Consider the following 57,222-nt stretch of genomic DNA (forward strand, 5'->3'; position numbering starts at 1 on the left):
TACGCGACCCGCAGCGCGGTCCAGCCAGCCTCGGCAGGAACCGCGCCCCCGGCGTGCTCGGCCCCGGCCACGGCATCGAGCAGGGCCGCCTGGGCCTCGCCCGCATCCACGAGCGCCCCACCCTCACCCAGCAGCTCGGCCAGCCCAGCCGGATGCCGCACAAAGAAGTCGCCGAGGGCGGGGGACGCACCCACGAGGAGGCAGAGCCTGCGCAGCGTCTCCGCGCCGAGGTCTGCGGCGATCGCGGGGTGGCGCTCAAGCAGGTCCCTGACACGGATCAGCGCCGCGTCGGAGTCCGCCGCCGCGCTGAAGGCGCGCAGGAGCTCGTCCTGACTCACCGGGAGATCGGGCAGCAGCGCGGCCAGGCCGTCTCGGGAGCCCGTGAGCTCCTGGAAGCCAGCCCGTGCGACCTCGGCGAGTTTGAGCCCGCGGGGTTCGTCAGCCATCGGACCTCGCCGCGTCACACCGTGTCGAGCATCGATGACAGCTCGTAGGGCGTCACCTGGCTGCGGTACTCGGCCACCTCGCGCCGCTTGTCGCGGAGGAAGTAGGCGAACACTTGCTCACCGAGGGTCTCCGCGACCAGCTCTGAGCGCTCCATGACCGCGAGCGCGTGGTCGAGGCTCGTGGGCAGCGGGTCGAACCCCATGGCCCGACGCTCGCCATCGCTGAGCGCCCAGACGTTGTTCTCAGCCTCGGGCGGCAGCTCGTACTCCTCGCTGATGCCCTTCAAACCGGCAGCAAGCAGCACCGAGAGCCCCAGGTACGGGTTGACCGCGCTATCGAGGCCGCGGTACTCCACCCGCGCCGCGCCGCCCTTGCCGGGCTTGTACATCGGAACGCGCACGAGCGCCGAGCGGTTGTTGTGGCCCCAGCTCACGAATGAGGGGGCCTCGTCGCCGCCCCAGAGCCGCTTGTACGAGTTGATGTACTGGTTCGTGATCGCCGTGATCTCGGGGGCGTGCTTGAGCAGCCCGGCTACGAAGCGGCGGCCCGTCTGCGAGAGCTGGTACTTGGCTGCCGGATCGTAGAACGCGTTCGTGTCGCCCTCGAAGAGCGAGAGGTGCGTGTGCATGCCCGAGCCGGGGTGCCCGGCGAGCGGCTTCGGCATGAACGTGGCGTGCACGCCCTGCGAGATCGCCACCTCCTTGATGACCGTGCGGAACGTCATCAGGTTGTCGGCGGTGGTGAGCGCGTCTGCGTACCGAAGGTCGATCTCATTCTGCCCGGGCCCGGCCTCGTGGTGGCTGAACTCGACCGAGATACCGAGGTCTTCGAGCATCGCGACGCTCTCGCGACGGAAGTCGTGGGCCGTGCCGCCGGGCACGTTGTCGAAGTAGCCGGCGCGGTCAACGGGCACGGGTCCCTTGCGGCCGAAGTCCTTCGACTTCAGCAGGTAGAACTCCACCTCGGGGTGCGTGTAGAACGTGAAGCCCTGCTCGGCGGCGTGCGCGAGCGTGCGCTTGAGCACGTTGCGCGGATCCGCCACCGCTGGCTCGCCGTTTGGCGTGCTGATGTCGCAGAACATGCGCGCCGTGGGCGCCTCCTTGCTGCGCCAGGGCAGCAGCTGGAAGGTGCTCGGATCGGGTACCGCGAGCAGATCGGACTCGTACGCGCGAGTCATACCCTCAATCGCTGAGCCATCGAAGCCGATGCCCTCGCTGAATGCGCCCTCCACCTCGGCGGGGGCGAGCGCAACGGATTTCAGCGTGCCAGACACATCGCTAAACCAGAGGCGCACGAACTTTACGCCGCGCTCCTCGATCGTACGAAGGACGAAATCACGCTGTTTGCTCACACCGGCTCCGTTTCATTGGGGCGTTTCAGCTTCCGCGTGTAACACGCGGTTGCTGCGTCGGGTTCAGACTACAACGCCCCCGTGACAGTCGTGTTACAGAACGCCTGCACGGGGGCGAGAACACTAGCGCAGGCGGTCGTCTGCGTCGTCCTCCTCGCGCCACACCCGCGCGCGCTCCGCGATAATCGACTGCGCGTGGAGCGCTTCCTCGCGCGTGGTGAACGGCCCGATGCGATCGATGGACAGAGACTGGGGCCCGTCTTCGACCAGCCCGGTGTGCGTGTTGAACCAGTAGGTCTCTTCGGGATCGTCGATCCCCCACTCGCGCTTACTCATGAGCGTGTTCCCTTCGCTTTTGCCTTCGCGCGCGGTGAGCACCGCGTGTACTTCATAGACTAGATGCATGCCCTTCGACACACACGGAAATTTGATCCCCGGCACGCGACCGGCCGCGCGACAGGTCCCGGCGAGCATCGCTCGTCCCCCCTACGTGGGTCTGGTCGCTCCCCCGGCGCACGTGGGCGACAACACCTACACGGAGGATGAGATCGCGCGTATCCGCGCGGCCGGGCGGATCGCGTCCCGGGCGCTCGACGCCGTGGCGGCTGTGGTGCGGCCGGGCGTCACCACGGCAGAGCTTGACCGCGTGGCACACGAGTACGTTGTCGGCGCGGGCGCGTACCCGTCAACGCTCGGGTACCGTGGCTTCCCCGCGTCCTCCTGCACGTCGGTGAACGAGGTGATCTGCCACGGTATCCCCGACGACACGGTGCTGCGCGAAGGAGACATCGTCAACGTCGATGTGACCGCGTACCTCGACGGGGTGCACGGCGACACCAACCGCACCTTCCGCGTGGGCGAGGTGACGGAGGAGATCGACCTGCTCGTGGAGCGCACACACGAGGCAATGATGCGCGGGATCAAGGCGGCAAAGCCCGGCCGGGCCGTCAACGTGATCGGCCGCGTCATCGAGACCTACGCCAAGCGCTTCGGCTACGGGGTGGTGCGTGATTTCACCGGCCACGGCGTGGGCACGTCGTTCCACACGGGGCTCATCATCCCCCACTATGATTCAGCGCCCACCTACGGCGACATCATCGTGCCGGGCATGGTCTTCACCGTTGAACCGATGCTGACGCTCGGCACACACGAGTGGGATCAGTGGAGCGACGGCTGGACGGTCACCACCCGCGACAAGAGTGTCACCGCACAGTTTGAGCACACCATCGTGGTGCGCGAGGACGGCTTCGAGCTCCTCACCGTTTCCGACTAGGCGGTCGCCCCCCCAACGAACACAGCCCCGGCGCAGTGCGCCGGGGCTGTGTGTGGAATGGGCCGGATCATACGCCGGGTTCTGTCGCGCTGAACGAGTTCAGCGGTGACGGTCATCTCTCTCGGGGCACTGTTGCCAGTACCCTCTAGCGGCCTACCCGAGGACTCGGCGGGGCGCGTCATCATCCTCTGTCTGGCCTTGCTCCGAACGAGGTTTACCTGGCCGCCCGTGTCACCACGAGCGCCGGTGGTCTCTTACACCACCCTTTCAGCCTTACCCGGCGCGGCAAGCCTCGCCGGGCGGTCTACTCTCTGTTGCACTTTCTCGCGGGTTACCCCGGGTGGGCGTTACCCACCGTTCTCCCCTGCGGAGCCCGGACGTTCCTCGGCGCGTGCACTCTCGTGCCGCGACGCGACCGCCTCACCGACCCATTCCGCACCCCAGTCTAGCGACTGCGCGGAACAGCGCCGAAATCGCACCGCGAGACGACCCAGCGGCGTCACCGGTTCAGCAAGCTCGCCCGCTGCCGCCACCCGGTCAGCCGATCGGTGGCACCCGGCCAGCCAAGCGGTGGCACCCGGCTGACTACTCCTCGTCGACGCGGACGAGGATCGCGCCGGTGCCGGGGCAGTACACGAGCTCGTCGGGCGCGGCGGCGCGGATGTCACTGAGCTCAGCGGGCGCGAGGGCCATGTTGCTCGCCTCGGACACGTTGCCGCGCAGGCGGGCCGCGCCGATCCCGATCCGCGCACGGAGCGCCTCGTACTCGGCGAGCACGTCGCGCTGCACCTCGGCCGCGAGCCCGGCCCGCTCCTCGGCGTTCGATGCCAGCTCGCGGTCGATCGCGGCCTCGGCAGCGTCAATTGCGTCCTGGAGTTCTGCCCGGCGCGCGTCAACGCCGCCGAGCACGCGCTCGGCCTCGGCGAACGCGGCCTGAGCCTGCTCCTGCAGCTCCATGATCTCAAGCTGGCGCTCCTCGAGCTCGCTCATGCGCCGCGCGAGCGTGTCGAGCTCGCTCTGCAGCGCTTGCGCCTCCTTCGAGGAGGTACTCACGGCGATGAGCTCCTCGTCGCGGGTGCGGCGCTGACGCACGAGCGTCACGTCTGCCTCAACGCGCTCGATCTCGGCGGTGTGCGTGTCGAGCTCGCGCTGCGCGGCCATGTAGCTCTCGCGAGCCGCTCCAATCTCGTCGCTCAGCCCGTCGAGCGCCGCGCGCTCCGGCAGGGTGGCGCGCCTGCGGCGCAACCGTGCGATGGTGGTGTCGAGATCTTGCAGTTCGAGCAGGAGTCGCTGCTGGCGAGGGCTGGCCTTCATACCCTTAGCCTAGCGGTGAGTCAGCCCGCCGCCCCCACCGAAAAGTCCCACGGGTCGGTGCGCAGCTCGCTCACTCGGAACTCCACGCCGGGCAGCCGCGCGGCGAGCCGCTCCGCCGCGCCAGCGAGCCACAGCGACTCGCTCGCCCAGTGCGCCACATCAACGAGCGCGGGCCCGCCCACCGCGGACGAGAGCTCAAGCGACTCCTGGGCGGGGTGGTGGCGAAGGTCCGAGGTCACATAGACGTCTGCGCCGCGCACCTCCGGGTGGTCGAGCAGGCTGTCCCCGGCTCCGCCGAGGAGGGCGACCCGGGAGATCATGCGCTCCGGGTCGCCGGCAACCCGCACCCCCGTCACGGTCCGCGGCAGTTCGGCGGCGACCCGCCCGGCGAAGGCGCGGAGCGTGAGCGGCGCGGCGAGATCGCCGACGCGGCCAATCCCGGCAGCGGGATCGGCCCCGGGGACGATCGGGCGCGCGTGCAGGAGGCCGAGCCTGCGCGCGATCACGTCGGAGACGCCCCCCTCGGGCGCGTCAGCGTTCGTGTGCGCCGCGAGCAGGGCGCACTCGCCCCGAATGAGCCGCGCGAGCAGCGCGCCCTTTGCCGTGTCCTCGGCGAGCGTGTGAATGCCACGCAGCAACAGCGGGTGGTGGGTGAGCAGCGCGTCGGCGCGCCAGTCGAGCGCCTCCGAAACCGTGGCATCGACCGCGTCGACCGCGAGCAGGACGCGGCGGAGCGGAGCCCCGTCGGCGCCGGATACGAGGCCGACTCGGTCCCAGCTCTCGGCGGTCGCGGCCGGCCACATCTCCTCGGCGACGCGGCGCAGATCGGCGATGGTGTGAGCTGGGACGGTGGACACGGGCTACCTCCGAAGGAGTTTGCGGGCGATGACGTTGCCGAGCAGCTGGACGAGCTGCACGATCAGAATGATGATGAGCACCGCGGACCAGGTGACCCACGGGTTGAACTGACGATACCCGTACTGCAGGGCGAGGTTGCCGAGCCCGCCGCCGCCAACCACGCCGGCCATTGCGGTCATATCGACCACCGCGATGAACGCAAAGGTGTAGCCGAGCACGAGCGGGCCGAGCCCCTCGGGGATCAGTACCGTGAAGATGGTGCGCAGCGGACCGGCCCCCATCGCGCGGGACGCCTCAATCACGCCGGGCGAGACCGTCAGGAGGTTTTGCTCGACGAGGCGCGCAATGCCGAACGTGGCCGCGAACACGAGCACGAACATGAGGGCGCGATCCCCGATCCCCGTACCGACCACGAGTCGCGCCACCGGAGTGAGCGCCGCAATCAGAATCACGAACGGGATCGGGCGGAAGAAATTGACGAGGAAGTTTAGGATCACGAACACGCCGCGGTTCTGCAGCAGTCCCCCGCGCCGGGTGACCGTGAGCGCCACGCCCACGACGAGCCCGATGGCCCCGCCGATGCCCATGGCGACGACCACGTACATGAGGGTCTGCAGCGTGGCCTCAAGGAACTTGCCGCTCGCGAGCAGGTCAAGAAGTCGGTCCATTAGGCGAGCACCTCCAGCTCGGTTTCCTGCGCGAGCGCTGCAACGGCGTGTTCCACGCGCAGTTCGTCTCCGATGAGCTCAAGCGTGAGCTTGCCGAAGCTTCTCCCGCCGACGTCCGTGATCCCGCCGTGGACGATACTCACTCCCACGCCGCGCTCGGCGAGCGTGCGGAACACGACAGGCTGGTCAACGTCCCCGTCTCGGAACGTGAGGCTCACCAGCCGCCCGCGGTGCCGCTCGCGCAGCTTCTCCAGGTGGTCGGCCGCGGGCTGGCTCGGCAGCGCGGTGGCCACAAACTTGCGAGTGGTATCGCTCTCGGGCGCCGAGAACACCTCGAACACGTCGCCCTGCTCCACCGTGCGGCCCCCGTCAATCACGGTGACCCGGTCGGCGATCTCGCGCACCACCTCCATCTCGTGGGTGATGAGAATGATCGTGATCCCAAGCTCGTCGTTGACGCGCTTGAGCAGCGCGAGTACCTCGCGCGAGGTTTCGGGGTCGAGCGCGCTCGTCGCCTCGTCCGCGAGGAGCACGCCGGGGGACGTCGCGAGCGCGCGGGCGATCCCGACGCGCTGCTTCTGCCCGCCAGAGAGCTGGTCCACGTACGCGCCGGCCCGATCCTGCAGCCCGACGAAGTCGAGCAGTTCCGCCACGCGCGCGGCGCGCTCCGGGCCGGGCACGCCGGCGACCACGAGGGGGTACTCGACGTTCTTTGCCACCGTCTTCGAGTGGAACAGGTTGAACTGCTGAAAGATCATGCCGATCTGTGAGCGGATGGGGCGGAGCTGCCGCTCGGTGAGACCCGTCAGCTCGTCATCGCCGACGCGGATCGTTCCGCTCGTCGCGCGCTCAAGCCCGTTGATGAGGCGCAGGAGCGTGCTCTTGCCGGCGCCGGAGTAGCCGATAATCGCGTGGATCTCCCCCGACGCGACCGAGATCGAGACGTCGTCGACCGCGACGATCTCGGGATCGCCCTTCCCGCGGCCCGGGTAGCGCTTGCCAACGCCGCTCAGTTGCACCCGTGTCACCGTGTGGTCCTCTCAATCGGTGTGTCTGCGGCGGCGCGAGGTCGCGCCAGCAGAACTCTATTCTCCGACCTGGGCCGGATACGACCGAATCGGGACGGCGCGTGGTGCTCGCCGCCCCGATCCGGGCTAGTGCTGTGCGGGTCGTTACTTCGACTGTGCGCGGTAGTCGTCCTCAGCCTGCTTCAGGATGTCCTTGAGCTCCGAGACGGGGGTCTTGAGCAGCACCGCGCCGTCGCCGACGTAGTCCTTCACTGCCGCCTGCACATCGGTGTTGTTCTGGTAGATGTCGACGAGCTTCAGGTAGGTCTCGTTGTCAGCGTCGTCTGCACGGGCCGCGAAGATGTTCGTGTAGGGCGCCGCGGCTGCGTCGTCCGCGCTGTCGGATCCCAGCGAGTCGTCGAAGCTCAGGCCGGCCGGCTCCACGAAGTCGTTGTTCACCACGCCGCCGTCGACGTCGGGCAGCGCGCCCGGGATGCCGGCCGCGTCGAGCTCGGTGACGGTCACCTTCGACTTGTCGGCAATGATGTCGTCGAGCGTCGAGCTCGAGTTGCCGCCGTCCGCGAGCTCGATGAGGCCGAGCTTCTGGAGCACGAGCAGCGCGCGGGCACGGTTCGACTCGTCGTTCGGCACCGCGATCGTGCCGCCCTCGGGGATGTCTTCGATCGAGTCGTACTTCGCCGAGAACAGGTTCATCGGGTAGATCACGGTGGCGCCGAGCGGCACCAGGTCGTCGTCTGCATCGACGTTGTGCGCCGCGAGGAACGCGATGTGCTGGAACTGGTTGAGATCGAGCTCACCCTCGCTCAGCAGCGGGTTCGGCTGGGGGTACTCGGCGAAATCGACGATCTCGACCGTGATGCCTTCCTCGGCCGCCGCGTCAACGAACGTGTCCCAGTAGGGCTGCCCGCCCGGGACGACGCCGATCTTGACGGTCGTGTCCTCGGCGGCCGGCGCGCACCCCGCGAGGGCGGTGGTTGCCGCGAGCGCGAGTGCGGTGATCGAGGCGGCGAGGATGCCGCGCTTCCTGATCGTCATGAGGTCCTCATTATTCGTGGAGAGCTGGGCGCGGGCGGTGGCCCGCGCGGAACTCCCCTAGCTTCTCCGATCTCCCCGCCACGCGGTAATCACGGTGTCACACTCCGTCATCCGCGTGGGATACTAGAGGTGACGCGACAGCGTCCCGGCGGGCAGGCCGAACCCTCTTCAGAACCGTTTGGAAGGACCCTCCGTTCACATGAACCAGCGCGCAGATGCTCACCTGGAAGCTTGGAAAGCGAAGCAGGAACTCGCAGAGCGGATGATCCCGCTCATCGGGCAGCTCTACCGCGACCACGACGTGGTCATGTCCGTTCATGGCCGCAGCCTCGTGGGCCGCTCGTCAATTGACATCATCCGCGCGCACCGCTCCGCCCGCAAGATTGACGAGGTCGAGCTGCCGCTCGAGGAGTCCTCCGCGATCGTCGCGGCCCTCGCGAAGCTCCAGCCCGGTCCGGTGTCGGTCGACCTCGCGCTGCTCGCGAACGGGTTCCGCGCCGCCGCCGGCGACGATCTGGAGGCGTACCTCCGCGAGGTGCTGGCTCCCGCGTTCGACGCGCAGCCGGGCCGCGGCACCGACGTGGTGCTCTACGGCTTCGGGCGCATCGGACGGCTCCTCGCCCGCATCATCATCGACCACTCGGGCTCGGGCAACGGCCTGAACCTGCGCGCGATCGTGGTGCGCCGCGGTTCAGAGAACGACCTGGTGAAGCGCGCCAACCTGCTGCGCCGCGACTCGGTGCACGGTCCGTTCAACGGCACGATCACCGTGCTCGAGGACGAGGACGCGATCCTCGCCAACGGCGTCCGCATCCAGGTCATCTACTCGAACGATCCCGCGAGCGTTGACTACACGCAGTACGGCATCGAGGATGCCATCCTCGTGGACAACACGGGCCGCTGGCGCGATGCCGAGGGCCTCGGACAGCACCTCAAGAACCAGGGCATCGCCCGCGTGCTGCTGACCGCCCCGGGCAAGGGTGACATGCTCAACGTGGTCTACGGCGTGAACAACGACAAGATCACCGACGCGGATACCATCGTCTCGGCAGCCTCGTGCACCACGAACGCGATCACGCCGGTGCTCAAGGTCATGAACGACGAGTTCGGGGTGAAGCGCGGTCACGTTGAGACCGTGCATTCGTACACCAACGATCAGAACCTCATCGACAACTTCCACAAGGGCGACCGCCGCGGCCGCTCGGCAGCCCTCAACATGGTGCTCACCGAGACCGGAGCCGCGAAGGCCGTGTCGAAGGCGCTCCCCGAGTTCGAGGGCAAGCTCACCGGCAACGCGATCCGCGTTCCCACGCCGGACGTGTCGATGGCGGTGCTCAACCTGCAGCTCGAGCGCGAGACCACGGTCGAGGAGATCAACTCCCTGCTTGAGCAGGTGTCGCTCACCGGCGCCCTGCGCACGCAGATCGAGTACGTCGAGTCGCCCGAGATCGTGTCGACCGACTTCGTCGGCTCCAACCGCGCCGGCATCGTCGACGGGCTCGCCACGATCGTGACCGGCGATACCGCCGTGCTGTACGTCTGGTACGACAACGAGTACGGTTACAGCTGCCAGGTCGTTCGCGTGATCGAGCAGCTCGCCGGGAGCCACCCGGCGCACCTCCCCGCCCGCACCGCCTAGCCACCGACGCGTCACCGCGCCAGGACCCGCCCCAGAGAAAGGACCTGCAAGATGTCTGAAAAGTACCTCATCGGAGTCGACGGATCTGAACAGAGCCGCGTGGCGCTCGCCTGGGGGCTCGCCCGAGCCACCGAGCGCGGCGCAACCGTGCAGCTGCTGCACGTCGCCGACGATTCGTTCCTTTCCGAGAGCGTTGCATTCCTCTCTGAGGCGCAGAAGGCGTCCGAGCAGATGCTCGAGGCCGAGGTCGCCTACGCCCGAAGCCTCGGCTTCACCGGCGAGATCTCGGGTTCCGCGGTCGTGGGACACCCCATCGCCGAGGTCGAGGAGGCCTCGAAGAGCGCCGACCTGCTCATCCTGGGCCAGCACAGCGGCACCCGCTTTGCCGGCTCGTTCTTCGGCACGCGCGCCGTCAAGGTCGCCGCGACGGCGCACTGCCCCGTCGCGGTGATCCCGACGGTCGACGCAACCCCAAACGCCGGCGTGGTGGTGGGCATCGACGGGTCCGAGGCCTCGCAGCGCGCGATCGCCTACGCGGCCGAGGAGGCGTCGTTCCGCGGCGCCCCGCTCATTGCGGTCTACGCCTGGATGCCGCCGCTCACCCCCGGGCTCGAGTATCTCTGGAGCGAAGAGCTCGTCGAGTCGCAGCGCAGCGCCGCCGAGGAAGCAATCGCGATCGGCGTTGCCGGCCTCGCCGAGCGATACCCGGACCTCGAGGTGCGCCGCGAGATCATCCAGGCGCCGCCCGTCGCGGCGCTGGTGCAGGCCGCGGAGGGCGCTCAGCTCCTCGTCGTCGGCAGCCGCGGCCGCGGTGGGATCTCCCGGCTCCTGCTCGGCTCCGTGAGCCACGGCGTGCTGCAGGCGCTGCCCTGCCCGGTCATCGTGACCCGCGCGTAACGCCACCCGTACACCACAGAACCATCGAGAGGGGCGGCAGTGTCCGACGTCACCGTTGAGCGAATCATCACCAGCGGCGCCATCGGCGCTGGCCGCCCCGGTCTCCCGCCCGACGGGATCTTCCTCGAGAACAACGTGTGGCTGGTGGGCGACCACGAGCGAGTGCTGGTGATCGACGCCGCGCACGACGCGCGCGCGATCGCCGCAGCGGTCGGAGATCGCGAGCCGCTCGGGATCCTGCTCACGCACGGGCACGAGGACCACGTGAACGCGGCGCTCGACACCGCGGCGCTGCTCGACACGCACCTGTATTTGCACCCGGCCGATCTCTTCATCTGGCGGGAGACCCACGGCGACGCGGTTCCAGACTTCGAGCTGGCGGATGGCGCGGCGTTCCAGGTCGCCGGGGTGGAGCTCATCACCCGGCACACGCCCGGCCACACGCCGGGCTCCGTGTGCTTCGTTGCCCCGGCCCTCGGCACGGTCTTCTCTGGGGACACGCTCTTCAACGGCGGCCCCGGTGCCACGCGCTGGGAGTACTCGAGCTTTCCGCAGATCATCGATTCAATCCAGACCTCGCTCTTTTCGCTCCCGCCAACCACGATTGTGCAGCCGGGGCACGGCGAGTTCACGGAGATCGCCGCCGAGCAGCCCGCGCTCGCCGCCTGGCTCGCTCGGGGCCAGTAACCTTCCTGTTACGCACTGCCACTACGCTTACTGAGTCGCGCTGTCGCGGCAGCCGCCGCAGCCTGCGGTGTGCTCAGCTCGCATTGAAAGGCAGCACATGACCCAGCTCACCCCGCTTCGCCGCGGATTCGCACTGTTCGCACTCGCGCTCGGCGGCTTCGGGATCGGCGTGACTGAGTTCGCAACGATGGGCCTCCTGCCAGACATCGGGCGCGATCTGATCCCGGGTTTCGAGGCGGAGCCGACGGCGGGCATTGCGCACGCTGGGATTCTCATCACCGCCTATGCCCTGGGCGTCGTCGTGGGGGCACCCACCTTCGCGGTGCTTGCGGCGCGCGTCTCCCAGACAAAGCTCGCGTTCTGGCTCCTGGTGCTCTTCATTGTGGGGACGATCGCCTCGGCGTGTATGCCGACGTTTGGCTCGCTCGCGGTGTTCAGGTTCGTCGCGGCGCTCCCCCACGGCGCGTACTTCGGCGTCGCGTCGCTCCTTGCCGCCCGCATTATGGGGCCGGGGAAGCAGGGCCAGGGCATTGCGCTAGCGCTCTCGGGCCTCACGATAGCGAACGTGATCGGCGTGCCGCTCGCCACCTGGCTCGGCCAGTTCGCCGGCTGGCGCTGGGCGTACGTGCTCGTCGCGGTCATCTTCACCACCACGCTGCTCCTGGCGCTCGCGTTCCTGCCGCGCTTCCCCGGAAACCCGCAGCGCAGTCCCGTGCAAGAGCTCGCCGCGCTGCGCAACCCGCGGATCTGGATCATGATCGCGGTGGGCTCGGTGGGCTTCGGCGGGTTCTTCGCTGTCTACTCCTACATTGCCGAGGTGACCACGCGCGAGGCAGGGCTGCCGGCCGGCGCGGTGCCGTGGGTGCTCGCCTGCGTGGGCGTGGGCATGACGATCGGCAACATCCTCGGCGGGTGGGCGAGCGACCGCGACCTCACCCGCACGATCATCGTGGGGTTCAGCCTGTTCATTGTCTCGCTCGTGGGCTACTCGCTCTTCGCCGCGGGCCCCGTCGCGCTGTTCGGCTTCGCGTTTGCGGTCGGCCTCACCTCGTCGATCCTCGTCCCGTCGATCCAGTCACGACTGATCCGCATCTCGGACGAGGCGGCGCTCCTGGGCGCGGCGCTCAACCACGCGGCGTTCAACGTGGGCAACAGCCTGGGGGCGTGGCTCGGCGGCCTGGTGATCGCTGCCGGGCTCGGCTACCTGGTGCCCGGCTGGGTGGGCGCGATCCTCGCGGGCACGGGCCTCCTGCTCGCACTCGTGAGTCTCGCTGTGGAGCGGCGCGACAAGGCCCGCAACCTCAACACCGTGGGGGTTCGAGTGGTCGAGTACGCCCACGCACGCTAGGAGATCACGTCACCCAGCTCCCGGAACTTGCGCTCGACGTGGACCATCGGCTCCGCTGCCTCACCGAAGACTGCGCCCAGCACCTCGGCGACAACAATCACCGAGGACCCCACGCCGAGCGAGTGGAGCGTGCGGCAGCGCAGCGCCACGCGCGTGTCGGGCATGTACGGCTCGCCCGTCAGCAGCTCACTCCACCCCTGCGCTTCGGTGAATCGCTCCGTACCAGACACCGCGAAGGTCGCGGCGAGGGCCGCGTGCCGCGCGTCGAGCAGGTGCACCAGGTAGGTGTCGGCACGGAGGATGCCGCCGGCGCTCCCCGTCGCCCGGGTCACCGAGAATGAGAGTGCGGGCGGATCGATGCCGACGGAGGCGACGCTCGACGCGGTGAGTCCCACCGACCCCTCCGGCGTGTGCGCCGTGATCAGCGACACTCCCGCCGGGTGTTGCCTGAACGCGTCTTTCAGCGCATCGAGACCGCTGACCTCCGTCGCGTCATATCCCGTCGGTGCCACTCGCCCGGTATCGCTCACTCGGCGCTCCATCCCTGTACTGTGCGGTCGTCTTCGCACCGCGGACAGCCGCGGAGCTTCAACGTTTCCAACGCGCCGAGCTCTGAGCGCATTCCCGGCCCGTCGCGCCGGTCGCGCGCGTACGCTGGGGGTATGCGACTCAGAGACATTCCCCTCACCACGATCGACGGCGATCCGACCTCCCTCGCCGACTACGCCGACCAGGCCGTGCTCATTGTCAATGTGGCCTCGAAGTGCGGCATGACCCCGCAGTACGCGAAGCTCGAAGAGCTGCAGCGGGAGTACGGCCCCCGCGGCTTCACGGTGCTCGGCGTGCCGTGCAACCAGTTCCTCGGACAGGAGCCGGGCACGGCCGAGGACATCAAGACCTTCTGCGCCATGAACTACGGCGTCACCTTCCCGCTCCTTGAGAAGGCCAAGGTGAACGGGCGACACTCGCACCCGCTGTATCGGATCCTGCGCGAGACCCGCGACGCGAGCGGGCGCAGCGGGCGCGTGCAGTGGAACTTCGAGAAGTTCCTCGTCGCCCCGAACGGCGAGGTCTCGCGGTTCCGCCCCAGCACCGAACCAGACGACCCGGCAGTGGTGTCCGCGATCGAGTCAGCGCTCCCCGCTGCCGCGTAGCCCCGGCGGGGCGTATCATCGTGCGGTGACCATTCTGATCGATTCCCCGCGGTGGCCGGCGCACGGCCGTCTCTGGGCGCACCTGGTAAGCGACGTCTCGCTCGCGGAGCTCCACGCGTTCGCCGCCGCAAACCAGATCCCCGAACGGGGATTCGACCGCGACCACTACGACGTGCCCGAGGAGCTCCACGATCGCCTCGTCGCTGCCGGGGCGGTCTCCGTGAGCGGCCATGAGCTCGTGCGCCGGCTCATCGCGTCGGGGCTCCGGGTGCGGGCCCGGGACCGTCGGCCCGCCCCGGGCCCGGATCTGGCGCGGTAGCGCAGCGTCAGCGCCGGGCGCGCCCGAGCGCGGGGAGATCGGCGAGGTCGAGCAGACTCGCCAGCGACACCGCACGGTCTGGCCCGCGGTCGAGCAGCGCCACGACGCCCAGCGCGGTGAGCACCCCGGTCGCCCGCGACTGCCCTTCCCCGGCTGCCGCTACTGCGACCCCGGTACGCCGGTTCACCGCGGTGAGGCTCCACCGGGCACTGCCGAGTTGGGGCGCCCGCGCCATGAGCGGGGCGAGCCGCGGACTCCGCCCCACGAGCCCGAGCGCGGCGGTGGTGGCACGGTCCCCCACCGCGAGGTAGCTGCGCACTCGGATCCCACGGGCACCATCAGCGAGCACGTGGTCTGGGAAATCGGCCCGGAGGTAGCTGCGCGTGCCGTCCGGGGCTGGCAGCGTGCGTCGCTCGCGCAGGTTGACCACCACGCCGCCCTCCGGCGGCGCAAAGACCGGCTGCCCAGCAAGGTCCGCAGTCCACGAGACCGCGGCTGGCCCGTGCCGCTCTCCCGTGCCCAGGATGACACCGAGGTCCACGTCGTCGCCGGGGCGGGTGGGAAGCGCTGCGACGAGCATGGTGCTGAGCCCCGGGGCAAGACCGGCCCCGAGCAGCACGCGCTGGCCGGGTCGCGCTGCCTCCGAGATCCCCACGAGCGTGCGAGCCGTGGCGGAGATGTCGACGTACGCGGCGGGGGCCGCGGCAACGACCAGGCGGGGATCCTCCACGCCGGAGGCGTTCACGACCACGTCGTACCGCGCGGCGTGCTCGGCGAGCGCGTCGAGCCCGTGCGGGCCCGCAAGATCGATCCGCGCGTTCGCGCTGCTGCGACTCGCCGCGGTCACCTCGACCCCGAGCCGAACGAGCTCGTCGACGAGGACCCGGCCGACCGCGCCGCCCCCGCCCAGCACCAGGGCCCTCACCGCGCACCCCCGCGGGCGCCGGCGCACTGCGCGCGGCCGGCTCGACTCGGCGCGTGCGCGGGGTGGGTGTAGGGGGGCCTCGCGGGGCACATCGGCAGCGTCATATTTCTCCAAACGATTGTTTGGAGAAACCGTATCGCGCGGAAGCGAAATTCACAAACAGACGTTTGGAGTCGGGTAGACTGCCGCTATGGCATGGGATACAGCGGGTACGAAGCAGCGGCTCCTCGATGCGGGCGCGCGCCAGTTCGCAGCGCATGGCTTTGCCGGAGCACGGATGGACGCGATCGGCGCCGACGCCGAGGTAAACAAGGAGCGCGTGTACCAGTACTTCGGCAACAAGCGCGGGCTGTTTGACGCGGTGCTCGCCGACCGACTCCGCGGCCTGCTCACCGCTGCGGGCGCGCCGGGGAACGGCCCCGACGGCGTGGGGGCGTACGCCGGTGCGCTGTTCGATCACTTTGCCGCCCGTCCAGAACTCGCCCGCCTCCTCGCGTGGGAGAGCCTCGAGTTTGGTGAGGCAGCCGGCGCACCGGATCGCGCCGACACGTGCGCCACACAGGTGCAGCTGCTCTCGCGCGCGCTACCCGGGTTGTCTGCGCTCGGGGCCGCGCAGTTGCTACTCAGTCTCGTCTCACTGTGTGCGGGGTGGTGGACACTCTCGCACGCTACAGCCATGATCGCGCCAGATGCCACGACCGCGGACCGCCGGCTGGAGCTCATCGCACAGGGGCGAGCGCTCGCGCTCGGCGCAATTGCCTCGGCCGACGCGGCGGAAGCGTCCCGCTCGGCGGCTCAGAACTCGGCCGTCAGGTAGCGGTCAATCGTGGGGCCGACGAGCCGGGCGAACTCCCGGGGATCGAGCTCAACGAGGTGTGGGATCCTGAGCACGTAGCGCGCCATCACTACGCCGAGCAGTTGCGAGCCCGCGAGCGCGACCCGAAGCGGGGCAGCGTCTGTGGACAGGGTGGGCACCACGCGCGCAATCAGCTCCCCCTCAATGAAGCGCGTGAAGATGCGGCGAGACTCATCGTGCGTCCCGAGGCCACGCACGATCCCGATGAAGGCGGGCCCGAGCCCCGGATCGTCCAGCGCCGTGATCACTCCGAGCAGGTACTTGGTGCCCGGGGACGGCTCACCGGCGTCAAGCAGCCCCGTCAAGAGATCCGGCAGTCCGCGAGCCCGGAAGACCTCACTGATCACAGCACCAAACAGGTCTTCCTTGGAGCCGAAGTAATAGTGCACCAGCTTCGGGTCAACGCCGGCGAGCTCCCCGATCATCCGCATCGTCGCGGCCTGGTAGCCGTGCGCACCAAAAAGCGTCGTTGCCGCGGTGAGGATCTCCTCACGCACGATCACGGCGCCCGGGCGACGGCCGCGCCGCGATGAACTCGCCTGACCCACCGCGCCTCCGTCCGTTCGCCGCGCGCCGCCGCTGCCGCGCGCCACAGGATCCTCAGCGTAGCAACTGTGAAAACAGATTCACCACGCCCGGAAAATGAGTTACCCTGATTTCGTCACGCGATGAATTCCGAGGGAGGCCTCATGCGCGCCGTGATCATGAAGGAGTTCCGCGAGCTTGCCCGGGACCGCCGGACGCTCGCGATGCTGGTGGTGTTCCCGGTGATTCTGCTCATCGTCTTCGGCTACGCCGCAAACTTCGCTGTCGACCGAGTCTCCGTCGTCATCGTGGGCGCAGACGCGCAGGCGCTTGCGGACTCGCTTGCGGAGTCGAGCGTCGCGGACGACGAACTCGACGTCCTGCGCGTGGCACCCGAGCTCACTGCCGGCGACGGCGCCGCGCTGCTGCGCGCCCAGGAGGCGAACGCGGTCCTCGTCGCGAAGCCCGGGGCAGCACCCGATGCGGCCCTCGCCGACCGCATGCACACCCTGATCGACGGCAGCAGTCTGTTCACCGCGCAGGCCGCGCAGGGCGTGGTGGTCAAGCTCGCCGCGGAGGACGCCGCCGAGCGCATGACGGACGTGCGCGCTGAGGTGGCGGCATCACTCTCGGAGCTCGAAGCGACTGTCGCGGAGCTTGAGGCGGCGCTCACGCGGCCGCCCGGATCCGGCGCGCCGCCGACGCTCCCCACGTTCGAGGCCCCCGAGATCGACGCCCCCACGATCGAGGCCCCCGAGATCGACGCCGACGAGATGGTCACGGTGCTGTTCAACCCGGATCTCAAGACGTCCTGGGTGCTGGTGCCCGGCCTGATCGGGCTGATCCTGCTGTTCATCGGCGCCATGATCACCAGCATCGGCCTGGTCCGCGAGCGCGAAACCGGCACGCTTGAGCAGCTCGCCGTCATGCCGCTGCGGCCCTCCGCGATCATCATGGGCAAGATTACGCCGTACTTTGTGCTCGCGCTGCTCGACATGGCCGTGGTGACGCTCCTGGGAATGTGGTTGTTCGCGTTGCCGTTCGAGGGCAGCGTGCTGCTCTTCGGCGCAGCCTCCGTGATTTTCCTCTTCGTGGTACTCGGCATCGGCGTGTTCATCTCCTCGGTCTCGCAAAGCACTGGGCAGGCGATCCAGATCGCGATCCTCTTCGTGGTGCCGCAGGTGCTCCTCTCCGGACTGATCTTCCCGCTTGAGTCGATGCCCCTCGGGGTGCGCTGGATCGGGTACGCGCTGCCACTCACCTGGTTCCGCGACATCTCCCAGGGCGTCATGCTGCGCGGCGCAGACCTCGAGAGTCTCTGGCTCCCGCTCACCGTGCTGACCGGAATGGCGGTGCTCGCGTTCGGGGCCGCCACCGCGCGCATGCGGTACTCGCTCACCCACGGCGGGACGCGCTGATGGCCGCGCTCGGAACCGCACCCGGCGCTCGCGCGGCCGCCACCGCGAGTGCCCCCACGATCGTGCTCGACCGGGCAACCGTGCGCCACGGCCGGTCCGTCTTGCTCACCGGGTTCTCGGGCACCTTTGCGCCGGGGACCGTCACCGCCCTCGTCGGCGGCGACGGTGCCGGGAAGACCACGCTGCTCAAACTGCTCGCCGGGCGCCTCACCGCAGCGCACCTCGGCGGCTCGGGGCTGCCGCTCCCCCGTCACGCCATCGGGTATCAACCCGCGGACGCGGGCGTCTGGCGCAACCTCTCCGTCGCCGAGAATCTCGAGTTCGTGCGCGGCGCGTACGGGCTCGACCGGGCGCGTGCCCGAGGCCGCGGCGCCGAGCTCCTTGAGCGAGCGGGGCTCTCCGAGTTCCGACACCGTGTGGCCGGGCGCCTCTCTGGCGGGATGCGGCAGAAGCTCGGGGTGGTGCTCGCGACGCTGCACCAGCCGGGGCTCGTGCTCCTCGACGAGCCGACCACCGGAGTGGACCCCATTAGTCGCGCCGAGCTCTGGACGCTCATCGCGGCGTCCGCGGCGGAGGGTGCCACGGTGGTGTTTGCGACCACGTACCTCGACGAGGCGGAGCGTGCCACGCGGCTCGAACTGCTCGCGGACGGCGAGCAGCTCGCCTCCGGAACACCCGACGAGATCGTGGCGCAGACGCCGGGCCGGATCGTGCGGGCGCCCGCCGATTCGGTTGCGGGCGCGCAGCTCCTCGCCGCTCCGCATTCCTGGCGCCGCGCAGAGACCGTGTATTCGTGGTCGCCCCCGCCCGATCCAGGATCAGCACCGGCGTTACCGGCGTCGGCATCGGCGTCGGCGTCGACGCCGACAGCGGTACTGCCAGAGCCTGCCGCACCCGATCTTGAGAACTCCTGCGTGGCGCTGCTCCTCGCCCACTCGCACGCCGAGCGGCACGCGCCCCCCGTCTGGCCCAGCGCCCGAACCACAGCCCCGGGCCGCGCCCGCCGCGGCCGCCCCGCGCCCGCCCGCGAGCGCCGAGCGGGCGTCAGTCGTCGAACGCACCCAGGCACGCGACCCACTCGCCGAGGCGGGCAGCGTCACCCGGCGCTACGGGGCGTTCACCGCGCTCGACGATGTCTCGCTTGAGGTGCGGCCCGGGGAGGTTGTCGGCCTGCTCGGCGGCAACGGGGCCGGGAAGACGACGCTGATCCGGGTACTCCTCGGCCTTGAACGCGCGAGCAGCGGCCGCGCCTCGGTGTTTGGCGCGCCGCCAAGCCTCACCACCCGGCACCGCATCGGCTACGTTGCGCAGGGGCTCGGCCTGTACCCCACGCTCTCCGCGATCGAGAACCTTGAGTTCGCCGCCTCCGTGCACGGGATTCGAGTGCCGGCCGGGGCGCGGGCCGCGGCCGCGGAGTTTGGACGGGCCCCGGTTGGTGCGCTCCCGCTCGGAGCGAAGCGCCGACTCGCGTTCCTCGCGGCCGCGCTCCACGACCCGGCCCTCCTCATCCTCGACGAACCATCCTCCGGCATGGACGCGCTCGGCCGTGCACGACTGTGGGAGCTGATGCGCGAGCACGCCGATGCGGGCGCCGGAGTGCTCGTCACCACGCACTACATGCAGGAAGCGGCGCAGTGCGATCGGCTCGTCATCCTCACTGCGGGCAGAGTGACGGCCACCGGAACTCTTGCGGCCATCACCGCGGCCCACACGTCCCTCGTCGTCGAGACCCCCAACTGGGAGGGGGCGTTCACACTGCTCCGAGATGCCGGGATCCCCGTGCTGCTCGCCGGACGCCTGCTGCGCGTGCCCGGCGTGTCGCGGGAGCGCGTCGCCGCCGCACTCGCCGAGCTCCCCGACCGCGTCACGCTCCACCCCGCTCCGGCGACGCTGGCGGAGACGATGCTGTTGGCGACGCGGGAGGCCGCCAGAGCGGGCGCGAGCTGAGTACCCACGGCCGCGGCTCCCCCGCGACGCACACTTGCCGTATCCGCACGCTCTGCCGCGTCCTCGGCGGCTCCGGTGTCTGGGGTGTGCGCCATCTTTGAGATATGAGCGATGACCCGATGATCCTCCCCGACGCGGCCGCGTGGCGAGCCTGGCTCGACGCGCATGAGCACACATCAGACGGGATCTGGCTCGTGCTCGCCAAAACCGGGCGCGAACAGCCCACGTCGCTGAGCTACGCGCAGGCACTCGAGGAGGCGCTCTGCAGCGGCTGGATCGACGGACAACGCCGCGCGCGCGACGGCGACACCTTCCGCCAACGGTTCACGCCGCGACGCCGCGCGTCGATCTGGTCACTGCGCAACGTCGGGATTGTCGAGGACCTGATCGCGCAGCAGCGGATGCGCGACCGCGGCCACGCCGAGATCGACCGCGCCAAAAACGACGGCCGGTGGGAGCGCGCGTACCCCGGGGCTGCCAGCCTGGAGCTGCCGGACGACGTGCGCGCGGCGCTCGCCGCAGTGCCCGGCGGAGCGGAGCGATTCGACGCGCTCAGCGCTGCCGAGCGATACCCGGTGTTGCTGCAGATCATCAGCGCCCCGCCCGCGTTGCGCGCACGGCGGATCGCAGCGCTCGCGCGGCGCCTCGGCGGCTAGCACGACCGCGCGCCACCGCCCCCTTGAACGCAGAACACCCCACCCGGAGAACCCGGGTGGGGTGTGTTGGTGGACCTTCCCAAGCGATTCTCAAACACGCGTCCGGCCCTGAAATCGTTGATTCGCCGTGTTCTCAAGGGTTCTGAGGGGCGTGGGCCGCGCAGTCGGAACTCGGGAAGACGCGATGCTCGGGGTCCGGTCGTGAAAAATCCGGCGAAGTCTCAAACACGTTTGACCCCCGAGCGGCGTGCGGCACTGGTTTTCGACTACGAGGCGGGGATGCCCGTCAAGGCGATCAGCGCGAATTATGGCGTCCACCGCAGCACGATCCCGGCGCTCGTTCGTCGCGCAGGGGCCGAGGTTCGAGTCGCGGGCCTGGATGCCGAAGAACGGGCACGAGCGTCAGCGCTTTACGGGAGCGGGATGACGCTCGTGCAGGTTGCCCGGCACATGGGTATCGGTGATGAAGCGGTGCGTCAGGCGGTGCTGGACGAGGGCGGTCAGCTTCGAGCTAGAGGGCGTCGTCCGCGAAAGAACACACACTGAATGAAAAGCGGGCCGACGCCGTTGCTTGCAACCATACTTAAATCCAGGAAGTCGAGGTCGGCAAGGGGCCGGGGTACTTCTTAAGTTCGGGACGAAGGAGTACCCACGTGACGACGATTGAGCACTACGACATCGACGGTAACGAGCTGTGGTGGCTCAGTGACGGTCCGGGAGCGCACACCGACGAACCGCAGGACAGCGAAGTCGTGGAGACCTCTCTCAAGGGGCGGTTTCGGTTCGCAGCAGAGAGCGAAACAGAAGACGGGCTCCGCCGGCCGCAACTCGGTGCCCTGCACGCGATCTTGGCATACCGCTCCACGGAAGAGCACGAACCGATCACAGTGGTGATGCCGACGGGGACAGGCAAGACCGAAACGATGCTTGCAGCGTACTGTCACTCGCCGGCCCAGACTCTCGTCGTTGTGCCGTCGGACGCACTGCGCACCCAGATCGCGGAAAAGTTCGTGACCCTCGGGATACTGCCTCGCGTCCGGGCCGTCGTCGGAGATTTCTTGTGTCCCGCCGTTCTCGTGCTCAAGAGCGGACTCCAAACTGTCGACCAAGTTCGACAGGTCCTGGCCCGATCAAACGTGGTCGTGGCGACCGCGCAGGTGTTGGATGCATGTTCGGAGGAGGCGCGTTTGCACCTGGCGAAGTCGTGCCGACGTCTGTTCGTCGACGAAGCGCATCACTTGGGCGCCCGGACGTGGAGGCAGGTCGTCGAGCTGTTCGATGGACGGGAAGTTGTCCAGTTCACGGCGACTCCGTATCGGGAGGACGGTCGCCACCTCGGCGGTCGCATCGCGTACGCCTACCCGCTGCGCCTGGCCCAGGAACACGGCTACTTCGCCAGGATCAACTACCGCTCAGTGATTGACCTCGCCGATCCCGACCGTGCAGTAGCCATCGCTGCTGTCAGGCAACTCCGGGCCGATGTAGAAGCGGGACTAGATCACCTTCTGATGGCGCGTGTCCGCTCCGTGGAGCGGGCCAAGGAGATCATCAAGCTCTACGAGGAACTCGGCTCAGAGTTCGCCCCAATCCGCATCGACACCGGAATGGCCGAGTCAACCCGCAGCAAGCACCGCAACAGACTCTTCAACCGCGAGAGCCGGATCGTGGTGTGCGTCAACATGCTCGGCGAAGGCTTCGATCTCTCGGCGCTGAAGATCGCGGCGATCCATGACCCGCAGAAGAGCCTTGCCGTCACACTGCAGTTCGTCGGTCGCTTCACCCGTGTGGGCAACGAGTCTCTTGGAGAAGCCTCCGCATTCGTCCCCCTTCAAGTCGCTGGCGTTGACGAGCGACTTCGCAAGCTCTACGGCGAGGACGCAGACTGGAATGAAGTCATCCGCGATCTGACCGAGCACGGCGTCGGACAGGAGAAGGACCGAACAGACTTCGAGCTTGCGTTTGGATCGGTCCCCCGCGAAGTCGCCATGCGCAGCATCCATCCGAAGATGAGCACCGTCACCTACCAGTCCAACAAGTTGCTGAGCTGGAACCCCGAGAGCATCTACGACCTGTTCGATGATCGATTGCTGACGACGCGCATCGGCATCAACAACAAGGAGAAGGTCGCTTGGTGGGTCTCGCGAGAGGCAACACCCGTCAGATGGGGCGACTTTTCCAGCTTCAATGAACTTGTCCACCACCTTCACGTCGTGCATGTCGACGAGGCCGCGGGGTTCCTGTACATCAACAGCACCAACAACGACTCGATGCATGAAGATATCGCCCAAGCTATCGGCGGCGACGATGTCACCTTGGTCAAAGGCGAAGCGGTGTACCGAATTCTCTCCAAGGTCAAACGCCGCGTGCCGACCAACGTCGGCCTCCTCGACTCGGTGAGCCGCAACAGGCGCTTTTCCATGCACGTTGGTCAAGACGTACTCCACGCATGGCGCGGAGAGGGAGGCACGAAGATGAAGACCAACATCTTCGCCCACGGCTTTGCCGACAGCAGAGCTGTGAGCTTCGGTGCATCCCGCAAGGGGCGTGTATGGAGCCACGAACAAGCTCGCGACATCCACGACTGGGTCCGCTGGGTGACCCAGATCGGACCGACCATCACGGACACCTCCATCTCCCTGGAGTCTGTCATGTCGGGGTTCCTGCTCCCCGAGCCCGCCCGGGAGCGCCCGCCGTACGTGCCGCTGTCGATCGAATGGCCGTATCAACTAGTCGCGACGTTCAGCGAGCGACGCAAAGTGAGTTACAAAGATCAGTCGTTCTCCCTGCTCGACACCGAACTCTCCCTGAGCAATCACACGGCAGACCAGCCGCTCCGGTTCAAGCTCAAGACGCCAGGATGGGAGCTCGAGTTCGAGTTCGACTTCCATGAAGACGATCCACCCACGATCCGCCCTGTCGCAGAGGACGGGCAGATCGTCACCCCAGCGGGCACAGGGAGCCTCGCGGCCTTCCTCACTGCTAACGGACTGCTCATCACCTTCGAGGGTGAGACGGTCCTCGTCGAACAAGGATTCTTGCTGCGGCCCGACCGCGAGCGACGACTCTTCCCGATCGACGCAATCGAGACGATCGACTGGTCCAACGTCGACATCAAGCGCGAGTCGCAAGGCGCTGATCGCGACCCTGCCACCATCCAGCATCGCGCGATCCAAGCACTCTCAGCAGAGGACGAGTGGGAGGTAGTCATCGATGATGACGGTCCAGGTGAACTGGCCGACATCGTTCTCTTGAAGAGGACCGAGGATGCCCTCGAAGTCTTGATAGCGCATTGCAAGTACTCATCCGGTGACAAGCCAGGCGCTCGAATCGATGACCTGTACGACGTCTGCGGACAGGCAATGAAGATGAATCGCGCAAAGGCGATCCCGGAACTGCTCACCAAACGGCTCTTCCGCAGAGAGAAACAGCGCCAGAGTTCCGGAAAGACCGGCCTGATCGCTGGTGAAATCGCAACCCTGGCCTCCATCGTCCGCGAGGCGCGTTACCGAACGCTCAACGTTTCCGTTGCGATCGTTCAGCCGGGGATGTCCAAGTCACTTGCGAGCGAGGACATGCGCGCCCTGCTCGGCGGAACCGAACGGTTCCTCGTTGAGACGCACGGAATGAGGCTGCGTGTCATCGCAAATTCGTGACAGACGCTGCGGCCGTCGGTAGGCTGGTGAGAGCGTGAGCAGAGCGTCTGACACCCATATAAGGGGTGCTCGAATATCGGAGCCCTTCGCTCGTGTGAGCGAACGTAAGGCAATCGAGGAGGAAACGTGAAGCTTGTCGCGATCACCGTTCAGAAGTTCCGCAACTTCGTGGAACCGCAGCGCATCGAGATCGAGCCCGATGTGACTGCACTGGTCGGCAAGAACGAGTCAGGTAAGACGACCATCCTCAAGGCCCTGCATCGCCTCAAGCCCGCGAATGGCGATGCGCGGAAATTTGACCTAGTCACGGAGTACCCGCGTTGGCGGTTGGCGCGCGATCGTCGGAACGACGCGAGTATCGAGGACACACGACCTGTCTCGGCGGAGTTCGCCGCTGAGCAGACCGACATCGACGCTCTCAGTGGAGTTCTTCCTTCGCCGCTGCTTCCTACTAGCAAGGTCGTCGCAGCGCGCACGTACTCAAACAAGTACGACGTGTGGGTAGAGACGGGCTTGAAGGACGTCATCGCCGCTGCTTCTACGGACGCTTCGGTTGCCGACGAGGATGCGGCGGAACTTGCGAAGGAGTCGGACCTCGACGCTGCTATTGCGAAGGCGAAGGAACTCGCGAAGACACTCAAGGAATCTGAGCCTGCCAGGGCGAAGGTGGTCGGCGGATTCCCGAGCGCCGCCGAGAAGTACCGGTATCACTTTGGTCCTGGTGCTCCAATCGAGACGGAACAGCGCGACGCGATCGCCGCGCGAGTGCCGCAGTTCTTCTACTTCTCGAACTACAGTGTGCTGCCTGGCGAGACAGACCTAACCGAGCTCGCGCGGAAGAGCGAGGCGGGCGAGGGCCTAGATGAGCAGGAGCAAACTGTAGTCTCACTCCTCGCCCACGCAGGCGTGAAGCCAGCGGATTTCCTCGACACGAACTACGACAGCCGCAAGGCCGAGCTCCAGGCCGCCGCCGTCGACCTCAGCCGTGAGGTCTTCAAATACTGGCGCGCCAACACCGACCTTGAAGTCGTATTCGGCGACGACAATGTCCCCGTGATCGAAGCACCGAACACCCCCGCTGTGAACCACCGCTTCCTGAAAATCGAGTTACGAGATGGACGGCACGGGAACGTCGAGACGAACTTCGCCACCCGCTCGACCGGGTTCCAGTGGTTCTTCTCCTTCTTCGCAGCCTTCAGCGAATATCTACACACGGACAAGCCGGTGGTGGTCCTGCTGGACGAACCCGGGACGAGCCTGCACGGAGAGGCTCAAAAGGACTTCGTCAACTACATCTTCAACGAGCTCGGGGCCTCCAAGCAGACCCTCTACACGACTCACTCGCAGTTCATGGTCGACCCCACCGTTTATGAGAAGCTCCGCACTGTCCACGACAAGGCCACTCGTGAGGACCAAGAAGCCGGCGTCGAGGTCAGCAAGGTCAATCTCAAGGCCGACCGTGACACCGTATTGCCCGTCGAGTCGGCGCTTGGGTACTCGATCAGCCAGCATCTCTTCATCGGGTCGGGCCAGCACCTTCTCGTCGAAGGCAGTAGCGACTTCATTTACCTTATGCGCATGAGCGCCTACATGGAGTCGCATACGAAGCCAATTCTGAGCCCGAAACTGGCCATGATCCCCGTCGGCGGCATTACCAATATGCCTGCCTTTGTCGCTTTGATGGGTCGCAGGCTTGAGGTCTCCGTCCTGGTGGACGGTGAGAAGTCGAGCTCGGTTCTTGACCGAACCAGACGTGCGGCGCAGGAGAACGACGTCCCCGCAAATCGCATCATCTCGGTCGGGGAGGTCGATCCGTCACTGCCAAGGGACGGTGATATCGAAGACCTCTTTGCCGTCAACGACTACCTCAAGCTCTACAACTGGGCGTTCAAGAAGGCACTCACCGAAGCAGACCTGAGCGGCAGCACGGGCCGCATCCTCGGTCGTATTGAGTCTATCGAGGGCAAGTTCAACCATGCGCTCCCAGCCCACGCGCTGACGGACAACCAGGACGAGTTCTTTGCAACTCTCGATCCTGTATCTGTCGCAAACTTCGAGAAGCTGTTCGAGAAATTGAACACCGGCCTCGCTTAGCGAACCTCTCGAAGGCTGTGGCGGACAGGCACTTTCTGCTCTGCTTCGCGCTTATTTTGAGCACGGTGGACGACTCCAGATTCTCGGCGCTGGCAGCGGCGGGCTATGGCTTCTCTCAGGCAGACGCGGATCAGTAGCACGAGGCTGATCGGTCCCATGAGCGCGAACTTCATCGTGTTCCACAGGCACAGGAGGACGAGGAGGTTGAGCCATCCGGGTCCGCCGTTTGCGATGAGGGTGGTGAAGGTGCTCGCCGCGAGGAGGTAGGGCACGGCGAGGAGCATCGCCGGGAGGACGCCCCATTTGAGTCCTCGCCGGGTGCGGATGGCGTCGAGGAGGATGTTGGTGGGCATGTAGCGGCGCAGGAATGCGCGGGTGTGGACGCTGAGGGTCCAGAGCTGGCGGATCATGACGGGGTTTCCTCTCACATGCACGACGGATCGTCGGAGGCGGTGCGTGTGTGAGTGGCTTTGCGGCCTGCCCCGAGGAGCGTCATATCAAGGAGAAATCCGCCTCACCTACAAAGATACGACGCACAGGTGAGATTCGGAAGGGCACTCCGGTCATAGGCCCCGGCTTGCGCCCTCCCGCCGAACGGTCCGGGATGGATCGTCATGTCCTTCTGTACTCGCGAGGTCGCGGAGTCGCGTGAGCGCGGCTTTCGCGCGGGCGGCGTCGATCTTCTGCACGTCGCTGTCGGGTGCCGGGCCGAGCGGTGTGCGGGTGGTGATGCCGTAGCGGTCGCGGTATGCGGCCACTGTCTGTGCTTGCCGCCGCCACGCTGTTGCGGTTTTCGCCTCGGTGGGTGCGTCTCCGAGTGCTAGCGCCCATTCCTTCCGCTCGCTGAGGGCTTGGTCGAGGACGGCTTCGGCGCGCTGCTGGATCAGTTCGCGACGTTCCGTGAGCGCTTTCTTCATTTCGGTGTTGATTGGGCCGGTGGCTTCTGGGACGAGGCCGGCGATCAGACGTGGAGTCTTGCGGGTGCGGCCGGAACCGGCGGGGCGTGTGGTTGCTCGGGCGAGGCGGTGGTGCAGGACGGAGGCGATGTCGTCGGCGTCCTCGAAGCCGCGGGTCGCGACCAGGCGCGGCATGAGGGCGTCGATGTTGTGGTGGTTCGCCTCTGCCCGTCGCAGCTCGGCAGCGAGTGCCCCGAAGGTGTCGGACTGGATCGTGTCTTCCGCTTCGTCCGGGGTGAGGCCGGATTGGCGAATGAGAATGGCGAAGCGGTCATGTTGGGCAGCTTGCGCGATCGTCTCGTACTCTGCCGCGAGTTGCGCGACAGACCCCCATGCTTCCTGTTCGGCGGTGATGGTTTCGTGAGCGGAGAGCTCAGCGCCGACGTGCTGAAGGACCCCGTAGAGCACGCTCCTTGCGGTGGCATCCGGGTCGTCGGCGGGGTGTGGGGTGGTGTGGTTGTCGTCGGGGCGGTCGATGGCGACGTAGACGAGGTTCTCGTGCCTGCCGCGGGTCATCGCGACATACAGGTTATCCCTGGTCGTAGAGGGATCGACAAGCACATGAGAGGTGTCGGTCGTGATGCCCTGCGCCCTATGCGCCGTCACTGCGTAACCCAGGTCAACGTGATCGGAGACGTAGTCAGCTGGGAGGGTCACGGTGCCGCGGCTGTTCGCGCGGCGTGCGGTGAGTGATCCATCGTCTTGAATGTCTGTGACCTTCCAGCGGTCGCCGTTGCGCACCCATCCTCGCGGGGTGCGGAGGCGTCGGTCGTTCTTGCGGGTGATGATCGTGTCACCTACCCCGGCACGGGCATCGCTTTGGAGGGCGACTTCTCGGCGGGCATCCACGGTGCCGTCGAGGATGAGGTTGGCGCGGGCTCGCTGGTTCAGCGCGTGGACGGAGTCGTTCGAGTCAGTGATCAGCACCGTCGAAACACCGTTGAGGGTATCATTGCGCCAGGCGGTGTAGGCGGCGTCGATCATCGTCTCGGTGTCGCCGCCGGTGATGCGGTCATGTTCGGCGTAGGTGTCGATGACCTCGGGGTGCCCATGGCGGAGATCAAGAGAGGCGGTCTTCTCCCATGCGTTGACGAAGCGGTGCACGTCGACCAGTTCTGGTGCGTCGGTGCGGTCGTGAACGAGGAGGGAGAATGCGCCGCCGGCGGTGACGGATTGCAGTTGCGCCCAATCACCGACAAGCAGCACCTTCGCCCTGACCTCAGCTGCGTGCTCGGTGATGCGGTCCAGGGATAGCGTGCCGGCGAGGGAGGCTTCGTCCACGATGACAAGCTGCCCCTTGCGGAACGATGTACCCGTGTTCTGGTGGTCTTGCCACCACTTCGCGGTGTTCTCCGTTCGGATGCCAAGGTCATCGGCGAGGACTTGAGCGGCGACCGCGGACGGTGCGAGGCCGACGACGCTGCCACGCCCGTGCTCCCGCTCCCACGCAGTACGCAGAGCTCGCATTGCTGTCGTCTTTCCTGCCCCGGCGGGGCCAACCAGCACATCGACTGCGCGGCCTGTGGCAGCGACGGCAGTGAGTGCTGCTGTTTGATCGTCGGCGAGGAGCCTACCTTCGCGATCTGGGCGGCGGGTGACCTTCTCGATCACTTCGACTGGCACCTTGGGTGCGGTCATGGTGCGGGCGCGCTCGAGAAGCCGATCTTCTGCCGCGAGAATATCCGGTGACGAGTACACCGTCGACGCGATCGGCCGAAACCTACTGTCATTAGAGCGGCGATACACGGCAGGGCTCGACGCAAGCTCAGGCGGAGTCAGCCGAAGGGAGGCACGCTCTGCGGCATCGACGACCATCCCCACGACAGCTTCACGATCCCTCGTGGTCGCAAACCGGTAAGGCATCGTTTGGCGGGCGGCTTCGGCGGTGAGGTTCCACCTGCGCCAGGTCGACCGCTTCTCACCGACCGCCTCGACCACACTCCGGCCTAACGAGGCGATCACATCCAGCGGCACATCATCAGCGCGCAGCAGCAGCAGTGCATCGTTCGCGGTGACGGTGCGGGCCCAGCGGGTGGCGTCTTCACCGAGGAGGTGCGACGCACGTTCCCGCCACTCACCGGTGAGGTCAGCGAGCGAGTGAACTTGCTTCTCCGGTCTGGTCGCCAATGTCGCTTGTGCGCGGAGCTTGATGACCGTCGCAAGCGACGGTTGCCTGCCATGACGGGCAACGTACTCGGCGATGAGACGGTTCTTCTCCTGATCAATCTGCCGTGACCTAGACGAGAACTCCGCAACCAACCTCTCCGGCACCGTGCTGATCGCCCAGGCAGGGTTGCGGTCGCGCCCCATGTCGCGGGATTCCCACTCGACGCCGAATGTGCGGGTGAGGTGGTCAGCGAACACGGCTTCGTGGAGTTCGGAGAGCGCGACGGTAGCGGCGTGAAGGGGGCGGCCGTCGAGGGAGCGCCATTTGCCGTCGTGGACGGTCTGCACCTTGTTCGAGATCACCACATGCGTATGCAGATGCGGGTCACCAGCACGGGAGTCGTAGTGATCGAACGCGGTCGCGATCACCCCAGACACATCGGCTTGCGCAACCGCCCCGTTGCGTCCTGCTGCGCCGATGCGGGTTGCAGCGAGTTCGCGTTCGATGAACGCAACCATCTCCGCAACCGCCGCATGGTGCGCGTCCGCAATCAGCGATTGCGTGCCCGCATCCGATACCGCCCACAGCACCGATGCCGACTTCGGAATCGAGAACGTGAAATCGAACCCCGCAACCGCCTTCCGTGCGCCCCGTGCGCTCTCCTCAGCCTCGATCGCGGCAACGGCCTCCGCGCGTGCGGTCACGGGGAGACCAGCGTCGAGACGTGCAGTGCGGTACTCGATGCGCTCGGTCACGGTCTGGTATTTCCGGTACGGCCTGCCAAGCGCCTGACCGGTCACCGGGTCAAGGCCTTGCCCGATCAGACGTTGAAGCTGCTCCTCAGACACCTCATCTCCGACAATGATGGTTCCGTTGCCGAGCGCGGTGACCGCTGACCCCATCCACCGCCCGGGCGGGGTACCTTCATCCGTGTAGTACCTCGTCAGCGGCGTCGAGAGAGCACGGTCACCGTCACCGGACGCGACGGTGCGCAGGAGGTACTTATAGCCGTCGCCGGCGGACATCACCCGCATCGAAACCGTCACCTGCCGCCGCCTCTCCTCACCCCGAAGGTGAGCCACACCAACCGCTGTCGCTGTGACTTCTGAGGTCACGTTCGGACGGTGGCGCTCCTCGCTTGCAAGACGCGTGACAACCCGTTCGAGCGAACCGCGAGGGATCGGCAGCGCTGGGCGCCGACGGTGCTGGAGCGAGGTGGGAGGCGTCGGCTGAGCGGCGGCGCGTGGGCGGTTCGTGCACCTGGTTGGTGACCAGCTCGGAGTAGCAGCACGGCTCCGGGATCACCACTCTAGGAGAGTTTACCCGTGGCCGACCAGACACTCACCGACCGGGTCGCTCTGCTGCGTGTCGGGTCGCTGTTCTCCGGCTACGGCGGACTCGATCTCGCTGTCGAAGAAGTCTTCAATGCCAGAACGATCTGGTTCTCCGAGATCAACGAGCCCGTCGCCCGCATCTTCTCCCACCACTGGCCCGAGGCCCCGAACCTTGGTGATATCACCGCCATCGACTGGAGAACCGTGCCGCCAGTGGACATCCTCTGTGGCGGGTTTCTCTGCCAGGACGTATCGACCGTCGGGAAGATGGCCGGTCTGAAGCCCGGCACCCGTTCCGGCCTCTGGGCACATATGGCGGCAGCGATCGACGCGCTGCAACCCGACTGGGTCGTGATCGAGAATGTCCGCGGGCTGCTTTCTGCACCAGCTATACGCGCAAACTTCGAAGGAGTCCACGATGAGCAACGCAACATCGCAAATGCAGCCCCCGACGGTGCAACCCCTCGCGATATGGAACGCGACCCGTGGCATCTGGGAGAAACCACAGCTCGACCTCTTCGAGTAGCAGGAGCAGTTTTGGGAGACCTGGCCGACCTCCGGTATGACGCGCAATGGATCGGTCTACCCGCTTCCGCGGTCGGCGCACCCCACCCCCGATACCGGGTCTTCATCCTTGCCCACCGCACTGTTTCGCACTCCACTGGCATCCGACGCAGCTCGCGGGGGCGAGAGCTTGCAACAGGTGAAAGCACGCCGCGGCACGATTGCGCTCAGCCACCAGATCATCGACCTTGCCTTGCACGGCCCGAATGGGTACCCAGGTTCCGAGGAGTCAGAGAGCCTGTGGAGGTTGATCGAGGAATTCTTCGACGATGGGGACGTTACGCCGTGCCAGTGACTTACTGGACGCAGATCATCGGTCGGCCCGCACCGGCGCCCGCAATCCTGACCGACGCGACTGGCCCGCGGCCCGCACCGGCATTCGTGGAATGGTTGATGGGTTTACCGTCTGGTTGGGTGACTGATGCGCGTCACGAACTCACCACGAATAGTCAGATCACGGCGCTCGGGAACGGAGTCGTCCCCAGGCAAGCGGTTTCGGCCATCTCCAGTTTGTTAAACACCTGGCTGGAGGAGCATCGACCGAGGTCATCCGATCGAGCGGTAAACCCATATCAAGCTGTAGTAGATAGAACCGGGGTGGAGACGGGGGTAGCCGGGAGTTGAGTTAGGGTTCGGCCCGGTTCTGGGACCGACGCAATCAGCGAGCGAGTGTACGGGTGTTGGGGATTTCCCAAGACTTGTGAGCTGGGTCCTTGCTCGCACGCCTCACCGCGGTACAGCACCAATACACTCTCGCAGAGCGAACGCACCACGCTGAGATCGTGCGAGACGAACATCAGTGCCGTTCCGTGCTCCAAGGTGCTGCGATGCAGCAGGTTGATGATCCCAGCCTGTACCGAGACATCCAGCCCCGAAACTGGTTCGTCGGCGATGAGTAGCGCAGGTCGGGCGAGCAACGCCCGAGCGATCGCGACGCGCTGAGCCTAACCTCCACTAAGCTGGCGTGCGCGCCGCCCACCGAAGATGTCAGGTTCTAAACCCACATCCGCCAGAGCTTGTGCGGCAAGTTTTCGGGCATGTTGCCGCGAAGTTCGTGTGATTGCTAGAGGTTCAGCAACGATGTCCCGCATCAGTCGATGCGGGTTCAGCGACGCGATCGGGTCCTGGAAGATCATCTGCACGCCCCCAGGCCCTGGGCGGTGGTGAACTGATCCGCCCTGGTATCGGACAGACCCTTGAGCTATCGGTACGAGTCCCGCGATGGCTTTGGCGGTCGTGGACTTACCTGAACCGGATTCACCGACGATGCCAATGGTGGTGCCGGCCTCCAGCGTGAAGGTGACTCCGCGTACTGCATGGACGGGGTCCCGTGGCGAGCCGAATCGTACGTGGAGGTCATCGACTTCGAGCACTGTGGCATTCATGCGACACCCGCCGCGAGAAGCGCACTGTCCCGGCGAGTCGGGTCATCTGGTGTGGAAGCGGTAAACGGTTGCCAACAGGCCACCGTGTGATCAGGATCGGAGCTGACGGGTGCCACGGGTGGGCGAGTTGTGTGGCACACCTCGCTTACCCGTGAGCAGCGCGACGCGAACGGGCAGCCTTGGCGGGGTACAGACATGTCCGGTAGGACGCCAGGGATCGTGGGTAGTGGTAGAGGCACCGGCGTGCTCAGTTTCGGAGTGATGTCCAAGAGCGCGCGGGCGTATGGGTGTGCCGGCGCAGAGAGCATCCGTGCAGAAGGACCCGATTCAACGATCCGCCCAGCGTACATAACAGCGATACGGTCGGTGCGGTCCGTGAGTACGCCAAGATCATGGGTGATGTGAATGAGGCTCATCCTTCTTTCGGTGCGCAGTCTGTCGATGAGGTCAAGGACGGTGCGTTGCATCGTCACGTCCAATGCCGTGGTGGGCTCATCCGCCAGCAGAAGTCGTGGGTTGGATGCCAGCGCCGCAGCGATTCCGATGCGCTGACGCTGCCCCCCGGAAAGGGCAGCAGGAAAACTACGAGCGATGCGCGCTGCGTCGCTGAGTCCTACAGCTTCCAACAGTTCGTGCAGGTAGGCGCGGCGAGAGGCTCGGGTGCGACTGCTGTGCTGTGTCGCTCCTTCGAGTACCTGCTTACCTACGCGTACTAACGGATTAAGTGTGGACGAGGGGTCCTGGAAGATCATCGCCATTTGCGCGGCGGTGGTTCCGCGCCGCTCTCGGGGGGAGCGTCCTAGGATGTCGCGGCCTTCAAAACGGATACTGCCGTTCGACTGGGTTGTGACACCCTGCGGCTGCACCCCGACGATGGCGCGAGCCAGCACTGACTTGCCCGATCCAGATTCGCCAATGATGCCGAGGCTCTCGCCTGGCGCGACCGACAGCGATAGATCCTCAAGCACATGGGAGTGACCAGAGGCCGACGTGAGGCTCATCTGGAGGTCTCGGACCTCTAGCAGTGCTTCCTTCTGGGTGGACATTATGTGTCCTTTCTGGTGAATCGCTCGCCGAGAATGTTGACGGCGAGTACGGTGAGGCACATCACGATTGCGGGGGCGAGCATGATCCATGGGGCACCGGCCAGATGTGTTCGACCTTCCGCGATGAGGCTTCCCCATGACGGGGTGGGTGGCTGTAGCCCGTAGCCGAGGAAGCTCAGGGAGCCTTCCGCGACGATCGCGACGGTGATGGCAGTGAAGGAGTATGCGAGCACCGAGGGGAGCACGGTACGCGCGATTTCCTGGGTCATGAGGCGCACCCGGCTCGCGCCCAGCAGCCGGGCGGCCTGGACGAACTCACGCTCGCGCACACTCAATGTCGCAGAGCGCGCGATTCGCGCGAAGATCGGAATCGTGAGCGTCCCAATCAGAAGCCCAATCGTCCAGTAGTCCGAGCCGACAAGAGACACGACAACCATGATCAGTATCAGTCCTGGAAGTGCGAGCATCAGATCGATAACTGTTCCAATGATCTCGTCGACAATCCGGCCGAAGAATCCCGCGACAATGCCGATGAACGAGCCCACCACGAGCCCTACTGCCAGCGTTAGGGCCGCCACGACGAGCGAGGACAAACCTCCGGCCATTGTCCGAGCAAATATATCGCGACCCGTCGCATCCGTCCCGAACCAGTGGGCAGGACTTGGTGGCTGCATGGCCGCACTGAAATCAGCCCGGAGTGGATCAAACTGCGGGATGAGCATCGACGCGACTGCGCCACCGATCACAATAGTGAGAACTACGGCAGCGAAGATGATCGAGCCGCGCGAGTCCAAACGCATGCCTGGCGTTCTTACCCGGGAGCGGCTATTGCTGAGTGCCGGGCGGGTGTCAGCTTCTTGCGTGAGCACGGCGTGTCCTTGGATCGACGAAGGTGTACAAGATGTCTACGGCTAGCGCGGCGAGGAAAACCGCGATTCCAGAGAAAATGACGATCATTTCAATCACTGGGAAATCGCGTGCGCCTATCGCTGTCACCGCCAGGCGACCCATTCCAGGGATAGCGAAGACTGTCTCGATGAGCGCCGAGCCACCGAAAAGTGCCCCGAACCCCAAACCGACCAGCGTCATGGTGGTGAGCGATGAAGGGCGCAGCACACGCGTGATCATCAATCGCGCGGTTCCCATGCCGCGGGAGCGCGATGCGAGCACATAGGGTTCGCGCATGGTCGTGATGAGATCCGCCCTTAGCACTCGGACCAGGACAGCCGCCTCCGCGAGGCCGATTGTGAGCACCGGGAGTACGAGGTGACGGAGATGTCCTATGGGGTCGATTCCGAACGGCACCCATCCAGTTGCAGGCAGTAGCCCTAGCATCACCGAGAACAACATGATGCCCAGCAGTCCGAACACGAATGTCGGGACGGAGAGGAGGACGAACGCTGTGACAGTCGCGATGCGGTCTAAGAGTCCACCGGGCCGCCAGGCTGAGGCCATTGCCACGGGCAAGGTGAGCGCGAGCGCGACGACCTGCCCGAGGAGCAGCAGTTCGATGGTGATCGGCAGTCGAGCGGCCAGTTCATCGGTTAAAGACCGTCCTGTTACTAGTGACGCTCCGAGGTCGCCACCAGCAGCATTTGATAGCCACTCCCACAGACGCTCCGGCGCGGGTCGGTCGAGGTTGAGAGAAGCCATGAAGGCCGCGATCTGATCCGGGGAGGCGTTCACTCCCAGAACGGCAAGGGCCGGCGTTCCCGTCATCAATGCGGGCAGACTCATCGTGAGCAGACCGAGGAGCGTGAGGACGATGAGTCCTCGCACTCCCCGGTGCACCCACGCACGGATTTCTATTTGATCCACCATTCTCCAGGTGAGACAGAGATGACATTGCGGTCGCTGACATCGGGGAGTCCGCCGATCTTCGGGCTTGCGATGAAGCCGCTGGGGCTCTCAGTGAAGAAGAGCACTGCTGCCTCAGCTACGATCAGCTCGCTGGCCGCGTTGTACAAGTCGCTACGTTCCTGGGGTGTGGTCGCGGAACGGGCCTGATCGATCAGAGCGCTGACTTCGGCATTGGCGTATCCGCCGAAGTTGGAGAAGGAGTCGGCTTCGAACATCGTCATTGCGGAACCCGTATCGCCGTAGCCGCTGGTTACGAACTCGATCACGTGGAAATCTTTCGCAAAGAGCTTGCTCGCCCAGGTCGCGGCATCCGCCACATCGATCTCCATCTCGATACCCACGTCACCGAGCATCTGCTGGATCGCGGTCGCTCGCGCCATCGCCTCGGGCTGCGCGTCTGTGGTGTATGCGAAGGCGAGCGGCTGCCCGTACTGCTCCAGCAGTGCGCGCGCGGCATCCGGGTCGAACTCTGGATAGGTGGAACCAGTCTGATATTCGCTTTGCGACGAGATTGGTCCGTGAGAGAGCGCGCCCTGTCCTTGGTTGGTCACCTGTAGCAATGCGTCCCGGTCGATAGCTGTCTGAACGGCTCGTCGCGCGAGGGGATCATTGAAGGGTGCCTGCTCGGTATTGAAAATTGCCGTGGCCGTTGTTGCATTCGCCAAGGCCAGCTGCAAACCGTCTGTCTCAGCCTGAGTCATCAAACTTGGCGTCTCGATCCATACGACATCGACGGTCCCCGCTGCGAGGGTCTGGTAACGGGAGTCGGTATCGGGCAGGAACTGGAAGACGATCTCATCGGCGTAGGCGGGTGTGTTCCCGGCATATTCCGGATTGCGCTCGACGGTCAACGAGGATCCTGCCGACAGCGAAACCAGTCGGTAAGGTCCAGCGCCCAAGGGGCTGCCCTCGGGGTCGGTCGCTGTGGTGCTGCCAATCATGCCGAGGTTGCGTGCGAAGTACCGCGGGAAGGTCGCGTTCGCTTCGGCTAGCGTCATCTCGACCGTTGTTTCGTCGACCTCGGCTATTTCAATGATCTCCTGCGCACCTTGCGCTACCGCGGACTCGGAGTTCTGTGCCCGCTCGATATGAGCGATCACCGCGGCAGCATCTAATGCCGTGCCGTCAGAGAACGTCAGATCTGGGCGAAGAATCAGCGTCCAATCAATCAGGTCGTCGCTTTCGAGCGACTCGGCCAGCACCGGAACCAACTCGCCGCGCGGGCCATCCATGAGCAGCGGCTCATAGATTGCATTCGCCAGCACCAGGCTTGACTGCTGGCCGATGTCGTTGCCGATCGGGTCGACCGAAGAGACCTCAATGTCAAGTCCGACACGGATAGTACCGCCGGAAACGGCAGACTCATCACCCTGCGAGGTGCCGGGGTCCGCGGAACATGCCACGAGTGCTGTGGCCATTGTCACGGCGAGAACTACCGTGCCAAGGGTCTTGCGTTTCATGCTGTTACTTCCTTCTGTGAGGGGGTGGTGAGCGGAAGCGAAGAGTCTGAAGGATCGGGGTCCACGCCCAGGCGGATGCGGATGCTCGCGACCAGCCGGTCATAGTCCTCATCGGGGAGGTGGCTGCTCAGGTACTCCCGAACACCGCCGAGAGAAGCGAGGTAATCGATCGCTTGGGCGATGTCTTCCCTGCGACAGACGAGATCGAGTGCGGCGAACAACTCCTGCGTTTGCTCACCTCCGGGCTGACGTTGAAGATTCTCGTGCAGATCGTCATTGGTGCGGATGTAGTCGCCAACTGCAATGTGGGGGTCTGCCCCCGCTGCTAGTAGGAGGATCGCTGAGATGAGCCCAGTGCGGTCCCGTCCCCCTTGGCAGCCGATCACGATCGGCCCCGAAGTTTCCCCGATCGTCCGCAGTACCTGGGCGATGTTCGCAACGGCAACGTCCAGCATGCGACAGTAGTGATCGCCGAAGGTGGCACTCCCGTCAATCAAGCCGTCGAGAGCTTGGGCTTCTTGGCCGGCCTGAACATCCAGTTCCATGAAGGGGGCATGCACATGCTGCCACGTCGTTGGCAAGTGTTCCCGACTTTCCTGCTCAAGCTCGCCGCGGGTGCGCAGATCGAGCCATGTCAGCTCATCTGGACACTGTGCGAGTTCAGCGCGGGTGGCATGGCTGAGCGCCGCAGCGCGATACAACCCGTTGTTGGGAGAGACATGCGGGCCGAGAAGAGGAAGTGGTCGCCAGTTCGGCGGGGCAAGAGCGGTCATGTGATCCATCATGCATAAGTGGCACATATGCCAGTTTGCGTGAGGGTGAACAAGGGATGAACATGCCCCATGGCGGCCATAATGGAGGCGATGACGAACCAAACCGGAGCGCGTGCGCGACACAAGACCACTACGCGCCGCGCGATCCAGACAGCGGCGATTGAGCTGTATGAAGAACGCGGGTACGACGAAACGAAGGTCGAAGACATCGTTGAACGCGCAGGAGTATCTCAGCGAAGCTTTTTCCGCTATTTCCCTTACAAAGAACTCACACTCTTCAGCGACGATCACACAGAGCATCTCGCTGAGCTTGTACTTACAGCGCCTTCACACTTCAACGCGATCGAGACGCTTGACTGGGCGACTGCGCAACTCTTCTTGATCCCGACGACCGAACTGGACAGGCGACGACAGGCGATTCGCAATCAGCTTGGCGACGATGCGCGCGTTCAGCGCCAACTCGCCTACCTCCATGAGTCACTTAGCATCCGGCTGCGCGATGCCTACGTTCGCCGCCTCGGCATAGACCCCGCCGACACATCTGACTTGCGTCCACAGATTCTCGTGGGGCTTTACCTCTCTCTCGCTACTGAGGTGTCGGGCCGGTCACAATCACCGGAAGAGACGCGCCAGCGGTGGCTTGCGTCGCTTCGCAGTCTGCTTTGAGAGGTCGGCACTGCTATCGACATTTACATGCTTGGTTGCGGAGGTGGGGACTGAGCGTTGCCGACCTTATGTGGTACGCTGGAAGCATGCATTTGTATTTCCTGTGACGGTTGAGTAGGCCTACCGCGCTCGTTGAGCAAATCCGAGCTAGCGACGGCCGCTCGTTCTGACCCTGGAAGGGTCCCCGTCATTTGCGTGCCCGCTGGCTGTTTGGCTCGTCGCGGTGCGCCTTGCTGAAGGATTTGAATGCTTACCCCTACTAACCGTCATCCGGCGCGCCATCGCGCGCAACTCACCGCTTCCGACGTCTCCGTAATGCGAGGCGTAACCCCGGTGCTCAACCATGTCGATCTCGTCGTCACTCCCGCGTCCCGTGTGGCGATCGTCGGAGAGAACGGGCGCGGAAAGACCACACTTCTGCACGCGCTCGCGGGCACGCTGGTACCTGATAGTGGAACGATCCAGCGCATCGGCACGCTCGGGCTCGCTGAACAAGAGATGGACTCCACCGACAACCGAACCGTTGGGCAGGCCGTCGCGGAGGCCATCGCCGAACCGCTCGCAGCGCTGGCCACACTCGACGACGCCGCTGCCGCTCTCGCGGAAGGGAGTAGCGAGGCCGCAGAGCAGTACGCTGCGGCCTTGGAAGATGCGGAAGCGCTCGACGCTTGGGATGCCGAGCGCCGGGTACAAATCGCGCTCGAAGCACTCGACGCCGAAACCGACATGACGCGGTTGCTCGCTGATCTGTCGGTGGGGCAGCGATATCGAGTGCGGTTGGCCTGCCTGTTGGGGGCTGAAGATGATTTCTTACTGCTGGACGAGCCCACCAATCACCTCGACCGCAGCGGACTTGATTTCTTGACCATGCAACTCCGCACGCGCAACGGTGGTGTCGTCATCGTCAGCCACGATCGCGCGCTGCTCTCTGACATTGCGGAGACGGTGGTCGACCTCGATCCGACACCTGATGATCGCCCCCGCATCTACGGCAACGGGTACGCGGGATACCGAGAAGGGCGCGTGGCCGAGCGGGAACGCTGGGATCAGGAGTACGACCGCCAGCAGCAGGAGCAAGCCCGGCTGCAGGACAGTCTCAGCGCTGCACAGAACCGACTCGTATCGGGTTGGCGACCGGAGAAGGGGTCACCGAAGCACGGCCGCGCGACGCGCGCGGGCGGGCTGGTGCAGAGCGTGCACCGACGCCAGGAAGCACTCGAAGCACACGCGGTGACGGTACCTGAACCACCGCAGCTATTCCAGTTCCCCGACCTGCCCACACGAAAAGGGGCGGTGCTACTAAACGTCGACAACGTGAGCCTTGCCGGGCGGTTAGCGCAGCCAGTGTCGTTCGAACTCTCGCACCGCGGCAGGCTCGTGATCACCGGCTCGAACGGGGCCGGAAAGTCGACGCTCCTGAGTATCGCGGCGGGCGAACTACTGCCAGATACGGGAACAGTGCGGACATCCCCTGGCACGCGTTTGGGTTTTCTTCGTCAGGAGACGATGCTGCCGCCTGATCGCCGGGCGAACGAGGTATACGCCCGACACCTCGACGAACTCGTCGGTCAAGGAACGCTTCAATCATCTGAGGCGGTCGGTCTCGGTCAACTTGGACTGCTGCGATCGCGCGAGGCAGGCAAACGAGTGGGTGAACTGTCGATGGGTCAACAACGACGCCTCGATCTGGCGCTCGTACTCGCGGCACGCCCGCACGTGCTACTACTAGACGAGCCCACCAACCACCTCTCCATCGCGCTCGTTGACGAACTCACCGAGGCACTCGGGGCTACCCAAGCGGCCGTCGTACTGTCGACCCACGATCGGCAACTCCTGCGCGATGTCGCCCAATGGCCTCATGTACATCTGATGGCGATGGCTGAAGGCGAGGCACTGGTATGAGCAACACCATCAAGCTACGCGCACTCCGCCCATTGGCATCACGTGATTACCGTCTCCTGTTTGCCGCCGTCGGCATCGAGGTATTCGGGACCGGTATGTGGACGATCGTCATGGTCTTCCAAGTACTCGCACTCGATGACAGCCCACTTGCCTTGTCGGCGGTTGCAACCGGAATGAGTCTTGGCCTGTTTGCGTTCTCCGTTCTCGGTGGGGTTGTCGCAGACCGGTTCTCCAAACGGCGGATTCTCATTACAGTGCAGGGCTCAACGGCCGCGATCATGACCGCCGTGGCGGTCCTGTCGCTCACCGGGAATATCGAACTTTGGCACGTCGCCGCAGCCTCGTTCGCGATGGGTGCCGGGAGCGCCTTTTTCTACCCTGCGTACAGCGCTTACCTACCTGTGGTCCTTCCGCCGGAGCAACTCCTGGCCGCGAATGGGCTCGAAGGGGCGCTCCGTCCATCGATGGGGCAAGGGCTGGGCCCGGCCCTCGGTGGAGTCATCGTCGGTATGTTCTTCCCCGCTATCGGAGCGGTCATCGTCGCGGCTTCGTACGCGATTGCTTTCGTCATCACGTTGTTTCTTAGCCGTCGTGACGAACACACTGAGCCCACTCCTCCCGAGGATCGCCCGAGCGTCTGGGGTGACCTTCGTGCGGGGGTTGCCTACGTGGCTCGTACACGCTGGTTGCTTTGGACGCTGATCTTCGGGTCTTCGCTTGCGCTCATTGTCCAAGGCCCGATCGAAGTTCTCCTCCCGTTCCTCACCCGCGACCGATTCGAGGATGCTGAAGCTACTTTCGGGTTCCTTCTGGCCGCCTATGGGATAGGTGGGGCTGTCGGTTCGCTGATCGTGTCGTCGTTGAAGCTTCCTCGTCGGTACTTGACGTTTATGATCCTGTGCTGGGGTGGAGGAACACTACCTCTTGTGGTCATTGGCGTTGCCGACAATTTGATCCTCATGCTCTCCGCGCTCTTTGTCGTCGGTGCACTCACCGGGGCTGGCGTTGTCGTGTGGGGAACATTGCTGCAACGGTTGGTGCCGCTCGACATGATCGGCCGAGTCGCCAGCCTCGACTTCTTCGTTTCGATCGCGTTCATGCCGGTCTCGATCGCCATCGCAGGGCCGCTCTCACTGTTGGTTCCCATCCCCATCATCTTTGTGATTGCGGGAGTCATTCCGCCAGCTCTCGCGTTGATCGCATTGCTGGCCGGGCGCATGCGCCAGACCGAGGACAGTCAACCACTAGACGCAGACTGACCTCGATGGCTCTGGGAATATCCCGGACGTTCGGCTTCGAGCCTTTAGTGGCTCGAAGCCGAACTTTTCGTACCGCTGGCCCGATCTCCGCAGAAGACTGCGCGAGGCTGATCTTCGTGCGTGCCGGATCGGTTCTGTTGCACAACGAGCTGGGTGTGCAACAGGCGAACGTTGGAGACGTCATCACATTGGGGTCAAATGCCATGTTCGGCTATGAACCGGAAGGCTTCGTGACCGTGACAACGATCTGCCTTGATCTCGACTACGTTATCGACCAAGTGTTCTGGCAACATGCCGCCAAGTTCACCGACCGGCTGGAGGCAAGAACCTTTTACGAACTGGAGTATGTCAAGCCTGCTCAACTTCTTCGGATTGGCGAACATCGAACGGAAATGCTCGCGCCTTGGCTGGACAACCTTGTTGCGTTGAGTCTCGACGGGTTGTCGTCAGACCGCTTTCACCGGGCGCAATCGTTGCTTTCCGCAATCCTCGACGTCGTCTTTACTTACCACAACATGGAGACTGAACCTGTCGGCGCCGTCCGGCCTGCGCGTCGCGAAGCCCTACATGTTTCGGGCCTACTCGCCTCTGATCTCTCGCGCCGCTGGTTAGCCTCTGAACTTGCTGAGGCGGTGTACCTCTCAGAATCACAGCTGCGACGGGTGTTTTCAGAAGCCTTTGGGAAACCACCGCTTGCATACTTGACGACACTCCGAACGCTCAGAATGGCGCAGCTGCTGAGAGACACGGCTATGCCGATCGCAGAGATTTCTTTCACGGTGGGGTGGAGTGATCCTGACTTCGCTGCCCGTCAGTTTCGTCGGTATGTTGGGCGTTCACCAAGTGAGTACCGACGATTCGAGCAGAGCCGAAACTCGCAACCGTACCCGGAGTGAACACGCAATCCCGCACGGCGAAACGATCGTACTTACAGAGTGGCTCAGTGGGATCACCGCTTATGCGATAGACCAAGTCTGACCACGTCGGGTTCAGTGATGCACCTGGCGGTCGCACACTTTAATGTCCGTCGTCCGTCTCGATTTCGTTTCCTGAGCTCCTTCGCGCACCTTCTGGTCGCAGAGGTCACCCGTCGTGTGTGGGTGTCTGCGGGAGGAGGATGCAATGACAACGGTCGAGGAGGCGCGGGCGGCGCGGGATGCGAAACTCGACGCCCTGCACGAACAGCTCACTGGCGCGGTGGAGTCGTTGGTATCGGGCGAGGATTGGAAACGAGCGTTGGAGTTCGCGGCTCGGTTCCGTGCCCGGTCGTTCAACAACACGCTGCTGATCTTCGTGCAGCATCAGGCGGCGTTCGAGTCGGGCCGGGTGCCGGAACCGGTGCCGTCATATGCGGCGGGCTTCAAGCAGTGGCAGGCACTTGGCCGGCAAGTCTCAAGGGGCCAGTCGGGGTACATGATCCTCGCCCCTGTGACGGGCCGGTTCGCGTCGTTCACGCCGAAGGTGGCGGAGTCGTGGCGCAGGCTCGGCCGGTTCGAGAAACCGAAACCGGGTGAGGCAGTGCGCTCCCGCATGGTCGGCGTCCGCCCCGCCTACGTCTGGGATGTCTCCCAAACTGCCGGCGACCCGATTCCCGCGCCGCCATCACCGCGGCTGCTGGAAGGCGAAGCGCCCGACGGGCTGTGGGAGGGCATCGCACGTCTCGTGGAGGCGGAGGGTTTCAGCGTGTTGCGGGTGCCGCATGAGGGCATGATCCACGGTGCAAACGGTCTCACTGACTTCGGTGCGCGGTCGGTGGCGGTTCGGGAGAACATGCCCGAGGCGGCACAGGTGAAGACTCTCGTGCACGAGCTCGCCCATGTGCTGCTGCACGGGCCGGACAACGTGGATGCGACGGGGCATCGCGGGATTGGTGAGGTGGAGGCGGATTCGGTGGCGTTGATGGTCGCCGCAGCGCACGGCATGGACACCAGCGACTACACGGTCCCGTATGTGTCGGGGTGGGCGGCGACAGTGCCGGAGAAGTCTCCGGTCGAAGTCGTCCAGGCCACCGGCGAACGAGTCCGAAAAACCGCAGCTAGCATTCTTGATCAGCTCCCCACCGTGCAGATCGGCAACGGTGACCCTCCTGGCCTCACCCGGGACGCCCCAGCGAACAAACGCTCCGATCCGGTGGTCGAGGCGACTGCTGATCCGTTGGCGGAGGGACCGCGCCGCGCGGTGGCGTCGTCGGTGAGGAGCCTGTGATGGGTGCCGCCGATCTGTTCACCGAAGTCGGCGGGATGCCGCTCTCGGAGGCAGCGGCGCGGTTCGCTGCGGCGGGGGTGCCGGTGTTTCCATGCTTGCCCGGTGAGAAACGCCCTTTGGTGCTCCGCGGGTTTCATGATGCCACCGCTGATCCGGCGCAAGTCGCGGAATGGTGGTCAAGGTGGCCGTCCGCGAACATCGGCATCCCCACCGGTGCCGTGTCCGGGGTGGAGGTTGTCGATGTCGACGTGCATCCGACTGGCACCGGATTTCCTGCTTTCCGCGAAGCGCACCGTCAAGGCCATGCCGCGGGGTGGGCTGCGCTCGTGCGCACCCCCTCCGGTGGCCTCCACGCTTACTACCCGGTGAACCCTGACCGTGCGCAGTCGTCCTGGCAGGCCGCGCGGGCGCATGTTGATTTCCGTGGTGACGGCGGCTACATCATCGCGCCGCCGTCGAAGGTGCTGCGCCCCGGCGGGGTGCGGGCAGCGTACCGGCTCATCGTCGCATCAGGTGATACCCCGGTGCCAGTGGATGCGGTGCGGCTGCGCGAGTTTCTGGACCCGCGCACTCCGATCTCTATCGACCGTGTGCGTGCTGCTCGGTTTGAGCGGCGGGGGTCGGATGCGAAGGTGCTCGCCGGCTGGGTGGCGGGGCGTGGTGAGGGTGAGCGGAACCGGGGCCTGTTCTGGGCCGCGTGCCGACTCGCAGAATCCGGCACCCCACTCGACGCAACCCTCGACGCCCTGGGCCCTGCGGCGGAGCACGCGGGACTGGGGCCGCGGGAGATCATGGCGACGATCCGATCCGCCTACCGCACCACCCACCCCACACCGCATACGTCTGTAGAGCCCGGAGCGGACGAGCGGCGTGTGGTGCGCGGATCACCAGGGCGGGTGATCTTATGAACACCACCGAGGCTGTTTCGCCGCGGGGTCGCCGGTTGGCGGTGGTGACGGCGATCACGGGCACGGTGTTCATCGCAGCCGGCGCGTTCTGGCTCAGCTTTACGGCGCTTGCCGACCTTGCCCGCCGGTCTGGGATCGATGCGGGGCAGGCGTGGGCGTGGCCGTTGATCGTGGACGGCATCATCGTCGTCGCAACTGTCGCCGTCGTCGCCCTCGCCAGCCAGTCCCGCCCGACCTGGTACCCCTGGACGCTTCTCGCCGCCGGCGCCGTCGTGTCGGTGACGGCGAATGCGATCCACGCGATCATCGCCTCAGACACCGACGTCCCGCCGGTGCTTGCCGCATCGGTCGCGGCGATCCCGCCGCTGGTGCTGCTGTCGATCACACACCTCACCGTCTTCCTCACCCGCCCCACCACCACACCGGGCGCAGACGTGATCGAGGCCGCTCCTGCCGAGACGGTCGCCCCGTCTCAAACGGTCGCCGTACGAGAAATGGAGCCGAAATCGGCAATGGAGTTTCCGGTGGTATCGGTGAGTGAGCGGCGGGCGGAGGCGACGCAATTGCGGGACGTGGAGGGGTGGTCGAACAAGCAGATCGCCCGGCACCTGGGCGTGCACCCCTCCACCGTCGGCCGCTGGTTCACCCCAGCCATCAGCAAGGAGGAAACCCCATGAACGACCACACAGAGACACACCGCACTGAGCTACCGGAGACGCGGCCAGAAATGGTCGAGGGTGCGGAGGCGGAGCGGTCTGCGTTCGCCGTGCACCGCGACCCCTCACTCACCAAAGTAGGCGCTGATCCTGGTTCGCGGGTGGGGCGCGGGATCGCGTGGGTGCGTCCGACTGATCTGATCGCGTCGAGCACCGCCAGGATCGCGGGCCGCGGCATCAACTTTCAGACCGCCCTCGCGCACCGTGCCCGCCGCGCGCCAGGTCACGCCTACCGTGCGACCCGGGATCATGCGCGCGACATTCGGGATCGCCGAGCCGAACGAGCGGCACCCGCGGGGCCGGCAGTATTCGAGTCATTCGATGTGTTCGAGCCACAGGATCGTCCGCGCTCGTCGTCGTGGGTGCGGCCGTCCGGGATCGGGCTGGGGTGAACGGCTATGCGCAGAAGACGGTGGTGGGGTGGCGGTGGGGAGCCGGTGCGCACCTGCCTGTCAGGAGGTGCCACCATGCCACAACGAAACACTCCACGTCGCGATGGTCGCGGGCGTGGGTTCGAGAACTCAGAACGACTCCGCGAACTCCTCACCCGCCTCGACGCTGAGGGGCCGGACGCCTGGCGGAATGACCCGGTCGCTACCGAACTCATGCGGTACGCGGCCGACAAGTACGCCGCGCTCGCGCGCAAGCACGGTCTTGATCCGTGGGAGGCGGCGACCGCGGCGTTCGAGGCGATGCGTGCGCCCTCGGTGCGGCGGGCGGATGATCCGTGGGCGGTCATCACCCGTGCCGTGCAGATCACCTGCATCGCAGAAAACCGCGCCAACGGACTCCTGTGCTCCGTGCACCAGGCACGCAGACCCAGATACTCGAGTTTCCATGACGCCGAACGCTTCTCCGACCGCGAAAACCTCCTCACCGACTACCACCCCGCATTCCGCGCCGACCCCTTCACTGACGACGACGAAGACGACGCTGACGACGAGGTGGAAGCGTCAGGGGCGACGGGAGTGGAGTCAGCGGTCGAAGACACAATCGCACTGCTGTGCTGGTACGGGTGGGAACCAGTGGTCGCCCGCGCGGCGATCGAGTGCATCTGCGCACGCCTCGCAGAATCCGTCTCACGAGCGGGAGCATATGAATCGCTGCGGCGTGATCGTCACGCCCGGGCACTCCTCGATATCCCCGCACCGTCCTGGTATCGGCTGCTGCGCATCGTCCTCGGATCACCAGACGCAAGCCTGACCGGTACGAATGCGAGCCGTGGCGTGCTGCTGCGGCTCCTAATTGGCGAATCACTCCGGCATCTCCTCACTGATGTTGACCTCGCGGTCGCCGTCACGGTTGCCGCGCCCGGGGTGATGCGAGGCCGGCCATGACCACGCCGGGGCATATCGAGCTGGAGCGGGCCGTCGAGTCGATCTGGTCCGGCCGCCGCCACCGCGAGGACTACGGCGACATCGACGCGCTGGTGGAGTCGATCACGCGGGATGGGCTGTTGCAGCCGATCACGATCACCCCGGACGGGATGCTGATTTGCGGTGCCCGCCGTTTGGCTGCGATCCGCAGGCTCGGGTGGAAGACGGTGAACGTGTGGGTGCGCTCCGGTATCTCCACCACCCTCGGGCAGCTCCTCGCCGAACAGGACGACAATCTCCTGCATAAGCCCCTCACCCGTACCGAGGAAGCCGCTCTCTATGCCGAATTGAAAGCGCTCATGGTCGAGGATGCGACGGGCCGACAGGAAGCGTCACGGTTCACCTCGAAACAAGAAAACCCCAGGTCACACGGTGGGGCCACGGTGGCCCCACCGTCGGCCGGGAGTATCGGGAAGACCCGCGAGCAGGCCGCGCTCATGGTCACCGGCCGCAACGCCTATACCTCGCTCGAACGCATCAACGAGTTGCAGAACCTTGCCGCTGACCCGGCACAGACCGACGACGTACAGCAGCGGGCACGGGAGGAACTTGACCGGATCGACGCGGGCGGGTCGATCACCGGAGCGCAGCATCGCATCAAAGCCGCGCAAGCCCTCGCCGAACTCGACACCCTCGCGGGCGACCTCGCACAACCGGCAGGCATCCGCGACACCGCAGCCGCAGGCGCGACCCGGATCCGGGAGCTCGAAGACACGGCACGGCCGGCCGATCTGGAACGGCTCGCGGTACTCGCTGTCGAGCGTGCGAGGACTGCGACGAAGAAGCGCCCCTCCCAGCTCGCATCCGCACGCCTTCACGCGGTTGAGGAGCAGCCGCGGGAGTTCCTGCCGGTGCGGTCGTTCGTCTACCTCTGGGATGAACTCTCCACCTGGACCGAACGCTACGACCCCGAAACCATCGGCCCAGCCCTGTCTGGTGAGCAGTGGGCGATGTTCGAGAACGCCGTCACTGCAACCGTCGCGTTCCTGGATGCCGCCCGCACTGCACGAAACGTGCGCCGCGAAACCGCCTGACCCTCCGCCGCCTCCCTGCCCTGAATGCTGTGGTGCACCTGTCTGGTGATCCGAATCTCGTCGGGAAGGACACCAGGATGGACCCCACCGCTCGCCGCCGCCGCACCGTGCTCATCGCCGCCACAGCTGTCGGCCTGATCCTGCTCCTCCTCATCGGCGTCGGGGTCTACGGACTCACCCGCGGCCCCCAGACCACCGAACCCGCCCGTCCCGATGGGCCGACGGCAACGAACCCGGCACACGTCCCGGCAGAACCGGAAGCCGTGGTCACCCTCGGTGGGTCGGAAAAGTTCGCAGGCGCGGTTGCGGAAGCGCTGTTTACCTGGGATACGACCAGTGGGTATGGGCCTGCCGATTACGCGCAGATGCTCGCCGATGTAACCGCCGACACGGAAGCCGACGCGGCTGCATCCGATGTCCGTTCCTATCTGCCGACCCAGGAGGCATGGACGCAGCTCCGCACGCATCAGACGCGGCAGTGGCTCACCATCGACACGATCGAGATCCCTGCCGCGTGGGAGGATGCGGTGGTGCAGGCGGCGCCGGGGCAGATTCCTGACGGTGCGGTCGCGTATACGATCACCGGCACCCGCCACCGCACCGGCTACTGGGGCACCGACCCGGTCACGACAACGCACCCGGTCGCGTTCACCGTGTTCCTCACCTGCACACCCGAACGCACCTCCGCACCGGCGCCTGCCGCTCCAATCACTGAAACGTGCGCGGTGTTGCGGTTGTCGCAGCTCGACAACCCGCTGCGGTGACCGGCCATGCTCAAGAAACTCCTCGCCGCCCTCACCGTCGCCGCCGTCTGTTTCGGCCCCGCGACCGTGCTCCTGTCCGTCGCTGTCCTCGTCAATCCTGCTGTCGCTGCGTGCGCGCCGGGGTCGTTGATCGTCGGGCCGATCCCGGACTCGCTCACTGCGACGACGCGCAATGGTGAGACGGTGACGTTGAATCGTCAGCAGCTCACCCACGCTGCGACCGTCATCACGGTTGGTGGGCAGACGGATGGGGTGGGGCGTCCGGGGGTGGTGATCGCGTTGATGGCGGCGCTCACGGAGTCGCACCTGCGGATGCTCGCCAACACCGGCACCTACCCAGAATCCGCGAACTACCCCAACGACGGGGATGCGTCCGATCACGACTCTCTCGGTCTGTTTCAGATGCGCCCGCAAGCAGGGTGGGGCTCTGTCGCGGAACTCATGGACCCGAACTATCAAGCCCGCGCCTTCTACGGCGGACCCACCGGACCCAACTACCCCTCACCGCGCGGGCTGCTCGACATTCCGGGGTGGCAGCAGCTCGACCCAGGCGAAGCGGCGCAGGCCGTTGAGGTGTCGGCGTTCCCGGACCGGTATCAGAACTATCAGCCCGTCGCCGAAGCGATCCTCACCGCACTCACCCGCCCCGCGCCATCAACCGGCGGCGGTGGAGGCGGTGAGGTGGTGGTGCCGGAGACCACCAGGGTCGTGTTCCCGTTGCCGGAGGGCTCCTGGGTGCGGACCAGCCCGTTCGGGTGGCGCACCGACCCGATCACCTTCGAGACCGCGTTCCACTCGGGCAGCGACTTCGCCGCGCCTGACGGCACCCCGATCTACGCTGTCGCCGATGGGATCGTCACCCAAGCCGGATACACCGGCTCCTGGGGTGGGCTCATCATCGTGGAGCACACCGTCGGCGGAGAGCGGGTCGCGTCCTATTACGCGCATATGTGGGAGCACGGCATCCACGTCACCGAAGGCATGACCGTCACCGCCGGGCAACACATCGGCGATGTCGGCTCCTCCGGAAAATCCACCGGGCCCCACCTCCACCTCGAAATCCGGCCCGGAGGTCAAGGGCAGCCCGCGATCGACTCCGACCAATGGCTCACCGACCACGACGCCGAAGGCATCACCGGCGGCAACACCTCCCGTGCATCCTGCACCCTGAACGGAGGTGGGCGCTGATGGACGTGTTCCCTGACTTCGGCGGCGTCGGCGCAGCCGACGACCTCCGCACGGTGATCGGTGCGCTACTGATGTTCGTACTCATCATCGCCGTACTGATGCTGATTATCTCCGCGATCATCTGGGCCATCTCATCTTCGACCGGTAACCCGCACACCGCCACAAAAGCCCGGCTCGGGGTCTGGGTGGCACTCGGCACGGCAGCCCTCGCCGGAGCCGGTGTCGCCTGGGTCAACTTCCTCCTGGGCGTCGGCGACCGCTTGTAGGCGTGTCGGTGACAGGAGGTTGCGAGGTACCAGTCTTCCTAGAACGGGAGTGCGGGCGAGGATGCATCTGAAGCGGTCTGTGCTCGTTCGTCTTCGGTGTCGTTCTGCCACTCAGTTTTGATCGCGATGATGAGTTCACGGTCGGAGCCCAGTTTTGCCATTGCCTTCTTGAACGCCTGAGAACGCGTGCTTGCTGTTCCGATGAATCCGCGTGAGATGAGCTGGGTGAAGGCCCCTCGCCCGAGGTACTTGGTGTTGTTGTAGGTCACTCGGAAGCCAGATCGTGGGCCGGCTTTGAACGTCGAATCAGTCATGGCGAGCCGCATCCAGTCAGCGGAGACATACATGCCTTTGAGCGTCTTCCCGTCGAGTTTTCGACCAGCGTCTCCGCGCACGAACTTGAACCAAAATGGGGTATCGAAAGCTCGCCAGTCGATGGTCTTCCTCGGGACTTCACGGCCTTTCGGCATGAGATTGAGTTGTTTCTCTATCTCGTTCTTACGTCGATAAACCCACTCGTAGCTGCCGCTCCCGTCGCCGCTGTCAGCTCGTTCCAGTCTCTTGTATTGAACGAAGGTGAAAGCGTCGTGAACCTGATCCCAGTAGAGAAGGTCGACACCAAGCTCTTCCTCTATGGGTTTCTTGTTGACAGACATGACGAGGAGCTTCCGTTGGCCGCTGCGATCCTCGAACACGGCGAGGCTGGCCGCCCGTTGATCGGCGATCAGCTTGCCATCGAAACGTTGAAGATCGAGCGGCAGAAGCTCCTCCTCCATATCTCGCTCATACCCAGCGTTTAGCACGGTATCGAGAAGTGTCTCTTTTTCCTCGACGCTGGGCGGCTCGCTGAAAGCATCCGCGGGCAACGGAATCTCAGCAATCTGCGAAGCCAGCAAGACCGCATCACGCGCTTCAACTCTCGATTGCTGCACCTCGTCATCGAAGGTGCGCGGCGATCTGAATACGGAATCCAGCCACGGTCCGACCGTTGGGTCAACCTGTCTGAGATGTTCGAGGAGAGCTCTTGCTGTAGGACTATCGAGTCGACGTGCGTAGAAGCGCTGCGGCATTGACGGCATCGAGACTGCCTGTTCTCTCAGTTCTCCGAACTCAAGAGGCGCGAGCAGACGAAGGATCGGCGACAAGGTCGCGCGTAGCGTTCCGCTCGCAATGCCGGCGACGCCGCGCGTGACAGCCAACCCGATCAGATAGTCCCCGGTGCCGAGTTCTTCATCTCCTTCGCGCACGATGGCGCAGAGGGAACCGAAGGTCGGGGTGGATTCTTTGTCGAACGCTTCGCTGATTTTCTCGACGCTCAGATAGCTGATCCGGTTCGCGCCCTTCGCGTGGACGACGTACATCACTAAAGGCGGCATCGTCTCGGTGCGTCCGGTCATCTCCTCATTTTAGGTGAGCTCCCAGATGCGCGATGGGGGCGCGGGTGCACCTGGCTGGCAAGTTCGCCATTCCCTGGCGTTTGTGAGCTGAAGGAGCATCCCTGTGATTGATATTGACCCGAACGGTACCGGGCTTCCCGGTATCGAGCAGTTGCGCATCATCGTCGGCGCGGTGATGACCGTCGGCCTGATCCTCTCCGTCCTCGCCCTGATCGTCTCCGCGATCGTATGGGGCTTCGGCGCGAACAGCAGCAACCCGCATCTCGCTTCGCGCGGGAAGGTCGGCGTGCTCGTGTCCTGCGGCGCGGCGATCATCTGCGGCGCGTCGGTGACGCTCATCAACTTCTTCTGGGGCGTCGGCCAAGCCGTCTAACCCCACCACGGACGAGGGAAGGAGGATGCGGTGAGTGTGTGTGATGTGCCGGTGATCTCGGCCGTATGCGACACCGTCGGGCAAGGAGCAGCGACGTTGATCGCGGCCCCGTTCGACTGGCTCGCCCAGGCAATGGGCGGGGCGGCGGCGTGGCTGTTCGAGGCGGTCTGGACGGTATTCGACACCACTACCCTCGTCGACGTCACCGACGAAGGCTACGTCGGAGTCTACAACATCCTCTTCGGGGTCGCAGTGTTCGTGGTGCTGATCTTCTTCTGCCTGCAACTGATCACCGGCCTCGTCCACCGCGACCCCACCGCCCTCACCCGCGCCGCCCTGGGAGCTGCGAAAAGCATCCTCGGCTCGTTCGTCGCGATCGGTCTCACGGGGCTGTTGTTGGAGATCACGGATCAGCTCGCGGTCGGGATCGTGCAGGCCACGGGGAACACGATGGAATCTATCGGCGACCGCATCACCCTCCTCGCGGCAGGGTTCGCGGGGATCAACATCGCCGCCCCCGGTGTCGGGGCGATCGTCACGATCTTCCTCGCAGGACTCGCCATCAGTGCGGCTGCGATCGTGTGGTTCTCCCTCCTGATCCGCAAAGCCCTCCTCCTGGTCGCGATCGTATTCGCCCCGATCGCTCTCGCGGGGTTCTCGTGGGATGCGACCAAGGGGTGGTTCGGGAAATGGGCGACGTTCGTGATCGCGTTGATCTTGTCGAAGCTCGTGCTGGTGGTGATCTTCCTCGTCGCGATCACCCAAGTGTCTGCGCCGATTGAGCTTGATCTGGCGTCGATCAGTGATCCCATCGCAGGTGTGGTGTTGATGTTCATCGCTGCGTTCGCCCCATACATGACGTACAAGTTCGTCACGTTCATCGGCTTCGATATGTATCACTCGATGAGCGCCGAACAAGAAGCCAAATCCGCCCTCAACCGCCCCATCCCCGTCCCGTCAGCACCGAAGGCGGACGGGACGAAGAAGGTACTCGACGGCGCCGACAACGGCGGTGGTGCGGCACCACCCAGTGAAGGCACCCCACCCGCAACGACGGCCACTCCCGCTACAGGAGGGGGCGCAGCGGGTGGTTCTGGTGCCGCAGCTGGTGCGGGGGCTGGGAGTGCGGGCGGCGGTGCTGGCGCAGCTGGTGCCGGGGCCGGCGGGGCTGCTGCTGCGGGGCCTGCGGCGGCGGTCGTTGTCGGGGCTCAGGTGGTCGGTGCGGCAGCGACCGCGGGGCCGAAGCTCGGTGGCAAGGTCGGCGGTGCTGCGGAAGGGCACGCGGCCGGGGCCGGTGAGACCGTGCAACCCGCACCACCACCTGCGCCGAATCACACACCGACCGCACCACCGGCACGACCTACACCCTCGACGCCGCCGCCTGTGCCGTCACCGAAGCCGTCTGCCGGGAAGGAATAATCGATGTCGACTCAGCAGAACACGAGCAGTGCAGGGTTTGGGCTGCGGGCGGTGCAGTTCTCCCGCCTCACCCGCCGCGGCATCCTCCTCGGCCTCTCCCTCCCGCAACTCATCGCCCTCGCCACAGGCGTCCTCTCCATCGTCGGCGCCCTCTACGCCGGCGGCGGGATACTGCTGGCCTGGACCGCACCCATCTGGCTCCTCTCCGCCGTCCTCGCCTGGACCCCGGTCGGGGGCCGGAAACTCATCGAATGGGTGCCCGTCACCTTCCGGTGGGTTGCCCGCACGCAGGCACGGCAGACGGTGTTCCGGCGGCGGGTCGTGAAACCGCGTCCTGCGGGGACGCTCGCTCTTCCAGGTGATGCGGCGTCGCTTCGGGAGTGGGAGGACCCGGAGACCGGGGCGGCGATGATCCACGACCCCCATCACCAGACCCTCACCGCGATCGTCGGCGTCTCACATCCCGCGTTCGTGCTCCTCGACCCCGGAGAGCAGGAACGCCGCGTCGCCACCTGGGGGCGCGTGCTCGCCACCACCTGCCGGTCCGGGCGGATCGCCCGCCTGCAAGTGTGCGAACGCACCCTCCCCGATGGGGGTTCCGGGCTGGTCGAATGGTGGCAACGCCACGGCACCGATGACGGTTCCTGGACCTCCACCGTGTACCGGGAACTCATCGACCGTGCCGGTCCCGCCGGGGAACGCCACGCCACCACCATCAGCCTTGCCCTCGACCTCAAAGCCTCAGCCCGACAGGTACGCACCAACGGCGGCGGAATCAAAGGTGCCGCCGCCGTCCTTCGCCAAGAGATGACAACGCTCGTGACCGCGTTTCGGGCGGCGGAGCTCACGATCACCGGGTGGCTCACCCCCGCTCAGGTCGCGGTGATCCTCCGCTCCGCCTACGACCCCGCTACCGCGGCGATCCTCGAACGGAACACCGACATCGGGCGTTCCCTTGCGACTGCGGGGCCGGTCGCGGTCACCGAGTCGTGGGATCGCCTGCGGTCGGATTCCGCGCACCATGCGGTGCTGTGGGTGTCGGAGTGGCCGAGGTCGCAGGTGTATCCGGGGTTTCTCGCCCCGGTGTTGTTGTCGTCGGGGATTCAACGTTCGTTCTCGCTGGTGTGCACGCCGATCCGGTCGGATCAAGCAGCCCGTGACATCAGGAAGAAGAAGACCGAACTGATCTCAGATGCGGCGCAGCGGCAGAAAATGGGGCAGATCGAAGACGCCTCTCAAACCGCCGAATACGGTGATGTCCTCCAACAAGAAGCCGACCTCACCGCCGGCCACGGTGTGCTCCGCTACACCGGCCTCATCAGCGTCAGCGCGCCGTCCCCGGAAGAACTCGACACCGCGGTCGCGGCGATCGAACAGGCCGCGATCCAAGCGTCTTGTGAGACCCGCCGTCTTGTTGGGCAGCAGGCGCAAGCCTTCACGGTCGCAGCGTTGCCGCTGTGCCGCACCGTCTGAGAGCAAGTAGGAGCCCGTCATGCCGACCTTCCAGAACCCGACCGCCGACGCCGCGGAAGCGTCCGAAGCGCTCCGCGGCCTCGCACATGCGACCCGTACGTTTGAGAACCCCGCCGACACCTACACTGTGCTCGGTGATCTCCTTGCCGGGGTGCGATCCCTCCGGCAAGTGCTCGACCAGCTCGCCACCGCCCACTCCACGAACCAAGTGCGCGCTTATGACGACGCCGGGAACCAAGGTGTCGGCGCAAGTCACGCTTTCACCGCGGCCGCCGAACTGCGGCAGGCCGCGGCGTTGCTCGATGGGGTGCACGACCAGGTGGATGCCGCCATGGGCGCCTCGGGGCGTATCGCATGGCGCCCCGCCCCTTCAGACTCTGTCCCTGCCCGGCGGGTGGGGATCGTGTTCCTGCAAGGACAGGACGCCGACGAGGTGCTGGCCATCATCGACCGTGACGGCACTGATGCGGCGATCGAGCACCTGGCCGGGTTCGACATGGGCGAAGAGACCACACAGGCGGCGCTCGTCAACGGATACGTCTACGACACCATCCCCGCCGGCCCGCTCGACCGCACCACCACCGCAGGCATCTACACGCTGACGTACAACCATGACCACGGGCACGTCTCCCTCCTCCGCACGCACCCGGAGACACGAGAACCGGATGCCGGAGCTCCGGCGACGCGGACTGCGCCGAGCCATCCACAGCCACGCCGCCAAGCGCCCGTGGTCGAAGACGAGGATGACTGGTTCGCACCGTCGCAGTCCTCCTCGGTGTCTCGGGGGCGAGCGCTGTGACCGATCGGCAGAAGCTCCATACCGCGGCGTTGGTCGAACCGGCCGGGGAACGCCGCCGGCAGCGGAAAGCACGCAAGCACGCGGCCACGAAGATCGAGACCAACGCACGCCGCACTGAGCAGTCGGCAGAGCGTGAACGGGTGGCCGCTGAGCGTGCCGAACGCCGAAACACCACCTACCTGCCCGCCGCAGGCGAACCAGGGGCAGCGGCGTTACGGACGCCGGGCAGGTTGCGATTGCCGCGGCATCAGGACACGTCCGCGACGCTCGCGGGCGCCTACCCGTTCCTCGCCGAAGGTGGCCTCGGTGCTGACGGCGTGTTCATCGGCCAGGACCTGTACTCGGGTGGCTCGTTCGTCTACGATCCCTGGACTCTGTACGCCCGCGGGGTCATCACCGCACCCAACATTGTCCTCGCTGGCATCGTCGGGTCCGGTAAATCCTCACTCGCGAAATCGCTCTATGCGCGGTCGATCCCGTTTGGTCGCCGTGTGTATGTGCCCGGCGATCCGAAGGGTGAGCATACGGCGGTGGCGGAGGCTGTTGGTGGGCGAGCGATCGTGCTCGGGCATGGGCTTCGCAACCGGCTCAACCCGCTCGATGAGGGCCACCGCCCGTCCGGGGTGAGCGATGCGGAATGGGCGGCGCAAGTCGCGTCCCGCCGCCGGGAACTCATCGGCGCGCTCGCAGAAACCGTGCTGGATCGGGTGCTGTCGCCGTTGGAGCACACCGCGATCGACCTCGCTCTCCAAGACAGCGTCCGCACCGCTGACGTGCCGATCCTGCCTATGGTGGTCGACCGCATCCTGAGCCCCGATCCTGCGACCGACACGGATGGCCGGCTGGCAGAAGACGGCAGGCTCGTCGGCCACGCCCTCCGCCGCCTCGTGGCGGGCGATCTTGCCGGATTGTTCGATGGGCCATCGACGGTCAGGTTCGACCCATCGCTCCCGATGGTGAGCTTGGACCTGTCCCGCGTCGCGGAGAACTCGACGCTGATCTCCGTGCTGATGACCTGCTCCAGCGCGTGGATGGAGTCGGCGTTGATGGACCCGAACGGCGGGCACCGGTGGGTGATCTACGACGAAGCCTGGCGACTCATGGCCTACCCAGCTCTCCTGCGCCGTATGGACGCGCAATGGCGGCTCGCCAGGCATTACGGGATCGCGAACATGCTGATCTTCCACAAACTCACCGACCTCGACAACGTCGGCGACCAAGGCTCCGCGATGCGCGCCCTCGCCAACAGCCTGTTGGCGAATGCGGAGACCAGGATCATCTACCGGCAAGAACCCGACCAGCTCGGAGCCACCGCCGCAGCCCTCGGACTCACCGGCACCGAACAGAAACTCCTCCCAGGACTCGGCACCGGGCAAGGACTCTGGCGCATCAAAGAACGCTCCTTCGTCGTCCAGCACCAACTTCACCCGGCCGAGCTCGCCGCGTTCGACACCACCGCGAGGATGAAGGGCTAAATGCTCAGGTTCAGGATTTCTGAACTCTGATTCCGCGTGATTCTGCGGGTTTTGGCCGATCTGTGGGGTGTTGTGAGGGTGCAAGTTCCCGCGCCCACCGATCCTCTCGTAATGACTGTTTCGGCGTGCCGGTTCGCACCTATCCCTCGATTGACACGCCATGACCGAGGGAGCAGCACTGATGGACACGATCAACGAACTGGCAGCAGATGAGAGCACCGCGAGGATCATCCTCGCTATCGCGTCCGAACCAGGAGATGCGGTGACGGGGCGGATGATTCGCACCGTCGGCGCATCCGAAACGGTCGCCCGCGTCCTCGCCGATGAAGTCCCGGCAGGGCCCGACGGTGACACCTGGCAGCGCCGCCTCGCACCACGCCTCGACGCCGCACAAATCCAGCGGGTGCTTGCTGAGACGGAGCGGC

The 57,222-nt window shown here is 65.7% G+C and carries 56 protein-coding genes, 1 other RNA gene and 1 pseudogene (2 of these 58 running past the window's edge); 35 read left to right on the plus strand and 23 right to left on the minus strand.

Annotated features, from left to right (window positions below):
- The 3 genes from EV139_RS15025 to EV139_RS15035 form a co-directional block, all read right to left on the minus strand.
- Positions 1-446: the beginning of a bifunctional [glutamine synthetase] adenylyltransferase/[glutamine synthetase]-adenylyl-L-tyrosine phosphorylase gene (locus EV139_RS15025; RefSeq protein ID WP_130455569.1), read on the minus strand. Its footprint begins 2,593 nt before the window's first position; 446 of the gene's 3,039 nt are visible here — the first part of the coding sequence; its start codon is at positions 444-446; its stop codon lies off the left edge, out of view.
- Positions 447-460: 14 nt separating this feature from the next.
- Positions 461-1,798 (minus strand): type I glutamate--ammonia ligase, encoded by a 1,338-nt coding sequence (gene glnA / locus EV139_RS15030; RefSeq protein ID WP_130455571.1) that lies wholly within the window; start codon positions 1,796-1,798, stop codon positions 461-463.
- Positions 1,799-1,921: 123 nt separating this feature from the next.
- Positions 1,922-2,134, minus strand: coding sequence for a methionine aminopeptidase (locus tag EV139_RS15035; RefSeq protein WP_130455573.1), 213 nt, complete (start codon positions 2,132-2,134; stop codon positions 1,922-1,924).
- Positions 2,135-2,201: 67 nt separating this feature from the next.
- Here EV139_RS15035 and map point away from each other — a divergent pair, with 67 nt between their 5' ends.
- The gene (gene map / locus EV139_RS15040; RefSeq protein WP_130455575.1) at positions 2,202-3,071 is read left to right on the plus strand and encodes a type I methionyl aminopeptidase; all 870 of its coding nucleotides are present in this window, start codon (positions 2,202-2,204) and stop codon (positions 3,069-3,071) included.
- Between the two features lie 54 nt (positions 3,072-3,125).
- On the opposite strand, the gene rnpB is transcribed toward map, so the two are convergent.
- The 6 genes from rnpB to EV139_RS15070 all read right to left on the minus strand — a co-directional run bounded on the left by rnpB (position 3,126) and on the right by EV139_RS15070 (position 7,974).
- Positions 3,126-3,502: RNase P RNA component class A (gene rnpB / locus EV139_RS15045), an RNA gene on the minus strand.
- Between the two features lie 154 nt (positions 3,503-3,656).
- Positions 3,657-4,385 (minus strand): zinc ribbon domain-containing protein, encoded by a 729-nt coding sequence (locus EV139_RS15050; protein WP_130455577.1) that lies wholly within the window; start codon positions 4,383-4,385, stop codon positions 3,657-3,659.
- A 20-nt stretch (positions 4,386-4,405) separates the two neighbouring features.
- Entirely contained in the window at positions 4,406-5,242 is an 837-nt protein-coding gene (locus tag EV139_RS15055; protein ID WP_130455579.1) for a Nif3-like dinuclear metal center hexameric protein, read from the minus strand.
- 3 nt (positions 5,243-5,245) lie between these two features.
- Positions 5,246-5,911: a methionine ABC transporter permease gene (locus EV139_RS15060; protein WP_130455581.1), complete on the minus strand. Its 666-nt coding sequence runs from the start codon at positions 5,909-5,911 to the stop codon at positions 5,246-5,248.
- Positions 5,911-6,939, minus strand: a complete 1,029-nt coding sequence (locus EV139_RS15065) for a methionine ABC transporter ATP-binding protein (protein ID WP_130455583.1) — start codon at positions 6,937-6,939, stop codon at positions 5,911-5,913. Before EV139_RS15065 ends, EV139_RS15060 begins: the two co-directional genes overlap by 1 nt.
- A gap of 144 nt (positions 6,940-7,083) precedes the next feature.
- On the minus strand, positions 7,084-7,974 hold the full coding sequence (locus EV139_RS15070; RefSeq protein ID WP_130455585.1) for a MetQ/NlpA family ABC transporter substrate-binding protein: 891 nt from the start codon (positions 7,972-7,974) through the stop codon (positions 7,084-7,086).
- Positions 7,975-8,173: 199 nt separating this feature from the next.
- On the opposite strand from EV139_RS15070, the gene EV139_RS15075 reads away from it, so the two are divergent.
- The 4 genes from EV139_RS15075 to EV139_RS15090 all read left to right on the plus strand — a co-directional run bounded on the left by EV139_RS15075 (position 8,174) and on the right by EV139_RS15090 (position 12,545).
- A complete protein-coding gene (locus tag EV139_RS15075; RefSeq protein WP_130455587.1) occupies positions 8,174-9,613 on the plus strand; it encodes a glyceraldehyde-3-phosphate dehydrogenase in 1,440 nt (479 codons plus the stop codon).
- Between the two features lie 51 nt (positions 9,614-9,664).
- Positions 9,665-10,510, plus strand: a complete 846-nt coding sequence (locus tag EV139_RS15080) for a universal stress protein (RefSeq protein WP_130455589.1) — start codon at positions 9,665-9,667, stop codon at positions 10,508-10,510.
- Between the two features lie 39 nt (positions 10,511-10,549).
- Positions 10,550-11,197: an MBL fold metallo-hydrolase gene (locus EV139_RS15085; RefSeq protein ID WP_130455591.1), complete on the plus strand. Its 648-nt coding sequence runs from the start codon at positions 10,550-10,552 to the stop codon at positions 11,195-11,197.
- Between the two features lie 97 nt (positions 11,198-11,294).
- Entirely contained in the window at positions 11,295-12,545 is a 1,251-nt protein-coding gene (locus tag EV139_RS15090; protein WP_130455593.1) for an MFS transporter, read from the plus strand.
- On the opposite strand, the gene EV139_RS15095 is transcribed toward EV139_RS15090, so the two are convergent.
- A complete protein-coding gene (locus EV139_RS15095) occupies positions 12,542-13,087 on the minus strand; it encodes a flavin reductase family protein (protein WP_130455595.1) in 546 nt (181 codons plus the stop codon). The two genes, EV139_RS15090 and EV139_RS15095, sit on opposite strands and share 4 nt — an antisense overlap.
- 120 nt (positions 13,088-13,207) lie before the next feature.
- Between EV139_RS15095 and EV139_RS15100 the strand changes: the two genes are divergently transcribed.
- A complete protein-coding gene (locus EV139_RS15100; protein ID WP_130455597.1) occupies positions 13,208-13,699 on the plus strand; it encodes a glutathione peroxidase in 492 nt (163 codons plus the stop codon).
- Positions 13,700-13,724: 25 nt separating this feature from the next.
- The gene (locus tag EV139_RS15105) at positions 13,725-14,018 is read left to right on the plus strand and encodes a DUF4031 domain-containing protein (RefSeq protein WP_130455599.1); all 294 of its coding nucleotides are present in this window, start codon (positions 13,725-13,727) and stop codon (positions 14,016-14,018) included.
- Between the two features lie 7 nt (positions 14,019-14,025).
- Here the strand turns inward: EV139_RS15105 and EV139_RS15110 are convergent, their stop codons facing one another.
- A complete protein-coding gene (locus EV139_RS15110; protein ID WP_198677598.1) occupies positions 14,026-14,943 on the minus strand; it encodes an NAD-dependent epimerase/dehydratase family protein in 918 nt (305 codons plus the stop codon).
- 190 nt (positions 14,944-15,133) lie between these two features.
- On the opposite strand from EV139_RS15110, the gene EV139_RS15115 reads away from it, so the two are divergent.
- Entirely contained in the window at positions 15,134-15,760 is a 627-nt protein-coding gene (locus EV139_RS15115) for a TetR/AcrR family transcriptional regulator (protein WP_130455603.1), read from the plus strand.
- Here the strand turns inward: EV139_RS15115 and EV139_RS15120 are convergent.
- Positions 15,739-16,347 carry a TetR/AcrR family transcriptional regulator gene (locus EV139_RS15120; protein ID WP_157993054.1) on the minus strand — a complete coding sequence of 203 codons (609 nt, stop codon included), beginning with the start codon at positions 16,345-16,347 and terminating at the stop codon, positions 15,739-15,741. The genes EV139_RS15115 and EV139_RS15120 overlap by 22 nt on opposite strands.
- A gap of 120 nt (positions 16,348-16,467) precedes the next feature.
- Here EV139_RS15120 and EV139_RS15125 point away from each other — a divergent pair, with 120 nt between their 5' ends.
- From EV139_RS15125 to EV139_RS15155, 7 genes are all read left to right on the plus strand, one after another.
- Entirely contained in the window at positions 16,468-17,742 is a 1,275-nt protein-coding gene (locus EV139_RS15125; protein ID WP_198677599.1) for an ABC transporter permease, read from the plus strand.
- Complete coding sequence (locus tag EV139_RS15130) at positions 17,742-18,887, plus strand: ABC transporter ATP-binding protein (RefSeq protein ID WP_130455607.1); 1,146 nt, start codon at positions 17,742-17,744, stop codon at positions 18,885-18,887. Before EV139_RS15125 ends, EV139_RS15130 begins: the two co-directional genes overlap by 1 nt.
- Before the next feature lies 1 nt (position 18,888).
- The gene (locus EV139_RS15135) at positions 18,889-19,689 is read left to right on the plus strand and encodes an ABC transporter ATP-binding protein (protein WP_198677600.1); all 801 of its coding nucleotides are present in this window, start codon (positions 18,889-18,891) and stop codon (positions 19,687-19,689) included.
- 104 nt (positions 19,690-19,793) lie between these two features.
- Positions 19,794-20,345 (plus strand): YdeI/OmpD-associated family protein, encoded by a 552-nt coding sequence (locus EV139_RS15140; RefSeq protein ID WP_130455611.1) that lies wholly within the window; start codon positions 19,794-19,796, stop codon positions 20,343-20,345.
- A gap of 201 nt (positions 20,346-20,546) precedes the next feature.
- Positions 20,547-20,891 carry a helix-turn-helix domain-containing protein gene (locus tag EV139_RS15145; RefSeq protein WP_130455613.1) on the plus strand — a complete coding sequence of 115 codons (345 nt, stop codon included), beginning with the start codon at positions 20,547-20,549 and terminating at the stop codon, positions 20,889-20,891.
- A gap of 107 nt (positions 20,892-20,998) precedes the next feature.
- On the plus strand, positions 20,999-23,998 hold the full coding sequence (locus EV139_RS15150; RefSeq protein ID WP_130455615.1) for a DEAD/DEAH box helicase: 3,000 nt from the start codon (positions 20,999-21,001) through the stop codon (positions 23,996-23,998).
- A 126-nt stretch (positions 23,999-24,124) separates the two neighbouring features.
- A complete protein-coding gene (locus EV139_RS15155) occupies positions 24,125-26,092 on the plus strand; it encodes an AAA family ATPase (RefSeq protein ID WP_130455617.1) in 1,968 nt (655 codons plus the stop codon).
- On the opposite strand, the gene EV139_RS15160 is transcribed toward EV139_RS15155, so the two are convergent.
- Both EV139_RS15160 and mobF read right to left on the minus strand, forming a co-directional pair.
- Positions 26,089-26,502: a sulfate permease gene (locus EV139_RS15160; protein ID WP_237465461.1), complete on the minus strand. Its 414-nt coding sequence runs from the start codon at positions 26,500-26,502 to the stop codon at positions 26,089-26,091. The genes EV139_RS15155 and EV139_RS15160 overlap by 4 nt on opposite strands.
- Before the next feature lie 153 nt (positions 26,503-26,655).
- Entirely contained in the window at positions 26,656-30,189 is a 3,534-nt protein-coding gene (gene mobF, locus EV139_RS15165; RefSeq protein WP_130455698.1) for a MobF family relaxase, read from the minus strand.
- 291 nt (positions 30,190-30,480) lie between these two features.
- On the opposite strand from mobF, the gene EV139_RS15170 reads away from it, so the two are divergent.
- Entirely contained in the window at positions 30,481-31,677 is a 1,197-nt protein-coding gene (locus EV139_RS15170) for a DNA cytosine methyltransferase (RefSeq protein ID WP_198677601.1), read from the plus strand.
- On the opposite strand, the gene EV139_RS16315 is transcribed toward EV139_RS15170, so the two are convergent.
- From EV139_RS16315 to EV139_RS15205, 8 genes and pseudogenes are all read right to left on the minus strand, one after another.
- Entirely contained in the window at positions 31,626-31,850 is a 225-nt protein-coding gene (locus EV139_RS16315) for an ABC transporter ATP-binding protein (RefSeq protein ID WP_076623888.1), read from the minus strand. The two genes, EV139_RS15170 and EV139_RS16315, sit on opposite strands and share 52 nt — an antisense overlap.
- A 147-nt stretch (positions 31,851-31,997) precedes the next feature.
- Positions 31,998-32,438, minus strand: a complete 441-nt coding sequence (locus tag EV139_RS16320) for an ATP-binding cassette domain-containing protein (RefSeq protein ID WP_130455622.1) — start codon at positions 32,436-32,438, stop codon at positions 31,998-32,000.
- The gene (locus tag EV139_RS16325; protein ID WP_474197880.1) at positions 32,435-32,905 is read right to left on the minus strand and encodes an oligopeptide/dipeptide ABC transporter ATP-binding protein; all 471 of its coding nucleotides are present in this window, start codon (positions 32,903-32,905) and stop codon (positions 32,435-32,437) included. The genes EV139_RS16320 and EV139_RS16325 overlap by 4 nt, the downstream gene beginning before the upstream one ends.
- A 6-nt stretch (positions 32,906-32,911) precedes the next feature.
- A pseudogene (locus EV139_RS16330) lies at positions 32,912-33,574 on the minus strand (ATP-binding cassette domain-containing protein); the annotation flags it as partial.
- Positions 33,484-34,353, minus strand: a complete 870-nt coding sequence (locus EV139_RS15190; protein ID WP_130455626.1) for an ABC transporter permease — start codon at positions 34,351-34,353, stop codon at positions 33,484-33,486. The gene EV139_RS15190 and the pseudogene EV139_RS16330, both read right to left, overlap by 91 nt.
- Positions 34,334-35,305 (minus strand): ABC transporter permease, encoded by a 972-nt coding sequence (locus EV139_RS15195; RefSeq protein WP_119076929.1) that lies wholly within the window; start codon positions 35,303-35,305, stop codon positions 34,334-34,336. Before EV139_RS15195 ends, EV139_RS15190 begins: the two co-directional genes overlap by 20 nt.
- Positions 35,290-36,804, minus strand: coding sequence for an ABC transporter substrate-binding protein (locus EV139_RS15200; protein ID WP_119076931.1), 1,515 nt, complete (start codon positions 36,802-36,804; stop codon positions 35,290-35,292). The genes EV139_RS15195 and EV139_RS15200 overlap by 16 nt, the downstream gene beginning before the upstream one ends.
- Positions 36,801-37,577, minus strand: a complete 777-nt coding sequence (locus EV139_RS15205) for a tyrosine-protein phosphatase (RefSeq protein WP_157993057.1) — start codon at positions 37,575-37,577, stop codon at positions 36,801-36,803. Before EV139_RS15205 ends, EV139_RS15200 begins: the two co-directional genes overlap by 4 nt.
- Positions 37,578-37,667: 90 nt before the next feature.
- On the opposite strand from EV139_RS15205, the gene EV139_RS15210 reads away from it, so the two are divergent.
- The 13 genes from EV139_RS15210 to EV139_RS15270 all read left to right on the plus strand — a co-directional run bounded on the left by EV139_RS15210 (position 37,668) and on the right by EV139_RS15270 (position 49,861).
- Positions 37,668-38,243: a TetR family transcriptional regulator gene (locus EV139_RS15210; RefSeq protein WP_084705335.1), complete on the plus strand. Its 576-nt coding sequence runs from the start codon at positions 37,668-37,670 to the stop codon at positions 38,241-38,243.
- A 246-nt stretch (positions 38,244-38,489) separates the two neighbouring features.
- Complete coding sequence (locus tag EV139_RS15215; RefSeq protein ID WP_130455630.1) at positions 38,490-40,145, plus strand: ABC-F family ATP-binding cassette domain-containing protein; 1,656 nt, start codon at positions 38,490-38,492, stop codon at positions 40,143-40,145.
- Positions 40,142-41,404, plus strand: a complete 1,263-nt coding sequence (locus EV139_RS15220; protein ID WP_029746528.1) for an MFS transporter — start codon at positions 40,142-40,144, stop codon at positions 41,402-41,404. Before EV139_RS15215 ends, EV139_RS15220 begins: the two co-directional genes overlap by 4 nt.
- A 5-nt stretch (positions 41,405-41,409) precedes the next feature.
- On the plus strand, positions 41,410-42,300 hold the full coding sequence (locus EV139_RS15225) for a helix-turn-helix transcriptional regulator (RefSeq protein ID WP_119076935.1): 891 nt from the start codon (positions 41,410-41,412) through the stop codon (positions 42,298-42,300).
- Positions 42,301-42,526: 226 nt separating this feature from the next.
- Complete coding sequence (locus EV139_RS15230; RefSeq protein ID WP_130455632.1) at positions 42,527-43,609, plus strand: ArdC-like ssDNA-binding domain-containing protein; 1,083 nt, start codon at positions 42,527-42,529, stop codon at positions 43,607-43,609.
- Entirely contained in the window at positions 43,609-44,517 is a 909-nt protein-coding gene (locus tag EV139_RS15235) for a bifunctional DNA primase/polymerase (protein WP_130455634.1), read from the plus strand. Before EV139_RS15230 ends, EV139_RS15235 begins: the two co-directional genes overlap by 1 nt.
- A complete protein-coding gene (locus EV139_RS15240; RefSeq protein WP_198677603.1) occupies positions 44,514-45,194 on the plus strand; it encodes a DUF2637 domain-containing protein in 681 nt (226 codons plus the stop codon). Before EV139_RS15235 ends, EV139_RS15240 begins: the two co-directional genes overlap by 4 nt.
- A complete protein-coding gene (locus tag EV139_RS15245; protein ID WP_130455636.1) occupies positions 45,191-45,625 on the plus strand; it encodes a hypothetical protein in 435 nt (144 codons plus the stop codon). Before EV139_RS15240 ends, EV139_RS15245 begins: the two co-directional genes overlap by 4 nt.
- A 75-nt stretch (positions 45,626-45,700) precedes the next feature.
- Positions 45,701-46,570, plus strand: a complete 870-nt coding sequence (locus tag EV139_RS15250) for a hypothetical protein (protein ID WP_130455638.1) — start codon at positions 45,701-45,703, stop codon at positions 46,568-46,570.
- Positions 46,567-47,643, plus strand: coding sequence for a ParB N-terminal domain-containing protein (locus EV139_RS15255; RefSeq protein ID WP_130455640.1), 1,077 nt, complete (start codon positions 46,567-46,569; stop codon positions 47,641-47,643). The genes EV139_RS15250 and EV139_RS15255 overlap by 4 nt, the downstream gene beginning before the upstream one ends.
- Positions 47,644-47,720: 77 nt before the next feature.
- Positions 47,721-48,407, plus strand: coding sequence for a hypothetical protein (locus EV139_RS15260; RefSeq protein ID WP_130455642.1), 687 nt, complete (start codon positions 47,721-47,723; stop codon positions 48,405-48,407).
- Between the two features lie 6 nt (positions 48,408-48,413).
- On the plus strand, positions 48,414-49,595 hold the full coding sequence (locus EV139_RS15265; protein ID WP_130455644.1) for a M23 family metallopeptidase: 1,182 nt from the start codon (positions 48,414-48,416) through the stop codon (positions 49,593-49,595).
- Entirely contained in the window at positions 49,595-49,861 is a 267-nt protein-coding gene (locus EV139_RS15270; protein ID WP_130455646.1) for a DUF6112 family protein, read from the plus strand. The genes EV139_RS15265 and EV139_RS15270 overlap by 1 nt, the downstream gene beginning before the upstream one ends.
- Positions 49,862-49,899: 38 nt before the next feature.
- On the opposite strand, the gene EV139_RS15275 is transcribed toward EV139_RS15270, so the two are convergent.
- Positions 49,900-51,258 carry a hypothetical protein gene (locus tag EV139_RS15275; protein ID WP_130455648.1) on the minus strand — a complete coding sequence of 453 codons (1,359 nt, stop codon included), beginning with the start codon at positions 51,256-51,258 and terminating at the stop codon, positions 49,900-49,902.
- 103 nt (positions 51,259-51,361) lie between these two features.
- On the opposite strand from EV139_RS15275, the gene EV139_RS15280 reads away from it, so the two are divergent.
- From EV139_RS15280 to dprA, 6 genes are all read left to right on the plus strand, one after another.
- A complete protein-coding gene (locus EV139_RS15280) occupies positions 51,362-51,631 on the plus strand; it encodes a DUF6112 family protein (protein ID WP_024355940.1) in 270 nt (89 codons plus the stop codon).
- Between the two features lie 30 nt (positions 51,632-51,661).
- Positions 51,662-53,050 carry a TrbL/VirB6 family protein gene (locus EV139_RS15285; protein WP_130455650.1) on the plus strand — a complete coding sequence of 463 codons (1,389 nt, stop codon included), beginning with the start codon at positions 51,662-51,664 and terminating at the stop codon, positions 53,048-53,050.
- A gap of 3 nt (positions 53,051-53,053) precedes the next feature.
- Entirely contained in the window at positions 53,054-54,523 is a 1,470-nt protein-coding gene (locus tag EV139_RS15290; protein WP_130455652.1) for an SCO6880 family protein, read from the plus strand.
- 19 nt (positions 54,524-54,542) lie between these two features.
- Entirely contained in the window at positions 54,543-55,322 is a 780-nt protein-coding gene (locus EV139_RS15295) for a hypothetical protein (protein WP_130455654.1), read from the plus strand.
- Entirely contained in the window at positions 55,319-56,797 is a 1,479-nt protein-coding gene (locus EV139_RS15300) for an ATP-binding protein (protein ID WP_130455656.1), read from the plus strand. The genes EV139_RS15295 and EV139_RS15300 overlap by 4 nt, the downstream gene beginning before the upstream one ends.
- Before the next feature lie 181 nt (positions 56,798-56,978).
- Positions 56,979-57,222, plus strand: the 5' end (the start) of a protein-coding gene (gene dprA, locus EV139_RS15305) for a DNA-processing protein DprA (protein ID WP_157993058.1). It continues 770 nt past the right edge of the window; the window shows 244 of its 1,014 coding nt (coding positions 1-244); it begins with the start codon at positions 56,979-56,981; its stop codon lies beyond the right edge, outside the window.

It is taken from the genome of Leucobacter luti (genome assembly GCF_004217175.1).
In the GTDB taxonomy this organism is placed as follows: domain Bacteria; phylum Actinomycetota; class Actinomycetes; order Actinomycetales; family Microbacteriaceae; genus Leucobacter; species Leucobacter luti.

Bases quoted from the DNA above. Each gene is read 5' to 3' on its own strand.
- EV139_RS15035 (WP_130455573.1), bottom strand. From the start codon at position 2,134: ATGAGTAAGCGCGAGTGGGGGATCGACGATCCCGAAGAGACCTACTGG.
- map (WP_130455575.1), top strand. From the start codon at position 2,202: ATGCCCTTCGACACACACGGAAATTTGATCCCCGGCACGCGACCGGCC.
- EV139_RS15050 (WP_130455577.1), bottom strand. From the start codon at position 4,385: ATGAAGGCCAGCCCTCGCCAGCAGCGACTCCTGCTCGAACTGCAAGAT.
- EV139_RS15060 (WP_130455581.1), bottom strand. From the start codon at position 5,911: ATGGACCGACTTCTTGACCTGCTCGCGAGCGGCAAGTTCCTTGAGGCC.
- EV139_RS15070 (WP_130455585.1), bottom strand. From the start codon at position 7,974: ATGACGATCAGGAAGCGCGGCATCCTCGCCGCCTCGATCACCGCACTC.
- EV139_RS15075 (WP_130455587.1), top strand. From the start codon at position 8,174: ATGAACCAGCGCGCAGATGCTCACCTGGAAGCTTGGAAAGCGAAGCAG.
- EV139_RS15080 (WP_130455589.1), top strand. From the start codon at position 9,665: ATGTCTGAAAAGTACCTCATCGGAGTCGACGGATCTGAACAGAGCCGC.
- EV139_RS15090 (WP_130455593.1), top strand. From the start codon at position 11,295: ATGACCCAGCTCACCCCGCTTCGCCGCGGATTCGCACTGTTCGCACTC.
- EV139_RS15095 (WP_130455595.1), bottom strand. From the start codon at position 13,087: ATGGAGCGCCGAGTGAGCGATACCGGGCGAGTGGCACCGACGGGATAT.
- EV139_RS15100 (WP_130455597.1), top strand. From the start codon at position 13,208: ATGCGACTCAGAGACATTCCCCTCACCACGATCGACGGCGATCCGACC.
- EV139_RS15115 (WP_130455603.1), top strand. From the start codon at position 15,134: ATGGCATGGGATACAGCGGGTACGAAGCAGCGGCTCCTCGATGCGGGC.
- EV139_RS15125 (WP_198677599.1), top strand. From the start codon at position 16,468: ATGAATTCCGAGGGAGGCCTCATGCGCGCCGTGATCATGAAGGAGTTC.
- EV139_RS15130 (WP_130455607.1), top strand. From the start codon at position 17,742: ATGGCCGCGCTCGGAACCGCACCCGGCGCTCGCGCGGCCGCCACCGCG.
- EV139_RS15140 (WP_130455611.1), top strand. From the start codon at position 19,794: ATGAGCGATGACCCGATGATCCTCCCCGACGCGGCCGCGTGGCGAGCC.
- EV139_RS15160 (WP_237465461.1), bottom strand. From the start codon at position 26,502: ATGATCCGCCAGCTCTGGACCCTCAGCGTCCACACCCGCGCATTCCTG.
- mobF (WP_130455698.1), bottom strand. From the start codon at position 30,189: ATGCGGGTGATGTCCGCCGGCGACGGCTATAAGTACCTCCTGCGCACC.
- EV139_RS16315 (WP_076623888.1), bottom strand. From the start codon at position 31,850: ATGTTCGTCTCGCACGATCTCAGCGTGGTGCGTTCGCTCTGCGAGAGT.
- EV139_RS16320 (WP_130455622.1), bottom strand. From the start codon at position 32,438: ATGAATGCCACAGTGCTCGAAGTCGATGACCTCCACGTACGATTCGGC.
- EV139_RS16325 (WP_474197880.1), bottom strand. From the start codon at position 32,905: ATGCAACGCACCGTCCTTGACCTCATCGACAGACTGCGCACCGAAAGA.
- EV139_RS15195 (WP_119076929.1), bottom strand. From the start codon at position 35,305: ATGGTGGATCAAATAGAAATCCGTGCGTGGGTGCACCGGGGAGTGCGA.
- EV139_RS15200 (WP_119076931.1), bottom strand. From the start codon at position 36,804: ATGAAACGCAAGACCCTTGGCACGGTAGTTCTCGCCGTGACAATGGCC.
- EV139_RS15205 (WP_157993057.1), bottom strand. From the start codon at position 37,577: ATGACCGCTCTTGCCCCGCCGAACTGGCGACCACTTCCTCTTCTCGGC.
- EV139_RS15210 (WP_084705335.1), top strand. From the start codon at position 37,668: ATGACGAACCAAACCGGAGCGCGTGCGCGACACAAGACCACTACGCGC.
- EV139_RS15215 (WP_130455630.1), top strand. From the start codon at position 38,490: ATGCTTACCCCTACTAACCGTCATCCGGCGCGCCATCGCGCGCAACTC.
- EV139_RS15220 (WP_029746528.1), top strand. From the start codon at position 40,142: ATGAGCAACACCATCAAGCTACGCGCACTCCGCCCATTGGCATCACGT.
- EV139_RS15225 (WP_119076935.1), top strand. From the start codon at position 41,410: ATGGCTCTGGGAATATCCCGGACGTTCGGCTTCGAGCCTTTAGTGGCT.
- EV139_RS15230 (WP_130455632.1), top strand. From the start codon at position 42,527: ATGACAACGGTCGAGGAGGCGCGGGCGGCGCGGGATGCGAAACTCGAC.
- EV139_RS15235 (WP_130455634.1), top strand. From the start codon at position 43,609: ATGGGTGCCGCCGATCTGTTCACCGAAGTCGGCGGGATGCCGCTCTCG.
- EV139_RS15240 (WP_198677603.1), top strand. From the start codon at position 44,514: ATGAACACCACCGAGGCTGTTTCGCCGCGGGGTCGCCGGTTGGCGGTG.
- EV139_RS15245 (WP_130455636.1), top strand. From the start codon at position 45,191: ATGAACGACCACACAGAGACACACCGCACTGAGCTACCGGAGACGCGG.
- EV139_RS15250 (WP_130455638.1), top strand. From the start codon at position 45,701: ATGCCACAACGAAACACTCCACGTCGCGATGGTCGCGGGCGTGGGTTC.
- EV139_RS15255 (WP_130455640.1), top strand. From the start codon at position 46,567: ATGACCACGCCGGGGCATATCGAGCTGGAGCGGGCCGTCGAGTCGATC.
- EV139_RS15260 (WP_130455642.1), top strand. From the start codon at position 47,721: ATGGACCCCACCGCTCGCCGCCGCCGCACCGTGCTCATCGCCGCCACA.
- EV139_RS15265 (WP_130455644.1), top strand. From the start codon at position 48,414: ATGCTCAAGAAACTCCTCGCCGCCCTCACCGTCGCCGCCGTCTGTTTC.
- EV139_RS15270 (WP_130455646.1), top strand. From the start codon at position 49,595: ATGGACGTGTTCCCTGACTTCGGCGGCGTCGGCGCAGCCGACGACCTC.
- EV139_RS15275 (WP_130455648.1), bottom strand. From the start codon at position 51,258: ATGACCGGACGCACCGAGACGATGCCGCCTTTAGTGATGTACGTCGTC.
- EV139_RS15290 (WP_130455652.1), top strand. From the start codon at position 53,054: ATGTCGACTCAGCAGAACACGAGCAGTGCAGGGTTTGGGCTGCGGGCG.
- EV139_RS15295 (WP_130455654.1), top strand. From the start codon at position 54,543: ATGCCGACCTTCCAGAACCCGACCGCCGACGCCGCGGAAGCGTCCGAA.